This is a genomic window from Pseudomonas sp. DTU12.1, assembly GCF_009873475.1.
GTDB classification, from domain to species: Bacteria; Pseudomonadota; Gammaproteobacteria; order Pseudomonadales; family Pseudomonadaceae; genus Aquipseudomonas; species Aquipseudomonas proteolytica.
On sequence record NZ_CP045254.1, the window covers coordinates 226,398 to 282,435 of the forward strand.

Below are 56,038 nucleotides of genomic sequence, written 5' to 3' on the forward strand. Positions count from 1 at the left end.
CGTCTTCGGGGAAGTCATCGGCGCTGCCGGAGCGCTCGCGGCGCAGGGCGCGGGCGGTCGTCTGGTCGGAACCGGGCGCGCGGCCCAGGCCCAGGTCGATACGGCCGGGGTACAGGCTTTCCAGGGTGCCGAACTGTTCAGCGATCACCAGCGGTGCATGGTTGGGCAGCATCACGCCGCCTGCGCCGACCCGGATGGTCGAGGTCCCGCCGGCCAGGTAGCCCAGCAGCACCGAGGTCGCGGAGCTGGCGATGCCATCCATATTGTGATGTTCGGCCACCCAGAAGCGGGTGTAGCCGAGTTTTTCCACGTGCTGGGCCAGGTCCAGGGAATTGCGCAGCGACTGCGCCGGGCTGCCATTGGCGCGCACCGGCACCAGGTCGAGGGTCGAGAACTTCACGTCGGACAACGGTTTCATAAGCCTGCTTCTCCTAAGGGCGCAGGCTTGTGACGAACCAAAACCTGCCGCTTCATGTGCATGCTCTATGCAATGAGGGCATATACCCGAGATTCAATAGCGAGCATGAAATTTCCTACTTGCGCGCTTGGTTTTTCCGACAGGGTGAACTTTGCCAGAGGTTCTATCCTCAGAACCTTACTGATGCACAACCACTGCTTGGGAGAACGCTATGAGTATTGTGAAAAAAGCCTCCGCACACTGGGAAGGCGACCTGAAAACCGGCCTGGGCTCTATTTCCACCGAAACCGGCGTACTGCGCGAAGCCCCCTACGGCTTCAAGGCCCGTTTCGAAGGCGGCAAGGGCACCAACCCTGAAGAACTGATCGGCGCGGCCCATGCCGGCTGTTTCTCCATGGCCTTTTCCATGATTCTCGGCGATGCCGGGCTCAAGGCCGACAGCATCGACACCCAAGCCGAAGTGACCCTGGACCAAGTGGACGGTGGTTTTGCAATCACCGCGGTCCATCTGGTCCTCAAGGCCAAGATCCCCGGCGCAAGCCAGGCGCAGTTCGATGAGCTGAGCAAAAAGGCCAAGGAGGGGTGCCCGGTGTCCAAAGTGTTGAACGCCACCATCACCCTGGATGGCACCCTCATCAACTGATCTGCGCAGGTCCAATGTGGGAGCGGGCTTGCCCGCGAAGGCGCTAGGTCAGGCAACAAATGTATTGGCTGACACACCGCCTTCGCGAGCAAGTCCCCTCCCACATTTTGTTGTGCGTTAAATCAGAACTCGCGTTTCGCAAATGTGGTCTCATACCCATGCAGCCTTTGGCGCACACCCGTGCGCAGCGCATTTAGGGAGCTTCACACATGAAACGTTTTGCCTTGGCGATTATCTGCGGTGCTTTGGCCACGTCGGCGCTGGCCGCGCCGAAAGACTGTGAAGAACTGAGGAGAGAGATCGAAGTCGACCTACAGGCCAAGGCGATCCCGTCCTACACGTTGGAAATCATCACCGCCGAAGAAGCCAAGAATCACGATGCAGCCATGATCGTGGGCTCATGCGAAAACGGCACCAAGCGCATCATCTACCAGCGCAACAATGACTGATCAGGGAATACAGTTGACGCTGCGCTCCTCTGCCAGCAACTGCCGTGCGGCGTCATACAGCCGGATGTTGGGGGTAAAGCCGAGCGAACGCCCTTCCAGGCGATAGCGCTGACCGGCTTCGAACTGGTCGTATTGCAGGGTGATAAAACACGTGCGCTCCTGGGGCTGGTTCAACCCGCCGCCCAGGCCTGCGCCGGCATACACTTCAAAATCAAAACGCACCATCAACTCGTGGCTGCCCGGTGGCACCTGGAAGTAGCGCCCATCATCGAGGGCTTTGCCGTCCAGGCGTTGCGCCATGACCAGCTTGGCGCCCGGTGTCGGGGTGGCGAAATCGACCCAGGCCTGTTGCGGGTCGGCCGGCGGGATCGGTGTGGAGGTGCAGGCGCTGAGAAAAATCGCCGCCAAGGGAAGCAGGAGCTGACGCATAGTGAGCACTCAAGCGTAGGAATCGTATGAGCATACCTCCTGTAAGCCCGTTAGTCTGGCAGGCCAATGACTTGGGAGCGGTTCGAAATGGTGCGGCGTTTATTGGCGGGGCTGGCGTGTGTGTTGCTCGGTGGTTGCTCCAGTGTCAGCTATTACAGCCAACTGGCCAGCGGCCAATGGCAACTGCTGCAGGCCCGCGAGCCGGTGGCCAAGGTGATCGCCGACCCGACGCGTGCGCAAGTTTTGCGGGAGCATTTGGCGCAATCCCAGAAGGCGCGGACCTTTGCCAGCCAAGCGTTGCACTTGCCCGACAACCAGAGCTACCGCCTGTACGCCGATATCGGTCGGCCGTACGTGGTCTGGAATGTCTTCGCTACCTCAGAATTTTCCTTGTCACCCCAGAACCATTGCTTCCCGATCGCCGGGTGCGTGGCCTATCGCGGTTATTACAGCCAAGGTGCCGCACGGGGCGAGGCTGCCTTGTTGCAACTGCGCGGCATGGATGTGTCGATTGGCGGGGTCGAGGCCTATTCCACTCTGGGCTGGTTTGATGACCCGATCATGAGTTCGATGATGCGCTGGGGCGAAGAGCGTCTGGCCACGGTGATTTTTCACGAACTGGCGCACCAGCGTTTTTATGTGAAGGACGACACTGAGTTCAATGAGTCATTTGCCACCTTTGTCGAACAGGAAGGCACCCGGCAATGGCGTACGGCCCGTGGCCTTGGGCCTGCGAGCGAGTCGGCCTTGAAGCAGCGCGACCAATTTACCCAACTGATCCTCGACACCCGCACCCGCTTGGAACGCCTGTATGCGCAGCCGTTGGCCGCCGATGCAATGCGCCAGGCCAAGGCTGTCGAGTTCGAGCGTTTGCGCCGTGAGTATCGGCAGTTACGCGACAGTCAGTGGGCCGGCGACCCGCGGTATGACGCCTGGATCAATCAGCCGATGAACAATGCGCGGCTGTTGCCGTTTGGTTTGTATGACCAGTGGGTGCCAGCGTTTGCGGCGTTGTTTCGCCGGGAGGGAGGGGATTGGCTGAAGTTCTACAGTGCTGTGGAACAGTTGGGTGGGTTGCCGGTTGCGCAGCGTAAATTGGCGTTGAAGCAGTTGGTAGGCGGTGACCTTTAGGGCCTCATCGCAGCATAAGTATCTACACAACTTTGCCGCAACGCCTAGATCCAGGCAGATGGCGCAGTTGTGGCGAGCGGGCTTGCCCCGCGCTGGGCTGCGAAGCAGCCCCAACAAGCCCACCGCGTTTCTTCAGATAAACCGCGATAGGCGGGTTTAGGGCTGCTTCGCAGCCCAGCGCGGGGCAAGCCCGCTCGCCACAGGAGAGTTCGTCAGTTTCTGAAAGTTGTGTAGATACCGATGCTCATCGCAGGCAAGCCAGCTCCCACATTTGACGGTGTTCACACATCAACATGTGGGAGCGGGCTTGCCCGCGATAGCCATCTCACGCCCGCCGCAAAAACGCCTGATGCATCTCGTCCAACGTCTCAAAATGCCAGCGCGGTTCTTCGGCACTCAACTCTTCAAAACTACCAAACCCATACCCCACCGCCGCCGCATCCAGCCCATTGCTGCGCGCGCCGATCAGGTCGTGCTTGCGGTCGCCGATCATCAAGGTGCTGGCCGGATCCAGGCCTTCTTCGTGCATCAAGTGGGCGATCAATTCGACCTTGTTGGTACGGGTACCGTCGAGCTCACTGCCGTAGATCACCTTGAAGTGCTTGGCGAAATCGAAATGCCTGGCGATCTCCCGGGCAAATTCCCACGGCTTGGAGGTAGCCACATACAACTGGCGCCCCTGGCCATTCAATTCTTCGAGGAGTGGCATGACCCCGTCAAACACGCGGTTTTCATAGAGCCCGGTGACTTTGAAGCGCTCGCGGTAGAAATTCACCGCCTCCCACGCGCGGGCCTTGTCGAAGTCGTAGAACTGCATAAAGGCCTGCAGCAGCGGCGGGCCGATAAAGTGCTCGAGTTTGGTCAGGTCAGGCTCATCGATACCCAGCTTGGCCAGGGCGTACTGGATCGAACGGGTGATGCCTTCCCGTGGGTCGGTCAGGGTGCCGTCCAGGTCAAACAGGACAGTCTGGTAATCCAGGGTCATTGGTCGAATCCTTCTGCCAGGTGCAGGTCCTTGAGCTTCACGTAGTTCGCGGCGCTGTAGGTGAAAAAGGCGCGTTCCTTGTCAGTCAGCGCGCGGATTTGTTTAACCGGGCTACCCACATACAAAAAACCGCTTTCCAGTTTTTTGCCCGGCGGCACCAGGCTGCCGGCACCGATGATCACATCTTCTTCAACCACCGCGCCGTCCATCACAATGCTGCCCATGCCGATCAGGATGCGACTGCCGACGCTGCAGCCATGCAGCATGACTTTATGGGCGATGGTCACGTCGTCGCCGATCAGCAACGGGAAACCGTCCGGATTGAAAGGGCCGGCGTGGGTAATGTGCAGCACGCAGCCGTCCTGCACGCTGGTGCGCGCGCCGATGCGGATGCGGTGCATGTCGCCGCGAATCACCGTCAGCGGCCAGACCGAACTGTCTGCGCCGATTTCAACATCGCCGATCACCACCGCCGAAGCATCGACGAAAGCCCCGGCGCCGAGGGTTGGCGTGTGATTCTGATAGGTGCGAAGGGTCACGATAGCCTCTCTCTGTTTGGTTGATAGCTGCGGTGGACGTTGATTGTAATTAAGATGGCCCCATCTTTGTCTTACCTGTTTCTTCAGCCAAGGTGCCAACCGTGAGCGCGAACAACCCTCTTTTGCAGTCCTACGACCTGCCGCCGTTCTCGGCGATCCGTGCCGAGCACGTCCAACCGGCCATCGAACAGATCCTGGCCGACAACCGCGTTGCCATCGAAGGCATCCTGCAAAGCCAGGGGAAAAATCCGACCTGGGCCGGCCTGGTCCTGGCCATGGACGAACTCAACGACCGCCTGGGCGCGGCGTGGAGCCCGGTCAGCCACCTGAATGCCGTATGCAACAGCGCTGAATTGCGCCAAGCCTACGAGGCCTGCCTGCCGGCCTTGAGCGCCTACTCTACCGAGATGGGCCAGAACCGCGAGCTGTTCCAGGCGTTCGAAGCCCTGGCCAACAGCCCCGAAGCCGCCGGTTTCGATGTGGCGCAAAAAACCATCCTGGAGCACGCCCTGCGCGACTTCCGCCTGTCGGGTATCGACCTGCCGCCTGAGCAGCAGAAGCGCTACGCCGAAGTGCAAAGCAAATTGTCCGAACTGGGCAGCAAGTTCTCCAACCAGTTGCTCGACGCCACCCAGGCCTGGACCAAGCACGTCACCGACGAAGCCACCTTGGCCGGCCTGACCGATTCGGCCAAGGCGCAAATGGCTGCTGCGGCCCAGGCCAAAGGTCTTGATGGCTGGCTGATCACCCTGGAATTCCCCAGCTACTACGCGGTGATGACCTACGCCCACGACCGCGCGCTACGTGAAGAAGTCTACGCGGCCTACTGCACCCGCGCGTCGGACCAGGGCCCGAATGCCGGTCAGAACGATAACGGTCCGGTGATGGAACAGATCCTCGACCTGCGTCAGGAACTGGCCCAACTGCTCGGCTTCGCCTCCTTCTCCGAACTGAGCCTGGCCACCAAAATGGCCGAATCCAGCGACCAGGTACTGAGTTTCCTACGTGACCTGGCCAAGCGCAGCAAACCGTTCGCCACCCAGGACCTGCAGCAGCTCAAGGCCTACGCCGCCGAGCAAGGCTGCGCCGACCTGCAAAGCTGGGACAGCGGTTTCTACGGCGAAAAGCTGCGTGAACAGCGCTACAGCGTGTCCCAGGAAGCCCTGCGCGCCTACTTCCCGATCGACAAAGTGCTGGGTGGCCTGTTTGCCATTGTCCAGCGCCTGTACGGCATCGAGATCGCCGAGCAGAAAGGCTTCGATACCTGGCACCCGGATGTTCGCCTGTTCGAAATCAAGGAAAACGGCCAACACGTCGGCCGCTTCTTCTTCGACCTGTATGCCCGCGCCAACAAGCGTGGCGGTGCGTGGATGGACGGCGCCCGTGATCGCCGGCGTACCGCGGCAGGTACCCTGCAAAGCCCGGTGGCCAACCTGGTGTGCAACTTCACCCCGGCCGACAGCGGCAAGCCTGCCCTGCTGACCCACGATGAAGTCACCACCCTGTTCCACGAATTCGGCCATGGCCTGCACCACCTGCTGACCCGCGTCGAACACGCGGGCGTGTCCGGTATCAATGGCGTGGCCTGGGATGCGGTGGAGTTGCCGAGCCAGTTCATGGAGAACTGGTGCTGGGAGCCGGAAGGGCTGGCGCTGATTTCCGGTCACTATGAAAGCGGCGAAGCACTGCCCCAGGACCTGCTGCAAAAAATGCTCGCGGCGAAGAACTTCCAGTCGGGGCTGATGATGGTGCGCCAACTGGAGTTCTCGCTGTTTGACTTTGAGCTGCATGCCACCCACGGCGATGGCCGCAGCGTGGCCCAGGTACTCGAAGGCATTCGTGACGAAGTGTCCGTAATGCGTCCACCCGCCTACAACCGCTTCCCCAACAGCTTCGCGCATATCTTCGCCGGCGGTTATGCGGCGGGGTACTACAGCTACAAGTGGGCCGAAGTGTTGTCGGCGGATGCCTTCTCCAAGTTTGAAGAAGACGGCGTGCTCAACGCCGAAACCGGCCGTGCCTTCCGCGAGGCGATCCTGGCCCGAGGGGGTTCCCAGGCGCCGATGGTGTTGTTCGTCGACTTCCGCGGACGCGCACCGTCGATTGACGCACTCTTGCGCCACAGCGGCCTGAGTGAGGACGCGGCAGCATGAGTGACGGGCCTGTGATCACCAAAAAGCAATTTATCGCCGGCGCCGTGTGCCCGGCGTGCAGCGAGCCGGACAAGTTGAAGATGTGGACCGAAGACAGCGTGCCCCATCGCGAATGCGTGGCCTGCGGCTATACCGACACGCTCAACGACCAAGGTTTGTCGGTGCCCAAGGAATTGGGCACGCGGGTCAATACCTCGGCGTTGAAAGCACCCGCGGATCCCAAGGTGCAGGCGGTACAGTTCTTCCCTAATCCGAAGCTGAAAAAAGACTAAAGAAGCTTCGCCAACCACTGTAGGAGCGAGCTTGCTCGCGAAGATCGTTAACGATAACGCGTTCATTCTGAATGAACGCGGCGTCCTTGAGATTTTCGCGAGCAGGCTTGCTCCTACATTTTTTTTGCGCGCATTTCTCGATTTTCCTGGCTGAAACGATTCCTTCATTACTTAGCCTGCTATCATTTGTAACTATTCATTGCTATTAAAACGACAAGCCGCTCCACGAAGCGACTGCTCAAACCCGTGACTACATGATGAGGTGCCACCATGTCTGATCAAGATCGAGACAACCCCCGGCGTGACTTTTTGCGCAAATCCTTGACCTTGATCCCGGTGGTCACGGTTGCCAGTACCGGCCTTGGCGGCTCGATGCTGATGGCCACGCCTGAACCTGCCCAAGCCAGCCCGGCCAAGGCACCCGCCAGTGAAAAGGCCTACGAGCCCAGCTACTTCACCGCCGAGGAATGGGCGTTTATCAACGCCGCCGTCGCGCGCTTGATTCCTGCCGATGCCCAAGGCCCAGGCGCCCTGGAAGCCGGTGCGCCGCAATACATCGACCGCCAGATGAACACCCCTTACGCCAGCGGTGCCCTGTGGTTTATGCAAGGCCCATTCAACGCCGACGCGCCGCCCGAGATGGGCTGGCAGAGCAAGCTGGTGCCCAAGGAGATCTATCGCCTGGGTATTGCTGCCACGGATTCCTGGTCGAAAGCGTTCAACGGTAAAACATTTGCCGGGCAAGACAGCGCTACCCAGGATGATTTGCTGCGTCGCCTGGAGGCTGGTGGTGCGGAAACCGGCGAGCATTTCGCGGCGGTCCCACCGAAGATTTTCTTCAACTTGTTGCTGCAAAACACCAAGGAGGGGTTCTTCTGCGACCCGATCCACGGCGGCAACAAAGGCATGGTCGGCTGGACCATGATCGGCTTCCCCGGCGCCCGCGCCGATTTCATGGATTGGGTTGAACGCAACGAGCAATACCCCTTCCCGGCTGTTTCCATCCGTGGCGAGAGGGCATAAGCGTGGCGACCATCATGAAGAAAGTCGATGCAGTGATCGTTGGCTTTGGCTGGACTGGCGCGATCATGGCCAAGGAGCTGACCGAAGCAGGCTTGCACGTGGTAGCGCTGGAGCGCGGCCCGATGCAGGACACCTACCCGGACGGTAACTACCCACAGGTGATCGATGAACTGACCTACAGCGTGCGTAAAAAACTCTTCCAGGACATCTCCAAGGAAACCGTGACCATTCGCCATAGCGTGAATGACATTGCCTTGCCCAACCGGCAGTTGGGCGCGTTTTTACCGGGCAATGGCGTGGGCGGCGCGGGCCTGCACTGGTCGGGCGTGCATTTTCGGGTGGACCCTATCGAGTTGCGCATGCGCAGCCATTACGAAGAGCGCTACGGGAAAAACTTCATTCCCAAGGACATGACCATCCAGGACTTCGGCGTCAGCTACGAAGAGCTGGAACCGTTCTTTGACTACGCCGAAAAAGTCTTCGGCACCTCCGGCCAGGCCTGGACCGTAAAAGGCCAGTTGGTGGGTGAAGGCAAGGGCGGTAACCCTTATGCGCCGGATCGCTCCAGCCATTTCCCACTGGAGTCGCAGAAAAATACCTACTCGGCGCAACTGTTCCAGAAAGCTGCCGCCGATGTGGGCTACAAACCCTACAACCTGCCGTCGGCCAATACCTCGGGGCCCTACACCAACCCCTATGGCGCGCAGATGGGGCCGTGCAACTTCTGTGGTTTTTGCAGTGGGTATGTCTGCTACATGTACTCCAAGGCATCGCCCAACGTGAATATCCTGCCAGCGTTGCGCCAGGTGCCGAACTTTGAGCTGCGGCCCAATTCCCACGTGCTCAAGGTCAATCTCGACAGCACCAAGCGCAAGGCCACCGGCGTGACCTACATCGACGCCCAGGGGCGCGAGATCGAGCAACCGGCGGACCTGGTGATTCTTGGCGCCTTCCAGTTCCACAACGTGCGCCTGATGCTGCTCTCGGGCATCGGCAAGCCCTACGACCCGATCACGGGCGAAGGGGTGGTGGGCAAGAACTTCGCCTACCAGAACATGGCCACCATCAAGGCCTACTTCGATAAAGACGTGCACACCAACAACTTCATCGGCGCCGGCGGCAATGGCGTGGCGGTGGACGATTTCAACGCCGACAACTTCGACCATGGGCCCCATGGCTTTGTCGGAGGCTCGCCCATGTGGGTCAACCAGGCGGGCAGCCGACCGATTGCCGGGACCTCCAACCCACCGGGCACGCCGGCCTGGGGCAGCGCGTGGAAGCGCGCAACGGCCGATTACTACACCCACCAGGTGTCGATGGATGCCCACGGCGCCCATCAGTCCTACAGGGGTAACTACCTCGATCTGGATCCGGTTTACCGGGATGCCTACGGCCTGCCGTTGCTGCGCATGACCTTCGACTGGCAGGAAAACGACATCAAGATGAACCGCTTCATGGTCGAGAAAATGGGCAAGATCGCCGAGGCGATGAACCCCAAGGCGATTGCCGTGCTCGGCAAAAAAGTCGGCGAACACTTCAATACCGCGTCCTACCAGACCACCCACCTCAATGGTGGCGCGATCATGGGTACCGACCCGAAGACCAGCGCGTTGAATCGCTACTTGCAGTGCTGGGATGTACACAACGTGTTTGTCCCGGGCGCATCTGCTTTCCCACAAGGCCTGGGCTACAACCCTACGGGCCTGGTGGCGGCGTTGACCTACTGGTCGGCCCGAGCGATTCGCGAGCAGTACTTGAAAAACCCCGGCCCGCTGGTTCAGGCATAAGGAGCGACGACCATGAAAGCATTTGTTATCGCGACCCTGGCCTTGTTCAGCAGTTGCTCGGTGAGCGCCGCGCAAGCCGATTTGATCAAGCAAGGCGAATACCTGGCCCGCGCCGGTGACTGCGTGGCCTGCCATACGGCCAAGGGCGGCAAGCCGTTTGCCGGTGGGCTGCCGATGGAAACCCCGATCGGCGTGATTTACTCCACCAACATCACCCCGGACAAAACCGGCCTGGGGGACTACAGCTTTGAAGACTTCGACAAGGCCGTGCGCCATGGCGTCGCCAAAAGCGGTAGTACTCTTTACCCGGCGATGCCCTACCCGTCTTATGCACGTGTCAGCGAAACCGACATGCAGGCGCTGTATGCGTACTTTATGAAAGGTGTGGAACCGGTCGCCCAGGCGAACCAGGACAGTGATATTCCCTGGCCCTTGAGCATGCGCTGGCCCCTGGCGGCGTGGCGCTGGATGTTCGCGCCCGAGGTGGCGGACTATCAGGCCCCGGCCGATGCCGACCCGGTGATCAGCCGTGGCGCCTACCTGGTGGAAGGCCTGGGTCACTGCGGCGCTTGCCATACCCCGCGGGCCCTGACCATGCAGGAAAAGGCCCTGAGCGCGGCGGACGGGGCGGCGTTCCTGTCCGGCAGTGCGCCACTGGAAGGCTGGATCGCCAAAAGCCTGCGCGGCGACCACAAGGACGGCCTGGGCAGTTGGAGCGAAGAGCAGCTGGTGCAGTTTCTCAAGACCGGTCGCAGTGATCGCAGCGCGGTGTTTGGCGGTATGAGCGATGTTGTAGTCCATAGCATGCAGTACATGTCTGAAGACGACCTGACAGCTATCGCCCGTTACCTCAAGAGCCTGCCGGCAGTCGACCCCAAGGATCAGCCGCACCAATACGACAAGCAGGTGGCCGAGGCGCTGTGGAAGGGCGATGACAGCAAGCCAGGCGCCGCGGTGTACATCGACAACTGCGCGGCCTGCCACCGTACCGACGGCCATGGCTACACCCGGGTGTTCCCGGCGCTGGCGGGCAACCCGGTGTTGCAGACGGCAGATGCCACGTCGCTGATCAACATTGTGTTGAAGGGCGGCACCCTGCCGGCCACTCACGCCGCGCCATCCACCTTCACCATGCCGGCGTTTGCCTGGCGCTTGTCGGATCAGGAAGTGGCGGATGTGGTCAGCTTTATTCGTGGCAGCTGGGGTAACCAGGGCGCGCCGGTGAAGGCCGGCGAAGTCGCCGACCTGCGCAAGAGCGATCAACACAGCACCTCGGGCGACGATCTGGGGCAAGTGACCACGAGTCACTGATTCAGGCTTTGCCGCCCAACGGCACTGGTCAGATACGCTGCGCCTCGATACTGTATATAAAAACAGTATCGAGGCGCTTTCATGTCCACTCCTCTACCGCCGCGTGGGCGAGGCACCGCCACCAACCTGCACAATCGCTTCGCGCCCACGGTCAGTGTGGCCGAGGACGATGGTTGGTATCAGGAAGTGCCGCCGACCCAGGGTACCGAAGTGCGTATCGAGACAGCGAAGACCATCATCACCCGCAATACCTCGCCAGACCTGCCTTTCGATCGCTCCATCAACCCTTACCGGGGCTGTGAGCATGGTTGTATTTATTGTTATGCGCGGCCCAGCCATGCCTATTGGGACATGTCCCCGGGCCTGGACTTCGAAACCAAGCTGATCGCCAAGAGCAACGCCGCCGAGGTGCTGGAGCAGCAATTGTCCAAGCCCGGCTATGTGTGTGCGCCGATTAACCTGGGTTCCAACACGGACCCGTACCAGCCCATCGAGCGCGAGTACAAGATCACCCGGCAAACCCTGGAGGTGCTGCTGCGCTATCGTCACCCGGTGACTATCGTGACCAAGGGTTCGTTGATCCTGCGTGACCTGGACCTGCTCACGGAGCTGGCCCGCCAGCGGCTGGTAGCGGTGATGATCAGCCTTACCAGCCTGGACGATGAGCTCAAGCGCATCCTGGAGCCCCGTGCGGCGGCGCCCAAGGCGCGTTTGCGGGCGATCCGGGTGATGCGTCAGGCGGGTATCCCGGTAGGCGTGCTGTGTTCGCCGATGATTCCGATGATCAACGACAGCGAACTGGAAAGCCTGCTCGCCGAGGCCCATGCCGCCGGGGCGCAGAGCGCCGCCTATATGATGCTGCGCCTGCCCCTTGAGGTGGCGCCGCTGTTCGAGGAGTGGCTGGCGGCCCATTACCCGCAGCGGGCGGCCCATGTGATGAGCCTGGTACGCCAGGTGCGCGGGGGCGAAGTCTATGACAGCCGCTTCGGTGTACGCATGCGCGGTGAGGGGCCGTTTGCCGACCTGCTGGCGCAACGATTTGCCAAGGCGATCAAGCGCTTGGGGCTGGACCGACGGGAAGGCTTCAACCTCGATTGCAGTGCGTTCTGCCCGCCCGGCAGGCAGTTGGCTTTGTTGTAGACTGATACAAATGCGCGCACTGCCCAGCCAGGGTAGTCGCGTTTTGACATCACTGAAACCCGCGAGATAGAGCGGTTGATTCAGTTTGAGTTAAGTTTTGGCAGGTACCTTGTTCATCGAGTGACTGGTGGGTCTGCGTCGCGGCTGGTGTGGTTTTCCAATTATTGCAATGGTCGCGCGCCAAACTGAACTGCAACACTCCCCTGCTCCAACTACGAGGATGAATCATGAGTGACAAGGATAAACAGCCGTTGGCTGCGTCGGCTTCAGCCCCTCACGAGGCGGAGTCCGCCGATGCAGCGCTGCAGCACATCGTTGATGGCTTTTTGCATTTCCATAACGAGGTCTTTCCCCAGCAGGAAGAACTCTTCAAGAAACTCGCCACGGCCCAGAGCCCACGGGCGATGTTTATCACCTGCGCCGACTCGCGCATTGTTCCGGAACTGATTACCCAAAGCTCCCCGGGCGATCTGTTCGTCACCCGTAACGTAGGCAACGTCGTGCCGCCTTATGGGCAGATGAACGGCGGTGTGTCCACGGCCATCGAGTACGCGGTGCTGGCCCTGGGCGTGCAGCACATCATCGTCTGCGGCCACTCCGACTGTGGCGCGATGCGGGCGGTGCTCAATCCCCAGAGCCTGGAAAAGATGCCCACGGTCAAAGCCTGGCTGCGCCATGCCGAGGTCGCCAAGACCATGGTCCAGGACAACTGTGATTGCGCCAATGAAGGCGAAAGCATGCAGGTGCTGACCGAAGAAAACGTCATCGCCCAGTTGCAACATTTGCGCACCCACCCTTCTGTGGCTTCGCGCATGGCCAACGGTCATTTGTTTATCCATGGCTGGATCTACAACATCGAGACCAGCGAGATCAAAGCCTACGATGCGGACCAGGCCACGTTCCTGCCGCTGACCGGTTCCGGACCGATCCCTTCGGCGACGCCCAAAGCGCGCTTCTAAAACAATCCCCTGCCGGGTAATGCGATGGCTGCCATGGATGCAGCCAGGCCTTGCCACGCCCGGCGAATGCCTCGGGAGAGTCATTATGCGTGCAGCTCAATTGAAAACAGTGCTGCCACGGGAGCTGTTGGCTTCGGTGGTGGTGTTTCTGGTGGCCTTGCCACTTTGCATGGGGATCGCCATTGCTTCGGGCATGCCGCCGGCCAAGGGCCTGATCACCGGGATCATCGGTGGCCTGGTGGTGGGTTGGCTGGCCGGCTCGCCCCTGCAAGTCAGTGGCCCGGCTGCCGGCCTGGCGGTGTTGGTGTTCGAACTGGTGCGCCAGCACGGGATGCTGATGCTCGGGCCGATCCTGCTGTTGGCGGGCTTCCTGCAACTGGTGGCCGGGCGCCTGCGCCTGGGTTGCTGGTTCCGGGTGACGGCACCTGCGGTGGTCTACGGCATGCTGGCGGGGATCGGGGTGCTGATTGTCCTGTCGCAGGTGCATGTGATGCTCGATGGAGCGCCCAAGCCGTCTGGGCTGGATAACCTTGCCGGCTTCCCCGCTGCAGTGGCCCAGGCCATTCCCGGTCTCGGCTGGCAAGCCGGTCTGCTGGGGTTGTCGACGATTCTGGTGATGTGGATGTGGGATAAATTTCGTCCGCAAAAACTGCGCTTTGTACCGGGTGCGTTGCTGGGGGTGGGCTTGGCGACGGCAGCCAGCCTGATGCTGGCATTGCAGGTCAAACGCGTGGAAGTGCCGGAAAACCTCGCCGATGCCATCGACTGGCTCCGCCCCAGTGACCTGCTGAACCTGGCCGACCCCAGCCTGCTGATCGCCGCTTTCGCGGTGGCCTTTATTGCCAGTGCCGAAACCTTGCTCTCGGCGGCGGCTGTGGATCGGATGCACAACGGCCAACGCTCGGACTTCGACAAGGAATTGTCTGCCCAGGGTGTAGGCAACATGTTGTGTGGCCTGGTGGGCGCATTGCCCATGACCGGGGTGATCGTACGCAGTTCGGCCAACGTCCAGGCGGGCGCAACCACGCGTCTGTCGGCAATGTTCCATGGTCTCTGGCTGCTGGCCTTCGTGTTGCTGCTGTCGAGCGTGCTGCAAAGCATTCCGGTGGCGAGCCTGGCGGGTGTGCTGGTGTATACCGGCATCAAGTTGGTGGACCTCAAGGCGTTCCGTGGCCTGGGGCGCTATGGTCGGATGCCGATGTTCACCTACGCGGCCACGGCCCTGGCGATCATCTTGACCGACTTGCTGACCGGTGTGCTGGTGGGCTTCGGCCTGACCCTGGTGAAACTGGCGTGGAAAGCTTCACGCTTGAAAGTCAGCCTGATCGACCTGCCCCAGGACGGTGAAATGGAGTTGCGGTTGATAGGCGCGGCGACCTTTCTCAAGGTGCCCGCATTGACTCAGGTACTGGCGACAGTGCCCGCGGGAAGCACCGTGCATGTGCCGCTCAATAACCTGAGCTACGTGGATCACTCGTGCCTGGAATTGCTGGAGGAATGGGGGCGGGCCAATGCGGCCAAGGGCTCGAAGTTGGTGATCGAGGCGCGGGGGTTGAAGCGTCGGTTGGAAGGGCGGATAAGAACCACGACCCGGATCGGTTCTGCCCCGTCGGTGGGCTGACGAAACCGCATAAAAAAGTGGGAGGGGCTTGTGTGGGAGCCGGGCTTGCCCGCGATAGCAGCACCGCGGTGTAACTGATGCACCCCGGTGCCTGCATCGCGGGCAAGCCCGGCTCCCACACAAACCCCTCCCACATTTTGTTCTGTGCCAGGCCGCAACTCTAGGCCGGCTGATCCAGCTCCAACTCCACGCCCAGCTGGCGCGACAGGCAAGGCCAGCGCTTCCACGCGGCTTCCGTTGCCGGGCTCTTGAGCTGCTCGCGATAGGCCTCGACGGACTCCAGGGCAAAGCTCTCTTCATTGAGCATCTCATCCACCGCCAGGTGCACGGCTTCATCCAGCTGGTTGGCGAAATCTTCGCCGATCAACTGGTGGGCAATCACATTGGCAACGGTGGTGTCCGCCGGAATCAACGGCTGGCCGAAGTGCTTGATATACAAATCGTTCACTTCTTCCACCAGCCGGTGGGCCAGGTAGGCCTCGTCCAGCAGGCCGTTCAGGCCTTCATGGGCAGCGAGGATGGCCGGTGGCTGGAGAAAGAAATGCTCGGCGATTTTCAGCACCGGCTTGATCTGGCTTTCAATCCCTGCTTCCCGGGCCACGTCGTTGGCGGCGTCCAGCAGGTCCGGAACCTGATCGATGTAGGCGGTGACGAAGCGCGTCATCACGGCATTACGATCACCCTCGGCCAGGGAAATGGCCGAATGCAGGTGTGGTAACTGAGCGTCCAGTTGTTTAGCCAATTGGCCAGTGGATGCTTCGTGTTGATGGGCACGGGAAATCTGCTCGCGCAATGCGGCGGTGTTCATGAAAGCTCCAGGAATACGGGCGTAGGAAAGGGGATTGCATAAGGTAGCTCGTTTATACGAGCCCCTAAGACGCATTTGTCATAATTATTTCATGGTTATGCGCCGCTGTTATATCGAAATGCCATCGTTCGTCGGATAGGCCTTTAATCTGCTGGCCGGCCAGCGCCGTTCGTCTCTTTTTACTGATTTGTCCCCACACATTGCGGGGTCGCAGTCGCTGTCTATACTCGGGTTTGTACGCAATTAGCTGATGACGCCCGACTGCATTAGGCAGGCAAGGCTTGGCGGATGTAAGCAGTTTAGAAGCCGCCCCCTTGGCCGCAGGTGCAAACCGGCGGGATAACAAGAACGATAAGGGGAACCCGCAATGACGCGACATCCACATGTTTGGATGGGCTTACTCTTGTGGTCAGTATTCAGCCAGGCGCAGGCCGCCTGGACAGTGAATATGGCACCAGGGGCCACCGAAGTCAGTCACGCTGTGTTCGACCTGCACATGACCATTTTCTGGATCTGTGTGGTGATCGGCATCATCGTGTTTGGTGCCATGTTCTGGTCGATGATTGTGCATCGGCGCTCCACGGGCCAGGTGGCGGCCAAGTTCCACGAAAGTACCACGGTCGAAATTCTCTGGACCGTAGTGCCCCTGCTGATCCTCGTCGCCATGGCTATTCCCGCGACCAAGACCCTGATCAACATCTACGACAGCAGTGAATCGGATATCGATATCCAGGTCACCGGCTATCAGTGGAAGTGGCACTACAAGTACCTGGGCCAGGACGTCGAGTTCTTCAGCAACCTGGCCACCCCCGCCGAGCAGATCCAGAACAAGGCCACCAAGGGCGAACACTACCTGCTGGAAGTCGATCAGCCGCTGGTGCTGCCGGTGGGCGCCAAGGTGCGCTTTTTGGTGACCGCCGCCGACGTTATCCACTCCTGGTGGGTACCGGCGTTTGCGGTCAAGCGCGATGCCATCCCCGGCTTCGTCAACGAGGCCTGGACCCGGGTCGAGAAGCCCGGCATCTACCGTGGCCAGTGCGCAGAGCTATGCGGCAAGGACCACGGGTTCATGCCCATCGTGGTCGAGGTCAAGTCCAAGGCGGACTATGAAACCTGGCTCGGCGAGCGCAAGGAAGAAGCCGCCAAGCTCAAGGAGCTGACCTCCAAAGAGTGGACACTTGAAGAGCTGGTGGCCCGTGGCGACAAGGTCTACCACACCACTTGCGTGGCCTGTCACCAGGCCGAAGGCCAAGGCCTGCCGCCGATGTTCCCGGCGCTCAAGGGCTCGAAAATCGCCACCGGACCTGCGGCAGATCACCTGAGCATCGTCTACCACGGCAAGCCCGGGACCGCGATGGCGGCGTTCGGCAAGCAGCTGTCGGAAGTCGATATTGCGGCAGTCGTGACCTACGAGCGTAACGCCTGGGGCAACAACAAAGGCGACATGGTCACGCCTAAAGACGTGCTGGCCATCAAACAGGCGGAAAGCAAATGAACCTCTTCATTGCGTATGCCCTGACCCGCCCCGCCCATCCGCTTGCAGGAGAACGGCCATGAGCACTGTGATCGATGACCACGGTCATGCCGCTGACCACGCCCACGGCCCCGCCAAGGGCTTGATGCGCTGGGTGCTGACCACCAACCACAAAGATATCGGGACCATGTACCTGTGGTTCAGCTTCGCCATGTTCCTGCTCGGCGGCTCGTTCGCCATGGTGATCCGTGCCGAGTTGTTCCAGCCGGGGCTGCAAATCGTCGAGCCGGCGTTTTTCAACCAGATGACCACCATGCATGGCTTGATCATGGTGTTTGGCGCGGTGATGCCGGCGTTTGTCGGCCTGGCCAACTGGATGATCCCGCTGATGATCGGCGCGCCGGACATGGCCCTGCCGCGCATGAACAACTTCAGCTTCTGGCTGTTGCCGGCGGCGTTCCTGTTGCTGGTCTCGACCTTGTTCTCCCCGGGGGGCGGGCCCAACTTCGGTTGGACCTTCTATGCCCCGCTCTCCACCACCTACGCCCCGGAAAGCGTGACGTTCTTTATCTTCGCCATTCACCTGATGGGGATCAGTTCGATCATGGGCGCGATCAACGTGGTCGCCACCATCCTCAACCTGCGTGCCCCGGGCATGACCCTGATGAAGATGCCGCTGTTCGTCTGGACCTGGCTGATCACCGCGTTCCTGCTGATCGCGGTGATGCCGGTACTGGCCGGTTGCGTGACCATGATGCTGATGGATATCCACTTCGGCACCAGCTTCTTCAGCGCTGCCGGCGGCGGTGACCCGGTATTGTTCCAGCATGTGTTCTGGTTCTTCGGCCATCCCGAGGTGTACATCATGATCCTGCCGGCCTTTGGTGCCGTCAGCTCGATCATCCCGACCTTCTCGCGCAAGCCGCTGTTCGGCTACACCTCGATGGTCTACGCCACCGCGAGTATCGCGTTCCTGTCGTTTATCGTGTGGGCGCACCACATGTTCGTGGTGGGTATTCCGTTGGTGGGTGAGTTGTTCTTCATGTACGCCACCCTGCTGATCGCCGTGCCCACCGGGGTCAAGGTGTTCAACTGGGTCAGCACCATGTGGCAAGGTTCGTTGACCTTCGAGACGCCCATGCTGTTTGCCGTGGCCTTCGTGATCCTGTTCACCATCGGCGGCTTTTCCGGGCTGATGCTGGCCATTGCGCCGGCGGATTTCCAGTACCACGACACCTACTTTGTGGTGGCGCATTTCCATTACGTACTGGTGCCCGGGGCGATCTTCGGGATCTTCGCCTCGGCCTACTACTGGCTGCCGAAATGGACCGGCCATATGTACGACGAAACCCTGGGCAAGCTGCATTTCTGGCTGTCGTTCGTGGGGATGAACATGGCGTTCTTCCCGATGCACTTCGTCGGGCTGGCCGGCATGCCGCGCCGGGTGCCGGACTACAACCTGCAGTTCGCCGACTTCAATATGGTGTCGTCGATTGGCGCCTTCATGTTCGGTGCCACGCAGATTTTCTTCCTGTTTATCGTGATCAAGTGCATCCGTGGCGGTAAGCCGGCGCCGGCCAAGCCGTGGGATGGTGCCGAAGGGCTGGAGTGGAGCATTCCTTCGCCAGCGCCGTACCACACCTTCACCACGCCGCCGGAGGTCAAATGAACAGCGGGTCTGTAGGCGCGAGCTTGCTCGCGAAGGGCGTGAGCGATAACGCGGGTTGCCTGGATAAACGCGGCGCGCTGTGGTTTTTCGCGAGCAAGCTCGCTCCTACAGAACCGTCACGCGGGGGTGGGCGCCATGGCTGATTCCGTGCCCCTCAACCGCCTGGTCACGCGCCTGCTGATCCTGGTGCTGGCGATGTTCGCCTTTGGCTTCGCCCTGGTGCCGATCTACGACGTGATGTGCAAGGCCTTCGGCATCAACGGCAAGACTGCCGGGCAGTACGAAGGCTCACAGGTAGTCGATCCGTCGCGCCAGGTGCGGGTGCAGTTTCTGTCGACCAATGCCATCGATATGGTCTGGGAATTCCACTCCAAGGCCGACGAAATCGTGGTCAACCCTGGCGCGGTCAACGAGATGGTGTTCGTAGCCTTCAACCCCAGCGACAAGCCGATGACGGCCCAGGCGATCCCGAGCATTTCCCCGGCCGAAGCGGCGATGTACTTCCACAAGACCGAGTGTTTTTGCTTCACCCAGCAAGTGCTGCAGCCGGGGGAGCGCATCGAGATGCCGGTGCGCTTCATTGTCGACCGCGACATGCCCAAGGATGTGAAGCATTTGACCCTGGCGTACACGCTGTTCGATATCACTGCGCGCCAACCGCCCGTGGCTGTCCATACCGGCGGCTAGGCGTGCCTGCGGGCTCGATTAGGAGAACGGATACATGTCGACTCATGATACGTACTACGTACCAGCGCAAAGCAAGTGGCCAATAATTGCCACGTTTGGGCTGCTGATCACCGTGTATGGCCTGGGCGTGTGGTTCAACGACCTCAAGGCTGCGCGCCCGGAATCCCACGGGCCTCTGATCTTTTTCGTGGGCAGCCTGCTGTTGGCCTACATGATGTTTGGCTGGTTCGGCGCGGTGATCAAGGAAAGCCGCGCCGGGTTGTACAGCGCACAGATGGACCGCTCGTTTCGCTGGGGCATGACCTGGTTCATCTTTTCAGAGGTGATGTTCTTTATCGCCTTCTTCGGTGCGCTGTTCTATGTGCGGCATATGTCGGCGCCGTGGCTGGCCGGGGAAGGCTCCAAGGGCATTGCGCACATGCTGTGGCCGAATTTCGAGTTCGCCTGGCCGTTGCTCAACAACCCCGACCCCAAGCTGTTCCCGGCGCCGGAAGGCACCATCAGCCCGTGGGGCTTGCCGCTGGTCAACACCATCTTGCTGGTGAGTTCCAGCGTGACCATCACCATCGCCCACCACGCCCTGCGCAAGGGGCATCGCGGCGCGCTGAAAATCTGGTTGGCGCTCACCGTGTTGCTGGGGGTGGCGTTCCTGGGGTTCCAGGCCGAGGAATATATCCACGCCTACAAAGAGCTGGGCCTGACCCTGGGCTCGGGGGTGTATGGCGCGACTTTCTTCATGTTGACCGGCTTTCACGGCGCCCACGTGACCATCGGCACGATCATTTTGTTCGTGATGCTGATGCGCATCCTAAAGGGGCATTTCAATGCCGAGCACCAGTTCGGCTTCGAGGCGGCCAGTTGGTATTGGCACTTTGTGGATGTGGTGTGGATCGGTTTGTTTTTCTTCGTCTACGTGCTGTAGCGACTTACCAGGGCGCGTGGGAAACCAGCTGGCCGCTGAAGAACCCCCAGGTGATCAACGCCAGGGTCATCACGGCCAGCACCACGCGCACGGTCAAGGCAGTGACAAGGCGATTGGAGTGGCCTTCGTCCTTGACCAGAAAGAACAAGCCACTGAACAGGCTCACAACGGTAGCGATCAGCATCAGGGCAATAGCGGCTTTGAGCATGGTCAGGCTCCAGGGCTGTTTTTTTGAGGGGCGGGCAATGAGATTCAGTATAGCCAGCGCAGCACCCACCTTTGCGGCAACGCCATGAAACCCTTTCGCCCCGGGATTGCGCCGACGCTGGTGGTGCTCGTGCTGCTGCCGCTGATGGTGTTCCTGGGTTTCTGGCAACTGTCCCGTGGCCAGGAAAAACAGGCGCTGCTGCAGAGTTATGCCGAGCGCCGGGCGGCGCCGCCTATCAGTGTTGAACAGTTGGATGGGGTGGCTGACCCAGCCTTTCGCCGGGTGCAGTTGCGCGGGCAGCTCGATGCCGGGCACAGCGTGCTGCTGGATAACCGCATGCGTGACGGCAAGGCCGGCGTCGAGTTGCTGCAACCCTTTCATGACCAGGCCAGCGGCCAGTGGCTGTTGCTCAATCGCGGCTGGCTGGCGTGGCCGGATCGACGCACGCCGCCGGCCTTCACCACGCCCGACCAGCCTTTGAATATCAATGCCTGGGTGTATGTCGCGCCGGGCGAGACGTTCCAGCTGCATGCCGACCCGGCAGTCGCGCAATGGCCGCGTTTGCTGACGGCGCTGCATCCACAGGCGCTGTGGGCCGAGTTGGACCGCAGCGGGTTTGCCTTTGAGCTGCGGGCCGAAGCCGGCCCTGCGACCTATGAAACCCAGTGGCCGGTAGTGGCCATGGGGCCGGAAAAACACTTGGGGTATGCCGTGCAGTGGTTCGCCATGGCGCTGGCGCTGCTGGGCCTTTACCTCTACCTCGGATGGCACAACGCAAGGGAGAAGCACCATGGGAGCGGCCATGAATCCACTCAACATGTCTGACACGCCAGCGGCGCCCAACCGGCGCAAGGGGCGCTGGCAACTGATCCTGATCCTGCTGATGGTGATCGGCCCGATGGTGCTGGCGACCCTGATGTACAAGTTGCAGTTCTGGGTGCCGGACAACCGCAGTGATCACGGCGAGATGATCGGCAATGGCCAGACCCGCGCCGATATCGGCGTGCAGGCCGACGAGCAGCGCTGGCAATTGCTGGTGACCGCCCCCGCAGCCTGCGCCGCCGATTGCCAGCAATTGGTCTACCTCGCGCGCCAACTGCAGATCGGCCTGGGCCGTGATGCGTCCCGCGCCAGCCATGCCCTGGCCAGTGCGCAGCCGCTTAGTGCCGAATACGAGACCAAGCTGAAAGCGGAGTATCCGCAGTTGCAGCGTTTGCCCCTGGACCTGCCGACCTTCAAGCAAAACGCTGCCGCGCCCGGCGATGCCCAACTGTGGATCGTCGACCCCCACGGCAACCTGGTGCTGCGCTATGACGCGCGGGTCAAGGGCAAGGATCTGCTCAACGACCTGCGCCATCTGCTGAAACTGTCGAATATCGGATAAGGGCATCGTCATGGCCAAACCTGGATTTCGCCTCGCGCTGTTTGCCACCCTGCTGGCGCTGATTGTCGTGTTGCTCGGCGCCTACACCCGCCTGACCCATGCCGGCCTCGGTTGCCCGGACTGGCCGGGTTGCTACGGCTTTATCAGCGTGCCTAAAAGCGAGGCCCAGTTGGCCCATGCCGAGCTGCATTTCCCGGATACGCCGGTGGAGGCCGACAAAGGCTGGAACGAGATGATCCACCGCTACGCCGCAGGCACCCTTGGGCTGCTGATCACGTTGCTGGCCGCTCGCGCCTGGACCCATCGCCGGCACTCGGGGCAACCCTTGAAGCTGCCGCTGTTCCTGCTGGCGGTGGTGTTCGCCCAGGCGGCCTTTGGCATGTGGACGGTGACGCTCAAGCTCTGGCCGCAGGTGGTCACCGGGCATTTGCTCGGCGGGTTTGCGACGTTGAGCCTGCTGTTTTTGCTGACCCTGCGTTTGTCCGGGGTGTTGCCGGCGCTGATCGTGCCCAGGCGCTTGCAGTACTGGGCCACGGCGGGCCTGGTGATGGTGATCGGGCAGGTGGCGCTGGGTGGTTGGGTCAGCTCCAACTATGCGGCGGTGGCCTGTATCGACTTGCCGACGTGCCATGGCGAGTGGTGGCCGGCGGCGGACTTTGCCAATGGCTTTCACCTGACCCAGCATATCGGCCCCAACTATCTGGGCGGGCAACTGGACAGCGACGCACGCACGGCGATTCACCTGACCCATCGCATAGGCGCGCTGGCGGTCACCGTGGTGCTGCTGGGGCTGGCCTGGCAGCTCAAGGCGGTGGGCATGACGCGCCTCGCCGGGTTGCTGCTGGTGGCGCTCGCCTTGCAGATCGGCCTGGGCCTGAGCAATGTGTACTTTCATTTGCCGCTGCCGGTTGCGGTCGCCCATAACGCCGGCGGTGCAGCGCTGCTGCTGACCCTGGTGCTGGTCAATTACCACGCCCGTACCAGCCTGGTGCGGGTCCGCCATCAAGTGCCGTTCGGTTGGCGCTTCAGCCCGCGCAAACACGTTTCGGGCCTGATCACCCTTAAAGGAGAGATGCCATGGCGACCTTGATTGGCGAGCGTCACAGCCAGGCGATCTGGCGTGACTATCTGGAGCTGACCAAGCCCAAGGTGGTGGTGCTGATGCTGATCACCTCGCTGGTGGGCATGTTTCTCGCCACTCGCGCCGGTGTGCCGTGGACGGTGCTGATCTTCGGCAACCTGGGGATTGCCCTGTGCGCTGGTGGCGCAGCGGCGGTGAACCATGTGGTGGACCGGCGTATTGATGCGCTGATGGCGCGTACTCACAAGCGGCCGTTGGCCGAAGGCCGGGTGTCCCCGGTCGCCGCGCTGACATTTGCCCTGGCGCTGGCGGTGGCCGGGCTGGGCTTGTTGCTGGCCTTTACCAACCCGTTGGCGGCCTGGCTGACGCTGGCCTCGTTGCTGGGCTATGCGGTGATCTACACCGGCTTCCTCAAGCGCGCGACGCCGCAGAACATCGTGATCGGCGGCCTGGCCGGTGCGGCGCCGCCGTTACTCGGTTGGGTGGCGGTCACCGGCCATGTGAGTGCCGAGCCATTGCTGCTGGTGCTGATCATCTTTGCCTGGACCCCACCGCACTTCTGGGCCCTGGCCATTCATCGCAAGGAGGAGTACGCCAAGGCCGATATCCCGATGCTGCCGGTGACCCACGGCGAGCACTACACCAAGGTGCATATCCTGCTCTACACCTTCGCGCTGCTGGCGGTGAGCCTGATGCCCTATGTGATCCATATGAGCGGGCTGTTGTACCTGGGCTGTGCACTGGTTCTGGGCGCACGCTTTCTGCAATGGGCCTGGGTGCTGTACCGTGGCAGTCGGCCGCACGCGGCGATCAATACCTTCAAGTACTCTATCTGGTACCTGTTCCTGCTATTTATCGCCCTGCTCGTAGACCACTACTTATTGTTGAACCTATGACTCGAACTCAAAAAACTGTCTTCATCCTGGTGGCCATCGTGGCGTTGGTCATGGGCCTGACCGTCAATAAAGTACTGTCCGGCAAGGGCCAGGGCGACCCTACGGCATTGATCGACGCGGGCATTATCCTGCTGCCGCAAAGCCGCCAGCTGCCGCCGGTGACCATGACCAACCAGGACGGCCAGCCGGTGCTGGTCAACGAGTTGAAGGGCAAGTGGAGTGTGCTGTTCTTCGGCTACACCTTCTGCCCGGACATCTGCCCGACCACCCTCGCCCAGCTGCGCCAGATCAAGAGCGAGCTGCCCAAGGACGTAGTGGATAAGCTGCAGGTGATCCTGGTCAGCGTTGACCCCCATCGCGATACCCCGACGCAGCTCAAGCAATACCTGGGCTACTTCGATCCGCAATTTGCAGGCCTGACCGGCGCGAATGTGGAGGATGTGCAGAAGGTGTCGAATGCGGTGAGCATTCCGTTCATTCCGGCCGATACCAGCAAGCCGAACTACACCGTCGATCACAGCGGCAACCTGGCCTTGATCGGCCCGGATGGCACCCAGCGTGGGTTTATCCGTGCGCCGTTGAACAACCAGAAGCTGGTGGCGCAGTTGCCGGGGTTGTTGCAGCGCAACTAGTTCTGGAGTAAATCCAGCCGACAACCCAGATCAACTGTGGGAGCTGGCTTGCCTGCGATAGCGTCAGGTCAGCCAGCCTTTTGGTCGCTGATCCACCGCTATCGCAGGCAAGCCAGCTCCCACATTCGATCTCCAGTGTTTTGGCGATCGTGCTCGATCAGAACGCCGGCAGAATTGCGCCTTTGTACTTCTCGTTGATGAATTTCTTCACCTCGGGAGTGTGCAGGGCTTTGACCAGTTTCTGCACTGCGTCCGAATCCTTGTTGTCCTCGCGGGTCACCAGGATGTTGACGTAAGGCGAGTCGTTGCCTTCGATCGCCAGGGCATCCTTGGCAGGGTCCAGCTTGGCTTCCAGGGCGTAGTTGGTGTTGATCAGCGCCAGGTCGACCTGGGTCAGCACGCGTGGCAGGGTGGCGGCTTCCAGTTCGCGGAATTTCAGGCCCTTTTCATTGCCGGTGATGTCCTTGATGGTCGACAGAATATCGGTCGGGTCCTTCAAGGTGATCAGGCCCTTGCTGGCCAGCAGCAACAGCGCGCGGCCGCCGTTGGTGGCGTCGTTGGGGATGACCACGTTGGCACCGTCCGGCAGCTCGGCCAGGGTCTTGTACTTGCTGGAGTACGCGCCCAGGGGCTCCAGGTGCACGCGGGCCACACTCACCAGGTGAGTGCCCTTGGCCTTGTTGAACTCATCCAGGTACGGCTTGTGCTGGAAGAAGTTGGCATCCAGGCGCTTCTCGGCCACTTGTACGTTCGGCTGCACGTAGTCGGTGAACACCTTGACCTTCAAGTCCACGCCTTGTGCGGCCAGGGCCGGCTTCACGAACTCAAGGATCTCAGCGTGGGGCACCGGCGTGGCGGCGACCGTCAGGGTCTCGTCGGCATGGGCGGAAAACGCGGCAACCGCGGCGAAAGCAACCAGTAGTTTTTTCATCCAACAAGCTCCTTGTTCGGGCATCTGCCGGCGGGCGCCGGTAATGGCCGTTATTTTCGAGAGTAGTGTGTCACCAGCTTATCGCCGATGGTTTGCAGAATTTGCACCAGCACAATCAACATCACCACGGTGACGACCATCACGTCATCCTGGAAACGCTGGTACCCATAACGGATCGCCAGGTCGCCCAGGCCGCCGGCACCTACTACGCCGGCCATGGCGGTGTAGCCCACCAGGGCAATGGCGGTCACGGTGATTGCCGCAATGATGCCCGGCTTTGCCTCGGGCAGCAGCGCCTTGGTGATGATCTGCCGGGTGGTCGCGCCCATGGCCTGGGTCGCCTCGATGATGCCGCGATCGACCTCGCGCAGGGCGGTTTCCACCAGCCGGGCGAAGAACGTCGAAGCGCCCACCACCAGCGGCGGAATCGCACCGGCCACGCCAAGCGACGTGCCCGTGAGGAATACCGTCGTCGGGATCATCACAATCAGCAGAATGATAAACGGCAAGGAGCGGATGGCGTTGACCACGAAGGCCAGGGCGGCATAGGTGGTTTTCTGCTCCAGCAACTGGCGTGGGCTGAACAGAAACAGCAGGATGCCCAGCGGCAGGCCCACCAGTACGGTGAAAAACAGCGAGGTGCTGAGCATCAGCATGGTGTCGCTGGTGGCTACCCAGATATCAGCCCAGTCGACGTTGTCGAAGTAATGCAGTAACACGTCCATTAACGCAGGACCTCCATGTGCACATCGGCTGCGGTAAAGCGTGCGAATGCCGCTTCCATGTCACCGCCGGTGATGGCCAGGGTCAGTTGCCCGTAAGGGGTATCTTTTATGTGGTCGATGCGACCGGCCAGGATGCTGTAGTCCACACCCGTTTCGCGGGCGACGGTACCCAGCAGGGGCGCGTAGGTCGCTTCGCCCTGGAACGTCAGGCGCACGATGCGGCCTGGTACATGGGCGAAGACATCGCGCTGCTCGCCTTCATCGACCTGCTCGGCTTCCTGCACGAACCGTTTGGTGGTTGCGTGCGTGGGGTGCAGGAACACCTGGGCGACCGGGCCTTGCTCGACGATCACACCGGCATCCATCACCGCGACCTGGTCGCAGACACGACGGATCACGTCCATCTCGTGGGTGATTAACACGATCGTCAGGTTCAGCTCGCGGTTGATCTCGGCCAGCAGTTGCAGGACCGAGGCAGTGGTCTGCGGGTCAAGGGCGCTGGTGGCTTCGTCGCACAGCAGGATTTTTGGCTTGGTGGCCAGGGCGCGGGCGATGCCGACGCGCTGCTTCTGGCCACCGGACAACTGCGCCGGGTACTTCTTGGCATGGTCGGACAGGCCAACCCGGTCCAGCAGTTCGGCCACGCGCGCATCGATCTCGCGGCGCGACAACTCACCGGCCAGGGCCAGCGGCAGCGCGACGTTGTCGGCGACGGTCTTGGAGGCCAGCAGGTTGAAGTGCTGGAAGATCATCCCGACCTGCTGCCGGAAACGGCGCAGGCCATTGGCATCCAGGGCGGTGACTTCTTCGCCGTCGACCTTGATCTGGCCGCCCGAAGGTTCTTCCAGGCGGTTTATCAGGCGCAGCAGAGTACTTTTTCCCGCACCAGAGTGGCCAATCAGGCCGAACACCTGGCCGTTCTCGACGCGCAGGCTGGTGGGGTGCAGGGCGGGGATATCCTTACCGGCGACCCGGTAGGTTTTATGGACGTTATGAAACTCGATCACGTAGCGAACCTTGTGGGGCGCATTGAAAAGGGATCAGCGGTTAGCCGGGCGCGCATTTTAGCCTGTCCATCTAGTGTTTCTTAGCATTTATTTCGTATTCAACCAGCGATTTGGCAATAACGCGATCAAAGGTCATAAAAAAGGAACGGTCAAAAACCGTGTCAGTCACTACTTAAGCAACTCGATTTCCCGGGTGCCGTGCCCGGGGTTTTGCTCAAACGAGCCAGGGACCGCTCTGGCCTACGCAAACGAGGAGTTTTGTCTGATGAGTACCAAGAAACCCGCCCAGGCGCCCAAGAGCGAGCTTGCTGGCACCGATACCCTGGACCGTGGCAACACCAATGCCAAGCTGCAAAGCCTGGAAAAATCCCGCTCGGATGCCACTGGCCAGGCACTGCGCACCAATCAGGGGGTGAAAATCTCCGACAACCAGAACACCTTGAAAGCCGGCGCACGCGGGCCTTCGCTGCTGGAAGATTTCATCATGCGTGAAAAGATCACGCACTTTGACCACGAGCGGATCCCGGAGCGCATCGTGCACGCCCGCGGCACTGGCGCCCATGGCTACTTCCAGACCTATGAAAACCACTCGGCGCTGACCAAGGCGGGTTTTTTGCGTGACCCTGGCCATAAAACCCCGGTGTTCACGCGTTTTTCCACGGTGCAGGGCCCACGTGGTTCGGGCGATACGGTGCGTGACGTGCGTGGTTTTGCCGTGAAGTTCTTCACCGAAGAAGGCAACTTCGACCTGGTGGGCAACAACATGCCGGTATTTTTCATTCAGGACGCGATTAAGTTTCCTGACTTCGTGCATGCGGTAAAACCTGAGCCGCACAACGAAATTCCTACCGGCGGCTCGGCCCACGACACGTTCTGGGATTTTGTCTCGCTGCAGCCGGAATCGGCGCACATGGTGATCTGGGCGATGTCCGACCGCGCCATCCCAAAAAGCCTGCGCAGCATGCAGGGTTTTGGTGTGCATACGTTCCGCTTGGTCAATGCCGAGGGTAAGTCCAACTTCGTCAAATTCCACTGGCGGCCGACGGCGGGCACCTGTTCCCTGGTGTGGGACGAAGCGCAGAAACTGGCGGGTAAAGATACCGATTACCACCGTCGCGACCTGTGGGACGCCATCGAGATGGGCGATTACCCGGAGTGGGAACTGGGGGTGCAGATTATTCCCGAGGATAAAGAGCATGCCTTCGACTTCGATATCCTCGACCCGACCAAGCTGATTCCCGAAGAATTGGTGCCCATCACCCCGTTGGGCAAGATGGTGCTCAACCGCAACCCGGATAACTTTTTCGCGGAAGTCGAGCAGGTCGCCTTCTGCCCAGGCCATATCGTGCCGGGTATCGACTTCTCCAATGACCCACTGCTGCAAGGTCGGTTGTTTTCCTACACCGACACGCAGATCAGCCGTCTGGGTGGCCCGAACTTTCACCAGTTGCCGATCAACCAACCGGTGACGCCACTGCATAACAACCAGCGCGATGCCATGCACCGCAGCACCATCGACAAAGGCCGTGCGGCTTACGAGCCGAACTCCATTGACGGCGGCTGGCCGAAGGAAACGCCTCCGGCCGCGCAGGACGGCGGTTTCGAATCTTACCCGGAGCGCATCGACGCGCACAAAATCCGCGAGCGCAGTGAGTCATTCAGCGATCACTTTTCCCAGGCGCGCCTGTTTTTCAACAGCATGAGCAAGCACGAGCAGGAGCACATCATCGCGGCCTACAGCTTTGAGCTGGGCAAGGTCGAGCGTGAGTTTATCCGGGCGCGCCAGGTCAACGAGATCCTGGCCAACATCGACCTGGAGCTGGCCAAGCGCGTGGCGCAGAACCTGGGCCTGCCGGTGCCGAAAAAAGGCACCGTGCCAGTGCGCAAGACCGCGCCAGAGCGCTCGCCGGCCTTGAGCCAGGCCAACCTGCTGCCAGGGGGTATCAAGACGCGCAAGGTGGCGATCCTGGCGGCCAATGGTGTTGATGGTGCAGCCATCGCAGCGTTGAAAAAGGCGCTGGCCGCAGAAGGGGCCCATGCCAAATTGCTTGGGCCGACCTCGGCGCCGGTAACCACGGCCGATGGCAAGAGCCTGGCGGTGGATGCCTCGATGGAAGGTTTGCCGTCAGTGGCATTCGACGCGGTGTTTGTGCCGGGTGGGGCGAAGTCGATCCAGGCATTGAGCGGCGATGGTGTGGCGTTGCACTACCTGCTGGAGGCCTACAAGCATTTGAAGGCGATTGCCTTGGCCGGTGAGGCGAAGCAGTTGTTGGCGGTGTTGAAGCTGGAGGCGGATGCGGGCTTGATTGTTGGCGGGGATGCCAAGGCGTTGAAGGCGTTTATTGCGGCAATTGCCCAGCATCGGGTTTGGGAGCGCGAGCCTCGGGCCAAGGCGGTTCCAGCTTAAGTTTTTGGTTGTTTGATAGGGCGCCATCGCGGGCAAGCCCGCTCCCACATTTGAAATGTATTCCAATGTGGGAGCGGGCTTGCCCGCGATTGGCGTCAGTCGGCTTTACGCGGAATCAGCACAACCTGCGCCGGAATATGCTTGAGGATCTGCCGGTGAATCTTCAGGTCATACCCTGAATCTATCCGCTTCACTCGTTTGCTCAGCAGCGTGTTCAGCCACGGGTAATCCTCGGTGCGCGGCACCTGGATGCTCACATCACACTGGTAATTCACCACGTCGGTGGCGATGGCATCCAGTTGATGGCGCAATTGCTGAATATCCGTGAGGTTCAGCGCAACCGTGGTGCTTTCGGCGGCGGGGTCGATGACCTTGGCCGGTGGCTTGGCTTCGGCGGCCTTGAGGGCGGCTTCGGCTTTATCCAGCTCGGCTTTGCGCGCGTGAGCGATGGCGCTATTGACTCCGCCCGTCAGCGCCGGCGCCTTGGGCATCAAGGCCCGGGCACGGCTCAAGGCAGTGGCGGCGGCGTTGACATCACCTTTTTGCAGGACGATCTGGCTACGCTGCAGATAGGCTTCGGCCAACTGGCGCTGATAAGGCTCCAGCGCCGGATCGTCGGGCGATTGGGCCTGCAGGGCGGCGAGTTGGTCTTCGGCGGTGGCCAGCTCGCTGCTGGCCAGGTTTTGTTCCAGCTGTGCAATGGCCGCAGCGCGCGCGTCCGGAACCTCGGGGGCGACGGGCGGGGTGCTTTGGCAGGCGCCCAGCAGCAGGGAAAATGCGGCAAGGAGCAGATAACGGGAGGTGAACGGCTTCATTCCTGCGACTCTCTAATTGCGCAAAAAGCGAGCAAGTCTACACCCCTCGACGGGGCAGGACAAAACTCAGCAGAAACAGTGCGGCGGCCGTGACCACAATCGACGGCCCGGCCGGGGTGTCCTTGAACCAGGACAGCGCCAGGCCACCACACACGGCAAGCATCCCCAGCAAACTGGCGCCGACCGCCATCTGTTCCGGTGAGCGTGCATGACGCTGGGCGGCGGCGGCGGGGATGATCAACAGCGACGTGATCAACAATACGCCGACAATCTTCATTGCGACAGCAATCACCACGGCGATCAGCAACATCAGGGTCATGCGCAGCGCCGGCACGGGCAAACCTTCGACGGTGGCCAGTTGTTCGTGCACGGTAATTGCCAGCAGCGGTCGCCACAGGGCCACCAGCAGGATCAATACCGCCGCGCTGCCGCCGAGAATCCAGGCCAGGTCCGTGGGGCTGATCGCCAGCAGGTCGCCGAACAGGTAGGCCATCAGGTCGATACGCACTTCATGCATAAAGCTCAGGACCACCAGGCCCAGGGACAGGGTGCTGGGTGCGAGGATCCCCAGCAGCGTGTCCGAAGCCAGGGGCTGGCGCTGTTGCAGGGTCACCAGCAGCACGGCGAGCAGCAGGCAGCCAACGGTCACGGCGATGGTCGGGCTGACGTCCAGCAAAAAGCCCAGGGCTACGCCGAGCAGGGCCGCGTGGGACAAGGTGTCGCCAAAGTAGGCCATGCGCCGCCAGACCACGAACGAACCCAGCGGGCCCGCCACCAGCGCCAAAGCCAAGCCTGCAAGCAGGGCGTAGAGCAGAAAATCAGCCATGCTTGCAGCTATCTCCGTGGACGTGGGTATGGGGAGCCGGATCGGCAACCACGGCGCCATGCAGGTCATGGGCGTGGTCGTGATGGTGGTGGTAAATCGCCAGGCTCTGGGCGTTCTTGCCGAACAATTCGACGAAGGCCGGGTCGCCGCTGACCTGCTCCGGATGGCCGGAGCAGCAGACGTGGCGGTTGAGGCATACCACCTGGTCGGTGGTGCTCATTACCAGGTGCAGGTCGTGGGAGACCATCAGCACGCCACAGCCGTGACGGTCGCGCAGGCGGGTAATCAGGCTGTAGAGCTCGGCCTGGCCGGCCACATCGACGCCCTGTACCGGCTCATCGAGCACCAGCAGTTCGGGTTCGCGCAGCAGGGCACGGGCCAGCAGGACGCGCTGCATTTCGCCACCGGAGATGCTTTGTACCGGGCTGTCGATGACCTGCTCGGCCCCGACTTCCTTGAGCGCAGCCAGGGCGCGGGCGCGATCCACGCCGGGTACCAGGCGCAAAAAGCGCAGCACTGAAAGCGGCAAGGTCGGGTCGACGTGCAGTTTCTGCGGCATATAGCCGATGCGCAGCTTGGGCTTGCGCCAGACACTGCCGCTGTCGGGCTTGAGCAGGCCCAGCACGGCACGCACCAGGGTGGTCTTGCCGGCGCCGTTGGGGCCGATCAGGGTAACGATCTGCCCCGGTTCGACGCTCAGGTGAATGTTGTCCAGCACGTTCTGGCCGGCGAACGTGACGCCGACCTGCTCCAGGCGGATTAGCGCAGTGCTCATCAAGCCCCCTGGCAGCCCGAGCAGATGCCTACTACTTCGACGGTCTGCCCTTCGACTCGGAAGCCCACATCGCCGGCACTCTTGATGATCGCGTCGCTGATGCTTTTTTGTTCAAGCTCGATGGCGGCGTGGCATTCACGGCAGATCAGGAACTGGCCCTGGTGCGCGTGTTCCGGGTGGTTGCAGCCGACAAAGGCATTTAATGAGGCGATACGGTGTACCAGGCCATTTTCCAGCAGGAAGTCCAGCGCACGGTACACCGTCGGCGGCGCGGCGCGGCGGCCATCCTGCTCGCTGAGTACGCCGAGAATGTCGTAGGCACCCAGGGGTTTGTGGCTCTGCCACACCAGTTCCAGCACCCGCCGGCGCAGGGCCGTCAGGCGCAGGCCTTGGCGTGCGCACAGGGCGTCGGCCTCTGACAGTGCGTTGTGGACGCAGTGAGAGTGGTCGTGGGGACGGCTGGCAAGCGGTGTTTTAGGCATGAGCGGCGACAGATATTTGTGAGAGACGTTATTATGTTACCCGTTCCTGCTGACTTGAGTGCTCATCGTGTCCCGACTTTTTGCCGTTTTTGTCGTATTTGTCACCAGTTTATGGATTGCCGGGGCTGCCCAGGCCGAGGTTCGGGTGCTGACCAGCATCAAGCCCTTGCAGCTGATTGCCGCCGCTGTGCAGGACGGGGTGGCGGTTCCAGAGGTGTTATTGCCGCCGGGAGCCTCGCCCCATAACTATGCATTGCGACCATCCGACGTACGGCGTGTGCAATCGGTGGATCTGCTGTACTGGATCGGTCCGGACATGGAAGGCTTCCTGCCTCGGGTGCTCAAGGGCCGCAGCTTGCCGACAGTCGCGGTGCAGGAGTTGCCGGGGCTCAAACTGCGTCATTTCGCCGAAGATAATCACTCCCATGGCGAAAAAGCCGCCGACCATGATCACGATCATCGTCCGGGAAGCCTGGATGCTCACCTGTGGTTGTCACCGGTCAATGCGCGGGTGATTGCTACAAAAATGGCAGCGGACTTGAGCGCGGCCGATCCGGCCAACGCGGCGCGCTACCAGAGCAACCTGCAGGGGTTCAACGCTCGCCTGGATGCCCTGGATGTGCGCCTCAAGGCGCGCCTGGCGGGTATCGCCGGCAAACCTTACTTCGTGTTCCACGAAGCCTTCGACTACTTTGAAGATGCCTATGGCCTCAAGCATACCGGCGTATTCAGCGTGGCCGCCGAAGTGCAACCCGGCGCCCAGCATGTGGCGGCGATGCGCACGCGCTTGCAGGAAGTGGGCAAGACCTGTGTGTTCAGCGAGCCGCCATTGCGCCCGCGCCTGGCCGAGACCCTGGTGGCAGGCCTGCCGGTGAAACTGGCGGAATTGGATGCCCTGGGCGGCTACACCCCGGCAACCGCTCAAGGCTATGAACAGTTGCTGGAAAAGCTGGGCAATAATTTGGCAGGGTGCCTGGAGTCACTGTAGGCACAGCGCCAAACCAATGTGGGAGCGGGCTTGCTCGCGAATGCGGTGTGTCAGTCACCCGCTACTTGGCTGACACACCGCATTCGCGAGCAAGCCCGCTCCCACATTTAGAGGGCGAGCGGCAGCTGGATCGCAACGTTCTGGCGCTGCTCCAGCCGTTGCTGGAACTCCACGGGGTCGTGAATCAACACGTCCTGCCCGGCAAATGTCTCGGCTGCAATCAGGCGTGACAGCCAGAACCGCACACAGGCCACGCGCAACATCGTCGGCCACAGTTCGGCTTCCCCGGTGCTGAACGGCCGCAGTGCCGCGTAGGCCCCCAGCAATGCCCGGGCGCGGTGGCCGTCAATCACCCCAGCTTCGTCCGAGCACCAGTCATTCAGGGCAATCGCCACGTCGTACAGCATCGGGCCGGAGCACGCGTTGTAGAAGTCGATCAGCCCGGTCAGGTGGGTGCCTTCGAACATTGCGTTGTCGCGAAACAGGTCGGCGTGAATGTTGGCGCGGGGCAGCGTGAGGATGTGTGCCTTGTGCTGCTGGATTTCATCCAGGGCCGCTTGCAGCAGGCGCTGTTGCTCAGCATCGAGGTGCGAGATCAGTTGCGCACCTTCGTCGAGCATCCAATCCAGCCCGCGATCGGTCTTGCGCTCCAGCACCTTGTCGCCCTGGGTGGCCAGGTGCAGGTGAGCGAGCAACTCACCCACTTGCACGCAATGCTGGGCGTTGGCGTGCTTGATGTGCTTGCCGGCAAGGCGCGGTTGCAGCAGCGCCGGCTTGCCTGCCAATTCGCGCAGGGCCACGCCGTCGGTGGTGCGCAGGGCGTAAGGCACCGGCAGGTCGGCGTCGTGGAGTACGTCCAGCAGTTCGATGAAGAACGGCATTTCGTCCACGGGGCCGCGCTCAACCAGGGTCAGGACAAATTCGCCCTGCTCCAGGCTGATAAAGAAGTTGGTGTTTTCGCTACCCGCGGCAATCCCCTGGAAATCGAGCAGGCGGCCGAGCCCATAAGGGGCGAGAAAGGTTTCCAGCTCGGGCCGAGCCAGGGGGGTGAACACAGACATGGTTAAAACTGCCATTACGGGCGCCGCGGGCCGCAGCGCCGATTGAAATTAAGAAATCATTTCCATTCGAAGATCTTCCATGAAGGGATCAGCATATCCGGCTGGTCCGAGCGGATGAAGTTTGCATCGGTTCCGTCCGCGCGCACCAGGAAATACGGGGGCGCGCCTTTCGGGGTTACCTTGATCGCATACAGGAAGCCATTTTGACGGTATTCCTGGATGGTCTTGTCGCCTTCCGTGCGAATGGTGACTTGCGGGTCCCCCGAGGGAGCGTCGTCTGCCGCCATGGCAGCCATCGGAGCGAGTGCAATCAAGCCGGTCAACAGCAGGCGATTGAATGTGCGCATGATAACCTTGTCCCTTTGTTGTCATTGGTCCGGCTATTCTAGCGCCTGACCCGCCGAAAAGGTTGATCCTGCTCATGAGCCAAGCCCCCCTCGTCCTGGTGGACGGTTCTTCATATCTGTACCGCGCCTTCCACGCGCTGCCGCCGCTGACCACGTCCAAAGGCCTGCCGACCGGTGCGGTCAAGGGCGTGCTGAACATGCTCAAAAGCCTGCGCAAGCAGTACCCGGACAGCCCGTTCGCGGTGGTGTTCGACGCCAAGGGTGGGACATTTCGCGATGATATGTACGCCGAATACAAAGCCAACCGCCCGAGCATGCCCGATGACATGCGCGTGCAGATCGAGCCGCTGCACCAGAGCGTAATTGCCCTGGGCTTCCCGCTGCTGTGCGTCGAAGGCGTTGAAGCGGACGACGTGATCGGCACCCTGGCCCGCAGCAGCGCGGCCGCTGACCGCCCGGTGGTGATCTCTACCGGCGACAAGGACATGGCTCAATTGGTCGATGGGCACATTACCTTGGTCAACACCATGACCGGTAGTGCGATGGACATCGACGGCGTTAAGGAGAAATTCGGCGTCGCTCCCGAGCAGATCATCGATTATCTGGCGCTGATGGGCGATTCCTCCGACAACATCCCAGGCGTTCCGGGGATTGGTCCTAAGACTGCTTCTGGTTTGCTGGTGGGTGTGAACGGCGGCTTGAAAGAGCTTTACGAGCAGCTCGATATTGTTCCGACCTTGCCGATCCGTGGGGCCAAGACCCTGCCGGCCAAGTTGGAAGAACATAAAGAGATGGCATTCCTGTCCTATCAGTTGGCGACCATCAAGGTCGACGTGCCTCTGGATGTTGGGCTGGAAGACTTGCACTTGATCGAACCTGATCGTGAAAAGCTGCTGGAGCTGTACACCCTGCTGGAGTTCAAGAGTTGGATCGATGAGATTCAGCGCGATGCCAAGCGGGTCGAGCTTAAGGCTGCTGCCGACGTAGCACCGGTGCAGTCTTCGGCTGAGCCTGAGGCCGCAGAGACGCTGGTGCCGGTCCAAGCGCAGTACGAAACCATCCTCGACCAGGCCCGTTTTGACGTGTGGTTGAAGAAACTCAATGACGCCAAGCTGATTGCCTTCGATACCGAAACCACCGGCGTCGATGCCCAGCAGGCGCAACTGGTGGGGGTTTCGTTCGCCGTACAGGCCAATGAAGCGGCCTACATCCCGCTGACCCATTCCTACATCGGCGTACCTGAGCAACTGGACCGCGATACGGTACTGCTGGCCTTGAAGCCGCTGCTGGAAGACCCGCAAAAGCTCAAGGTGGGCCAGCACGCCAAGTTCGACATGAATATCCTGGCCAATTGCGCCATCGGCGGCGACCCGGCACACGGCATCACCGTGCGCGGCATCGCGTTCGACACCATGCTTGAATCCTACGTGCTGAACTCCACCGCGACCCGCCACGACATGGATAGCCTGGCCAAAAAGTATCTGGAGCATGACACCGTCAGTTTCCAGGACATTGCCGGCAAAGGCGCCAAGCAACTGACCTTCGACCAGATTCCTCTGGAGCAGGCCGGCCCTTACGCCGCCGAAGACGCCGATGTGACCCTGCGTCTGCACCTGGCACTGCACGCACAACTCGCGGCACTGCCGAGCCTGGCCAGTGTGCTGACGGATATCGAGATGCCATTGGTGCCGGTACTGGCACGCATCGAGCGTCAGGGCGCCTTGGTGGATGCCGCGCTGTTGGGCGTGCAGAGCATCGAGCTGGGCAACAAGATGGTGGACCTGGAGCGCCAGGCGTATGAGATCGCCGGCGAGGAGTTCAACCTGGGTTCACCCAAGCAGTTGGGGGCGATCCTCTACGAAAAGCTCGGTCTGCCCGTGTTGAAGAAAACCGGCAAGGGCCAGGCCTCGACCGCCGAAGAAGTGCTGGCCAAGCTGGCCGAAGATGACTATCCGCTGCCCAGGGTGCTGATGCAGTACCGCAGCATGAGCAAACTCAAAAGCACCTACACCGACCGCTTGCCAGAGCAGATCAACCCGCGTACCGGGCGGATCCATACCTCTTACCACCAGGCCGTGGCAGCCACCGGGCGCTTGTCGTCCAGTGATCCGAACCTGCAGAACATCCCGGTGCGCACCGCCGAAGGCCGGCGGATCCGCCAGGCATTCGTCGCGCCCAAGGGCTACAAGTTGCTGGCGGCGGACTATTCGCAGATCGAACTGCGGATCATGGCGCACTTGTCCAAGGACGAGGGCTTGCTGAACGCGTTCCGCGACAACCTCGATGTGCACACGGCCACGGCGGCCGAGGTGTTCAAGGTCGAGTTGGGCAAGGTCACGTCCGATCAGCGCCGCAGCGCCAAGGCGATCAACTTCGGCCTGATCTACGGTATGGGCGCGCAGAAGCTGGGCAAGGATATCGGTGTCGATACCAAGACCGCCAAGGCTTATATCGATGTGTACTTCGCCCGCTACCCAGGCGTGCGCGAGTATATGGAGCGCACCCGCGCCCAGGCTTCCGATCAGGGTTACGTGGAAACCCTGTTCGGGCGCCGGCTGTACCTGCCGGACATCCACTCCAACAAACCCCAGGAGCGCGCGGGCGCCGAACGTACCGCGATCAACGCGCCGATGCAGGGCACGGCCGCCGATATCATCAAGAAAGCGATGGTCAAGGTCGACAACTGGCTGACGGAGTCGGGGCTGGACGCCAAGGTCATCCTGCAGGTGCACGATGAATTGGTGGTCGAGGTCCGTGAAGACCTGGTGGCCGAAGTCAGCGAGAAGATTCGTGAGCACATGAGTGGTGCTGCGAAACTGGATGTGCCGCTGCTGGTTGAGGTTGGGTTGGGTAACAACTGGGACGAAGCCCACTGATCACAGGGCGTTGCTGCGGCATCAAGTCGCAGCAACGCCTATAGATCGGAAACTGCCGACAGTTATTTCCAATAGTTTTTCCGGGCACCGGAACTTAACCCATGAAAAGTCACTCAGAGTTACTGAATGGGTGGTGAAGCCCTTCAATGCTCCTATGTTGTGTTAAGTGTTGGCAGATATCTGGACCCCGCCCTAGCGGTCCGGAGTACTTAGATCCCGAACTTCCCCTCCCCATACGAAGTTCGGGATTTTTTTTGCCCGCAACAAAGTCACTCGGCGATTTCTGCGCCCTTGTCAGGCAATTCCATCCAGCCTGCCAGTACGGTATAGGCGTCTTCCAGGCCCATGCGCTTGGGCGCCGAGAAGAGCTGGATCGTGATCGCATCACCCCAACCCTTACGGATTTCGGCCTGCACTTTGAGCAAGGTGTTCTTGGCGGCGCCGTAGGTCAGCTTGTCGGCCTTGGTCAGCAAAATGTGCATCGGCATGCCGCTGGCAACCGCCCAATCGAGCATCAGCAGGTCGAAATCGGTCATTGGATGACGGATGTCCATCATCAGGATCAGACCTTTCAGGCTTTCGCGGCCACCCAGGTAGGCTTCCAGGTGACGCTGCCAGTGCAGCTTCAGTGGGATAGGTACTTTCGCGTAACCGTAGCCCGGCAGGTCGACCAGACGCCGATCATCGTCTAGCTTGAAGAAGTTGAGGAGCTGTGTGCGACCTGGGGTTTTCGAGGTACGAGCCAGGCTGGCATGGGTCAGGGTGTTGAGTGCGCTGGACTTGCCAGCGTTGGAGCGCCCGGCGAAGGCCACTTCAAAGCCTTCGTCGTCGGGGCATTGGTCGACTTTGGCGGCGCTGAGCATGAAGGTGGACTGTTGGCACAGACCGAGGATGGGGTTCTTGAGTTGCATGGGATTTCCGATGTGGGCGGTGCCGGGAATGGGTGCGGCAAGTAGTGTCGTTCCCGTTTCAGTAGCGCCAGTATATAATGCCGCAGATTTTGTGTGTGCTTTGTCCCAGCGAAGGATGAAGTTCACGGGAGCGATAGACCTTTATTGCGCATTAGAACGCATAACGCTTCCAAACCCTGAAAAGGTCGACGTATGACCAAGTGGCTGCTAGCTGTCGGTGTCCTGGTACCACTTTACAGTGCGCAGGCTACACAGGATCCGGAAGCTATGTACAACCGCGTTTGCGCGGCTTGCCATGCCGGACAGCTGCCAACGGCCCCCGAGCGGGGTGACCAGGCAGCCTGGGCGCCGAGACTGGCGCAAGGCATGGATACGCTGGTGCAGCACGTGACCCAGGGTTTCAAGGCGATGCCGCCGCGTGGTTTGTGCATGGAATGCCGTGCCGAGGATTACCAGGCCATCATTATTTTGATGAGCGAGTAGACCCGGTTCATAACTCTATAACCTTTAGCCGTAATTGGATTAGCTGATGAACAAATTGATCGTGAGTCTGCTGTTGACCTTGGGCATCACTGGTGTTGCCCATGCTGCAGGTGACGCTACTGCTGGCCAGACAAAGGCCGCTGTATGTGGTGCCTGCCATGGACCGGACGGCAACAGCCCGGCGCCCAACTTTCCAAAGCTGGCGGGCCAGGGTGAGAGATACCTGAAGAAGCAGATGCACGACATCAAGGATGGCAAGCGAACGGTCCTGGAAATGACCGGCATGCTGACCAACCTCACCGATCAGGATCTGGATGATATCGCCGCATATTTCGCCAGCCAGACCGGCAGTGTGGGTGCTGCCGATAAAGCGTTGGTCGAGCGCGGCGAAGCACTCTTCCGTGGCGGCAACCTGGAAAAAGGCCTGCCTGCCTGTACCGGCTGCCACTCCCCGGATGGTTCGGGTAACGCTGCAGCAGGCTTCCCGCACCTGGGCGGCCAGCACGCCCAGTACATTGCCAAGCAACTGACGGATTTCCGTAAGGAAGACCCTAAAGTCGGTCGCAGCAACGATGGCGATGCCATGACCATGCGCACCATCGCCCGCAAACTGAGCGACGAAGACATTGCTGCGGTATCCAGCTACATCCAGGGCCTGCATAAGTAAGGCGCGGATGGCCTGACGTTGCCTGGGCAACGTTAACGCTCGATTAATCTGTCGATGCAAGCATAAAAAGGGTGGCTTAGGCCGCCCTTTTTTGTGGTCGCTACCGTTACACTAACGAACTCATGCCCGTGTAGACCTGTCATAAAAAAGGTCGCGCGAGGCGACTTTATTTGTCCAGGAGTAAAGCATGCGTAATCTGATCCTCAGCGCCGCTCTCGTCAGTGCCAGCCTGTTCGGCATGACCGCCCAAGCCGCCGACGTGCCGCTTGAAGCGGGTAAGACCTATGTTGAATTGGCCAATCCGGTACCGGTTGCGGTGCCGGGCAAGATCGAAGTCGTAGAGCTGTTCTGGTATGGCTGCCCGCATTGCTATTCCTTTGAGCCAACCATCAATCCCTGGGCCGAGAAGCTGCCGTCGGACGTGAACTTCAAGCGCATTCCTGCCATGTTCGGCGGTCCTTGGGACGCCCACGGCCAGATGTTCCTGACCCTGGAAGCCATGGGTGTAGAGCACAAGGTCCACAATGCCGTGTTCGAAGCTATCCAGAAGGATCGCAAGCCGCTGACCAAGCCTGATCAAATGGCCGACTTCCTCGCCACCCAGGGCGTAGACAAGGACAAGTTCCTCGCCACGTTCAACTCCTTCGCTATCCAGGGCCAGATCAAGCAGGCCAAGGAACTCGCGCAGAAATACGGCGTGCAAGGCGTTCCAACCCTGATCGTCAACGGCAAATACCGCTTTGACCTCGGCTCTACCGGTGGTCCTGAAGCGACCCTCAACGTTGCCGACCAGTTGATCGCCAAAGAGCGCGCAGCCAAGTAAGGGGCTCGCCATGCGTCGCTGGGGTACAGAACGCGTCGTTGGCCTGCATGATCCGCAGGTCAACGAACACCATCTCACGTCCACCGGCCTGCCGGCGGACAGCCGGCTGCGCTTGCTGAGCTTCAATATCCAGGTTGGCATCAGCACCGAGAAGTACCGTCATTACCTGACCCGTGGCTGGCAGCATTTGCTGCCCCACACGGGGCGGGCCGGCAATCTGCAAAAGATTGGCGACCTGCTCGGTGACTTCGACCTGGTGGCGCTGCAGGAGGCCGATGGCGGCAGCCTGCGTTCGGGCTACATCAATCAAGTCGAGCATCTGGCCCAGCTCGGTGCATTCCCCTACTGGTACCAGCAACTCAATCGCAACCTCGGTCGTTTGGGCCAGCACAGCAATGGGGTGCTCAGCCGCTTGAAGCCGTGGGCGATCGAGGATCACCCGCTGCCCGGCCCAAAAGGGCGTGGGGCAATTCTCGTGCGTTTTGGCGAAGGGCCCGAGGCGCTCGTGGTGGTCATGATGCACCTGGCGCTGGGGGCGCGTACCCGGACCATGCAGTTGGCCTATATCCGTGAGCTGATTGGCGATTACAAACACCAGGTGCTGATGGGGGATATGAACACCCACGCCAGTGACCTGTTGGAGAATTCTCCGTTGCGCGACCTCGGGCTGCTGGCGCCACAGGTCGAAGCCACTTTCCCCAGCTGGCGCCCGCAACGTTGTCTTGACCACATCCTGTTAAGCCCGACCTTGACCCTGGAAAGCGTGCAGGTACTGGCCCAGCCCATTTCCGATCACCTGCCGGTCGCGGTAGAGATTCGTCTGCCGGGTTCGCTCACGGCTGATGCATTACCCGCGTTGAGCCCCGGCCCTCGCGGATCCCTTGCATGAGCGACGAAGCCCAGCGCTGGAAAGAGAAATACCTGTTAAGCATCGAGCAACAAGAAAAGCTCGAACGCCGTTGGGCTGCGCGCCTCGACTTGCTGCGCCGTGGGCTGGTGCGCAGCACGCTGGCGGCCGAAGGCACGGACCGGGCGGTCGACCAGTGTATGAAAGAGATGCGCGATGTGGTGCGCAGCGATGACATGGACGCCGCGCTCGCCGCCCTGTTGCCACGCCTGGAAAAGGCCGTACTGGACTCCGAGCAGCGCCGTGAAACGCGGGTTGATCAGATCAGTACGGCGCTGACCGCGCTGGTTGCGCAACTGCAGGCGCTGCCCTTGCCGCGGGAAGTCAGCCGCCCGCTGAAGAGTTTCGCCAAGCAGTTGGACAGCCGCGTCGGCCAGGCGCGGGAAATCCCCCTGCTGCTCAGTGAGTTGAGCGGGCTTCAAGGGCAGGCCCTGAGTAATCTTGAGTCGGATGACGAACCTGCTCGGCCAGGCTTGTTGCAGCGCCTGTTTGGTGGCAAGGAGGCGGGTACGGAGGTAGCGCCGGTTGAGCCTGCTGTTCCCCCGGTCTCCCGGCCCGCCCCTGCGGTAGAAATCAGTCCGGCCGCCCAGGCCGTTGAGGATGCGCCCGAGCTGGCACAGGCGCTGCGTGCTTTTGCACCTCAAGCACAGGCACCGCAGCAGCCAGTGCCGGAGGCTGCGCCTGCGGCGCTGACCGTTGCGCCCGAGATTGATGTCGAGGAGCGCGTGGCAGCACCGCCGCAGGCTGCTACGACCCGGTTATTGCCCGTTGAGATGCCTGCCGCGGCCTTGGAAACACAGGAGCCGCGCCAGCCCGCCGAAGTCATTCTCGCCCCGCCGCCTGAACTTGCGCTTGCAGTGGTTGCGGCGCCCCAGGCCCTGCCAGAGGCGCCGCAACCGACGGCGATCGGCAGCCTGTCGTTGCCGCCGGTGCTGGAGGATGAATCGGCAGAGGTTGACCCCGACGCGATGGATGGCGAGGTGCTGTACGCCCTGCCCGACTCGCCTGAGCCATCCTACAGTTCCGTCGCCAAGCATATCGAAGACACCCTGCTCGGCCTGTTGGGCGACCTCGACCTGCCCGAGCACCATCGACCCCAGGCCGAAGCCATGCGCGAACGCTTGGCCCATGGGTTGAACTGGTACGAACTGCTGCCGATCCTCGATGACCTGGCGGTATTGATGCTGGCTATTACCGATAGCGGCCAGCATGAATTCGAGGCCTACCTCAAGCGTCTCAACGAGCGGCTGGAGGCCTTCCAGAGCAATCTGCAAGCGGCCAGCGACGGGCACGCCGACAGCCGCAGCGCCGCGCGCGAGATGGATACGCAAATCCGTGAGCAGATGGATGGCTTGCAAAGCAGTGTCCAGGAAGCGGCTGACCTCGATGACCTCAAGCAAGTGTTGGAGAGTCATCTTGAGGGGCTGCTGGGCGCGATGGACGAGCATCAAAAGCAGCGTGACCAGCGCGAACATGAAGTGGCCGCACGGCTGCAGGGCTTGGCCGAGCGCGTGGCGAGCATGGAGCAGGAGGCCCAGGGTTATCGTGATCATCTCGAGGTCCAGCGCCAGAAAGCGCTGATCGACCCGCTCACCGGCTTGCCCAATCGTGCGGCCTGGAGCGAACGCCTGGAGTACGAGGTCAATACCTGGCATCAACAGGGCAACAGTCTGTCACTGGCGATGCTGGACCTTGACCACTTCAAGCGCATCAACGACAGCTACGGCCATTTGGCGGGCGACAAGGTGTTGAAGATCATCGCCAATGTATTGAACAAACGCCTGCGGCCGACGGATTTCATCGCGCGGTTTGGCGGTGAGGAGTTTGTCCTGCTGATGCCGGATTCGGCGCTGGGCGATGCGCTGGAACTGGGCGAGCGCCTGCGTGCAGCGATCGAGGCGTGCCCGTTTCACTTCAAGGGCGAGCGGGTGACCATCACCATGTCCATCGGCATGGCGCAGTTTCAGCCGGGCGAGCGCAGCGACCTGGCACTCAAGCGTGCAGACGAAGCCTTGTATCGGGCCAAGGCGGCGGGACGCAATCAGGTGCAGGCGGCCTGAAAAGTTGTTCCATTTTGTAAGCCTGCCGCTGAACGGCAAACGGTACGTTACACTGTTGCATTATCGTCTTTAGCGTACTGTCTGTTGCCATGAAATTTCTCGTTGCTGCTCTTCTGTCCCTCACCCTCGCCGGCTGTGCGAGTGGCCCGCGTCTGGATACCACCCACCCTTCGGTGAACTTCGATAACCGTATCCAGTTCGTCGTGCTGCACTACACCGCGACCAACCTTCAAGGTTCGCTGGCGCTATTGACCAAAGGCCAGGTCAGCAGCCACTACCTGATTGGCGACGACGCCCGTGCGACCATCTATAAACTGGTGGATGAGGACAAGCGCTCCTGGCATGCCGGGGAAAGTGAATGGATGGGGCGTACCTGGCTCAACTCCAGCTCCATTGGTATCGAGATCGTCAACCCGGGCTACCGCGATACGCCCACCGGGCGCGTCTGGTATCCCTACTCCGAAGCGCAGGTCCAGTCCCTGGTGACCTTGCTCAAGGACATCAGCCAGCGCAACCGGATCAACCCTAAGTTCATTATTGGGCATAGCGATATCGCCCCCGGTCGTAAACTTGATCCGGGCCCCTTGTTCCCGTGGAAGCGCCTGGCGGATGAAGGCTTGGGGGTCTGGCCCGAGGCCCAGGCGGTCGCGCGGTATCAGGCCGAGTACGCCAGGCAACTGCCAAGCATTACCTGGTTCCAGGAAGAGTTGGCACGCCTGGGGTATTCCACGCCGCAGACCGGCGAGCTGGATGTGGCGACTCGGCGTGTGCTAGCCGCGTTCCAGATGCGCTTCCGGCCGGCCCTGTACGACGGCACGCCGGATGCGCAAAGCGCAGCGATCCTGCGGGTGTTGAACCACCGCTAAGTGGGGTTGTTGACTAGGGGGTTAGTCCCTCGCTGTGCTGCGTAGCGCCCCAAACCGGCCAACTCACCGACCTTATTGGGGCCGCTACGCGGCCCAGCGCGGGGCAAGCCCGCTCGCCACAAGAGGAGCTTTGGCCGGCGGGCACGGTAAATGTGGCGAGGGGGCTTGTCCCCCGTTGGGCTGCGTAGCAGCCCTAAGCCCGCCTCCCACGACAGGCTCTTAGTTACAACGGTAACGCCATATAGAACTGCGTACCCTGCCCCGGCCTGGAATAGACTCCCATGCGGCCACCGTGCAACTGCACGATCTCCTTGCACAGCGCCAGCCCCAGGCCGGCGCCGCCTTTCTTGCGGCCTACCTGGACAAAAGGCTCGAAAATCCGACCCTGCTGGCCGTAGGCGATGCCTTCGCCGTTGTCTTCGACGCTGATGATCAGCCGTTCGCCATGGCGCCGCGCCTGCAGGCGAATCTGCCCGCCTTCGCTGGTATGGCGCAGGGCATTGCCGAGCAGGTTGTCCAGGACCCGCTCCAATTGCGCTTGGTCGGCATGCAACCTGGGCAGTTGCGCTTGCGCTTCTACCAGCAGGTCGATGTTTTGCGCATTCGCCAGTTCAGCAAAGCGCGCACGGGCATGTTCAAGAAGATCATTGATGTCGCAAGGCGCCAGGGTGAGTTTTTGCAGGCCGTTCTGGTAGCGGGAAAAGTTGAGCAGGTCGTTGATCAACTGCATCAGGCGCTGCATTTCTTCGTTGACCGTATTCAACAGGTCGGCTTCGCGAGACTCAGGAGGGAATTTCGCCCGTTCCTGGAACAGGCCGAACGCCATATGCATACCGGTGACTGGCGTACGCAACTCATGGGAAGCACGCAGCACAAATTCGCTGCGCACCCGTTCGAAGGCCCGCTGTTCGGTAACGTCATGCAACACCATCACGGCGCCGAGAATATGCCCTTGGTGGTGGCTGACGGGCGTCATGCTGTAGGTCAACAGGCGTGATTCACCCTCGACTTCCACTTCCAGGTCGTCAGGTGCGTGTTCCAGGTTGCCGCCACGCAGCACCAGGTGCAGTTGCTCATCCAGTTCGGGCCGTTGCAACGCTTCACCCAGGCCTTGCCCCAGGCGGCTCTCGTCCCAGCCCAACTGGCGCTGGGCGACCGGGTTGAGATGCTCCAGGCGCCCTTGGCGGTCGATCATCAGCAAACCGTCGTCGATGCTGTCGAGTACAGCCTGCAGGCGTTGCTGGCCGGCGAGCAATTCGTCGACATTGGTTGCCTGATGTTGACGCAGGGCTTCGGCCATGATGCCGAAGCGCCGGGTCAGTTGGTTCATTTCGGCCGCCGAAGAAATCGGCAAGGTGACATCAAAATTTCCTTGGCCGATTTTATCGGCCGCCTTGGCCAGGGCTTCGATGGGCCCGCCAAAGCGCCGGGCAATGCCATGGGCGGTGATGAAGCCGATGATCAGCACCGCCAGGCCCACCAGCCCGAGCAGCCCGGCAATCCACAGGGCGCGTTCGCGAGACTGGCTTTCGGTGTCGTTGATGTTTTCCAGTGCTCTTTTATGTTCGCTGATCAGGCCATTGCGCAAGACGTTGAAGCTGGTGGTGAGTTTTTCGTTATTGCGCAGGGACGGCGGCGTACTTTCGTTTTCTTCGAACGCTTCAAGGAAAGTCAGGTAATCGGCCTTGGCTTGAGAGAAACCGCCGACCCTGGCGACACTCATTTCGTGGGCGACGCCCTCGTCCAACAGCTTGAAGTATTGCTGCTTGGCCTTGTTCAGCGCCACCGGGTCTGGGGTGTCGTGAAGCATCAGAATCAGTTGGTCACCCAGGCTCTGGCGCAGCTTGAGCCCCAGATCCAGGGTGATGAAGTTGCTGCGGATCAGGGATTCCTGGGTCTTGGCCATTTGCATGACACTCACCAGCCCCAGCAGCAACCCGAGCAGCGCCACGGTGATCAGCGCAGAAATGCTCAGGAACAGCCGCGTGCGCAGTTTCATCGCCAGCTTCATAAGGTACAGCTCACAGGTTGTATTGCTTGCGTTTGCGATACAGCGTCGACGCATCGATGCCCAAGGTCTTGGCTGCCTGGTCCAGGGTGTCGCTGGTGGCCAGGACGGCGCCGATATGGGCCTTTTCCAGCTCATCCAGGCTCAGCGCCGCACCGATGCGCGGTGCATTATTGGTCGGCTGCTCGGCCATACCCAGATGGCTGATTTCGACCTTCTCCTGGGCACAGATGATGCTCGCGCGCTCCACCACGTTGCGCAGTTCGCGGATATTGCCCGGCCAACGGTAGTTCAGCAGTGCTTCGCGGGCCTCGTCGCTGAAGCCGCGAGCTGGCCGCGCGTACTCTTTGACGAAGCGCGCGAGGAAGCGGTCGGCGAGGGCGAGGATATCTTCGCTACGTTCACGCAGGGGTGGCAGGTGCAGCGTGATGACGTTGAGGCGATACAGCAAGTCTTCGCGAAAACGCCCGTCGCGCACCATGTCTTCCAGGTTCAGGTTGGTCGCCGCCAGGATACGTACATCGGCGCGGCGGGTGACCGGGTCGCCGACCCGCTCATATTCCTTGTCCTGAATAAAACGCAGCAACTTGGGTTGCAATGTCAGGGGAAAGTCGCCGATCTCGTCGAGGAACAGCGTGCCGCCGTCGGCCTGGTTGACCCGGCCCAGGGTGCTTTCGCTAGCGCCGGTAAAGGCCCCTCGGCTGTGGCCGAACAGCTCGCTTTCCATCAGTTCGGCGGTCAGGGATGGGCAGTTGATGGTGACGCAGGACTTCTTCGCCCTTTTGCTCCAGCCGTGAATAGCCCGGGCCAGCTCACCTTTACCGGTGCCGGACTCGCCGAGGATCAGGATATTGGCGTCGGTGCCGGCCACTTGGCGGGCGGTCTCCAGCACCACCATCATCGACGGGCTATGGGAGTCGAGGCCATCCTTGGGCTGGCGCACTTCGCCTTCCAGCGCTTCCAGGCGTGCCGACAACTGACGCACCTCGAGCTGCTTGGCGGTGGCCAGGCGCAGTTGGTCCGGGCTGCAAGGCTTGACCAGGTAATCGGCCGCGCCTGCCTGGATCGCATCCACGGCCGTATCCACGGCCGAATGAGCGGTGACGATCACTACGCGCATCCAGGGCGCCTGGATACGCATCTGCGCCAGTACATCCAGACCATTGTCCTCGCCCAGGCGCAGGTCCAGGAAGCACAGGTCGAAGACCTGGCGTTGCAGCAGGGCATCGGCTTGGGCCGCGCTGTTGGCGGTGGCCACGGTATAGCCTTCATCTTCCAGGCAGTAACGGAAGGTGCGGAGGATTGCGGACTCGTCGTCCACTAAAAGAATGCGGCCTTGAAGTTCCTTGGCTGATTCCATCTGTCCCGCGCTCCTTAAGTAAAAATGATTGATCTTGGTTAGTCCCGGAATAATCGGGCAAGTTGCATGGTTTATTCTGATTGATTCAAAGCCCAATCGCGCAGCTATCTGAGACCGTTCCTACTTACATGCCTAGGCAGCGTGTTTTTCACCCTTCTTGACCCTTCGGCAGTCCTGCAGCCCGCTCTGATCCCTTGAACCGACCACTGACCATCGTGCATTTCGCACGGTGAGGATAGGCGCATCGTGCAGGATGCTGCTGGGAAGAAACCGATCAATATTGCAAATACCTGATTTTATTGATGTTTATCTGATTAAAAAACTGGCATGCACTCTGCAATACCTCTCCTACAAGCGTGATAACGAACAAAACAACATGCGGGAGATATTCAGGATGACTCGCCAAAGCCTCAAGCCATTGCGTGTATCGCCACTGCGCCTTCAACAGGGGCTGTTCGCCAGCCTCGCCTTGATGGTGACCTTGATCGGTGGTCAGCAATTGCAACATTGGCAGCAGAGCCAACAGTCCGCCCCGCAGTTCGAGCGCGCACCCATGACGCAGACCCATTTCCGTTCCGTTGGCAGCAGCAGCGCTGAAGTCACCGCTCCACGCATGATGGCGGTTGAACAGGACATCGCCCTGTACGACGAACCGATCCAGGAACGCTGGGTGTTCTAGGCACGAACCTGGCGCCCCGTTGGGTGCGACAGGATGGCTACACAGCAGTCACTTCTATAGACGCATGAGGAGAATCACCATGTTGAGTTGGGCAATCACATTCCTGATCATTGCCATTGTGGCTGCAGTCCTGGGCTTCGGTGGTATCGCGGGCACCGCTACGGGTATCGCCAAGATTCTCTTTGTCGTTTTCCTGGTGATGTTCATCGCTTCCTTCTTCTTTGGCCGCCGCGGTCGAGGCTGAACATGGCCAACTTGTCTTTCAAAACCCTTGCTGCCGCCCTGCTGTTGGGCGGCAGTGGCTTGGCCATGGCCGCCAATGACGGCCAGGCGCGGGCCAATGAGCTGCTCAATGCCGACCCGCAGTATCGCGAAACCTGGCAGGGCGTGGTCAAGAAGGAAGAGCGTCTGCCTGAATGGGTGATCAACCTGTCGGGCATGTCTGAGCAAATGAACGCAGTAACGGAAGACGGTGACGGGTATTTGGTAGGGCCGCTGTGTGAAACGGCCGACACCTGCCTTAATAAACGTCTGATCGTCGCGTTCAGCATGGATAAGGACGATGCCTACGCGATGTTGGTCGAAGTTCCTGCCGGGCTTCCGGCGGACAAGTCGCCAACACGGCATGCGGACTATCGCTTCATCGGTAAGCCCGATGAAGGCATGCAGAAGTTGCTGATGGAGCAACTGAAGAAAGATCCGAATTGGTACTAGGCCCCTCTGCGGGCCTCGCCAACATGGAACCAGGCCAACTGCCTGTTTCCGTTTGCACCGCCGCCTGATGACGGTGCATGACCAGGGGGCCGGGTTGCTCTGATCAAGGTGGATCGGCGTGACCTACGGGTACAGGGAGTGCCTGCGCAAGGGCCGGGTCAGGAGAAAAGCTGCGACGCAAGTCCGCAGGCAGTTATGGCCTGACGGACTTGCGGCGAGCTTGATAGTCATCACTAGGCGCTTATGCCGCCTATAGCTGCAAAATTCCCTTCTGCTTCAACATAACCGTTTCGCGGTGTTACATCGCGACCATCTATCGAGAAAGTTTGTCTTCGGCCAGACGTGTTTTTCGATGGTATGCGTAGGAATTTGCACGAGTTTTTTCCAGCCGACAAAAAAGCCTAACGTCCCTAGGCGAGCCTGAAATGGCCGGTTAACGGCATGTATGCCTGACAAAATGTCGCATTCGAACTGACCAAACAGACAGTTTTATTTGCAAAAACTCATGCCGATTCGGCATGGGGTAGGCGTTTACGGCATTAGACTATGCCCCCCCGCATGGGAATAGTTGCGCCTTTTTTCGCTTGCCAGTAAGCCATATCGGCCAACTGCGGTGACCTTCTACGGAGGCTGATGCTCACACTTTTTCGCTTCCGGGCGTTCCAGCTGGCGCATCTGCCTGAGTCCACTTGAAACAAGGGTAATGACATGAAGAAGGCAAAACTAAGCCTCGCCTGGCAGATCCTCATCGGTCTGGTGCTAGGGATTGCAATCGGTGCTGTACTCAACCACTTCAGCGCCGAAAAAGCCTGGTGGATCAGCAACGTGTTGCAGCCGGCGGGCGATATCTTTATCCGCCTGATCAAGATGATCGTGATCCCGATCGTGATTTCGTCGCTGATTGTCGGAATCGCCGGTGTAGGGGACGCGAAAAAGCTCGGTCGGATCGGCGTAAAGACCATCGTTTACTTCGAAGTGGTCACTACCATTGCGATTGTGGTCGGCCTGCTGTTGGCCAACCTGTTCCACCCGGGTGCCGGCATCGACATGAGCACCCTGGGTACGGTGGACATCTCCAAGTACCAGGCGACCGCCGCCGAGGTGCAGCATGAGCATGCGTTCATCGAGACCATCCTCAACCTGATCCCATCGAACATCTTTGCCGCTGTTGCTCGTGGCGAGATGCTGCCGATCATCTTCTTCTCCGTGTTGTTCGGCCTGGGCTTGTCGAGCCTCAAGCCAGACTTGCGCGAACCCCTGGTCACCATGTTCCAGGGCGTTTCCGAGAGCATGTTCAAAGTCACCCACATGATCATGAAATACGCCCCTATCGGTGTATTTGCCCTGATCGCCGTGACCGTGGCCAACTTCGGTTTCGCCTCGCTGCTGCCTCTGGCCAAGCTGGTGATCCTGGTCTACGTCGCCATCTTGTTCTTCGCCTTTGTGATTCTTGGCCTGATCGCCCGCCTGTTCGGCTTCTCGGTGATCAAGCTGATGCGCATCTTCAAGGATGAGCTGGTACTGGCCTACTCCACCGCCAGTTCCGAGACCGTGCTGCCGCGTGTGATCGAGAAGATGGAAGCCTACGGCGCACCGAAAGCTATCTGCAGCTTCGTGGTGCCGACCGGTTACTCGTTCAACCTCGACGGTTCGACCCTGTACCAGAGCATCGCGGCGATCTTTATTGCCCAGCTGTATGGCATCGATCTGTCGGTTGGCCAGCAACTGATGCTGGTACTGACCCTGATGGTCACCTCCAAAGGTATCGCCGGTGTACCGGGCGTGTCCTTCGTGGTACTGCTGGCAACCCTGGGCAGCGTGGGCATCCCATTGGAAGGCCTGGCGTTCATCGCCGGCGTCGACCGCATCATGGACATGGCGCGTACCGCCCTGAACGTGATCGGCAATGCCCTGGCCGTGCTGGTTATCTCGCGCTGGGAAGGCATGTACGACGATGCCAAGGGCGAGCGCTACTGGAACTCCCTGCCACACTGGCGGACCAAGACCGCGCTGCCGGCTGGCGAGACCAGCCAGGGCTGATCGCCGCTTGAATCGCACAAACCCCGGTAAATCCGGGGTTTGTCGTTTCTGCCAGCCCCGCTATCATTCGCCACATATTTAAAGGGGTGTGACTGATGCTCAATGGCCTGTGGCTTGGCTTCTTTGTCGTGGCAATGGTATCGGCGCTAGTGCAATGGCTGGTGGGTGGAAACGCCGGGATCTTTGCGGCGATGGTGGAGAGTATCTTCGCCATGGCCAAGCTGTCGGTGGAGGTGATGGTACTGCTGTTCGGTACCCTGACATTGTGGCTGGGCTTCCTGCGCATCGCCGAAAAGGCTGGGATCGTCGAGTGGCTGGCCAAGGCCCTGGGCCCGCTGTTCCTGCGGTTGATGCCGGAAGTCCCGGCCGGTCACCCCGCCATCGGCTTGATCACCCTCAACTTTGCCGCCAACGGCCTGGGCCTGGATAACGCGGCCACGCCGATCGGCCTCAAGGCCATGAAGGCGCTGCAAGAGCTCAACCCGATCCCCAACACCGCAACCAACGCGCAGATCCTGTTCCTGGTGCTTAACGCGTCCTCCCTGACCCTGTTGCCGGTGACGATCTTCATGTACCGCGCCCAGCAAGGCGCGCCGGATCCGACCCTGGTGTTCCTGCCAATCCTGCTGGCCACCAGCGCCTCGACCCTGGTGGGCCTGCTGTCGGTGGCGCTGATGCAGCGCCTGCGCTTGTGGGACCCGGTGGTGCTGGCGTACCTGATCCCGGGCGCGCTGGTGCTGGGCGGCTTCATGGCCTTGCTGGCGACGATGTCGGCCACGGCCCTGGCGGGCCTGTCCTCGATCCTTGGCAACCTCACGCTGTTTGGCCTGATCATGCTGTTCCTGCTGATTGGCGCGTTGCGCAAGGTCAAGGTCTACGAGGCGTTTGTCGAAGGCGCCAAAGAGGGCTTTGACGTCGCCAAGAACCTGCTGCCGTATCTGGTGGCGATGTTGTGTGCGGTCGGCGTGCTGCGCGCTTCCGGGGCGCTGGAGTTTGGTCTGGAAGGCATTCGCCACCTGGTGGCCTGGACCGGCCTGGACACGCGCTTTGTCGACGCCTTGCCCACGGCAATGGTCAAGCCGTTCTCCGGCAGTGCGGCGCGGGCGATGCTGATCGAGACCATGCAGACCCAAGGTGTGGACAGCTTCCCGGCACTGGTGGCGGCGACGATTCAGGGCAGTACCGAGACCACCTTCTATGTACTGGCGGTGTACTTTGGCTCGGTGGGCATCCAGCGCGCGCGGCATGCGGTGGGGTGTGCGCTGCTGGCGGAGTTTGCTGGCGTGGTGGCGGCGATTGCTGTTTGTTACTGGTTCTTTGGCTAAGCTTCAGGCCGCTATCGCAGGCAAGCCAGCTCCCACATTTTGATTTGTTTACACAGTCAAATGTGGGCGCTGGCCTGGGATGAGGCCCTCAGCGTTTAGGTGCTGTATTGCCCTGCGCCACCACCCAATCCACCACCTGCTTGTTCAACTGATCTCCGGCCGTACCAAACCCGGCCACCACCGCTGGCACTTGGGTATCACTCACCGGCTGGCGCACTTCAAAACGCTTGGCAGCCACGATCCGTTGGTCACTGCCGCGCACCAATCGCGCATCCAGCCGGATCACCACTTCCACCGCACTGCCGCGGTACTCGCTCTGGAAGGCCTGCAACTGCCCGCCCAGTTCCAGGTCCGCCTGTAGATTGGTGTCATCAGTGCTCAGCAAGGCCACCCGGCCATCGCGCTGGAAGCCGTCCAGCAGGCGGTTGCGCAACAGCACCGGCGCTGGATCGCTCCAGCGGGACTGGGCATAGCTGCTGATCAAATCACCCTGAGGCACCACGGCAATGCGCGGGCTGTCGAGGAATTCGCTGGCTTGCGGTTTGGCCAGGCGCAACGACCAGGCTACCGGGTTGCCGTGGGCCGTCACTTGGGCGGTGGGCAGGCGATAGACGTTGGAAGGGTCGGCCTTGGGCAGGATCGAGCAGGCACTGACCAGCGCCAGGGCCACCGGAACGATCATTTTATAAGCACGCTTCATGGCGTGAACTCCTTGTTCTTGTCACTGCCCAGCAGGTAGCCGCTGGGGTTGGCTTCCAGGCGACGGGAGATGGCGCGCAAGGAGCCCAGGGTATCGCGCAGCTCGCGTACGGCAGGCGCCAGTTCGTTGAGGCCCTGCATGCCGCTGTTCAGGGAATCCTTGTTGTCGTCCAACAAGCGGTTGATGGTCGCGGTGCTTTGCTCCAGGGAGCGCATGGCCCCTTCGGCGCTGCCGAACATCTGCTTGCCCTGGTCGTTGAGCAGGCCATTGGCGTTGCGCATCAGCGCAGTGGTCTGCTCCAGCGTGGCGCCGGCCTGTTTGCTGACTTGGGCCAACTGCTGCATCACCACCTTGATATCACCGCGTTGCTCGGCGATGGCCCCGGTGGTCTGCTCCAGGTGTGCCAGGGTGCTGCTCAAGCGGTCGACGTTATCGGGCGAGAACATGCGGTTGGCGTTATGCAGCAGCAAGTTGATGCTGGTCATCAGGTCGTTGCTGTTATTGAGCAGCCGGGCAATGGGCGATGGCGAGGCGGTGATCTGCGGCAGGTTGCCGTTCTTGCCTTTGAGTTCGGGGCTTTGCGGGGTGCCGCCGCTGAGTTGGATGATCGAGGTGCCGGTGATGCCGGTCAACGCCAGCTTGGCCTGGGTGTCTTCCTTGATCGGCGTCTGGCCGGCCAGGCGGATACGTGCCAGTACGCGGCGCGGGTCTTTGGGGTCCAGGCGCAGACTGGTGACGTCACCCACCTTGATCCCGCTGTACTGCACCGCGCTGCCCTGGGACAAGCCGCTGACCGCTTCGTTGAAGATCACTTCGTAATCCTGGAACGCGCTGTCGACGCTGGATTTGGCCAGCCACAGGCCGAACAGCATGGCGCCGACCACGACTATCACGCTGAACAGACCGATCATCACATGATGGGCTCGGGTTTCCATGTCATACCTCGTTGAGCGGTTGAGCGGCATCCAATGCCGCGCGGCCCCGAGGGCCATGAAAGTATTCGTGAATCCAGGCGTCGTCCGTTTCCGAGACAACATCGATGGCATCTGCCACCAGCACCTTTTTCTGCGCCAGCACGGCCACGCGATCGGTGATGGTGTAGAGCGTGTCGAGGTCGTGGGTGATCAGCAACACGCTCAGGCCCAAGGCATCACGCAGGGTCAGGATCAGTTGGTCGAATGCCGCCGCGCCGATGGGGTCGAGGCCAGCGGTCGGTTCGTCGAGAAACAAAATGTCCGGGTCGAGGGCCAGGGCGCGGGCCAGGGCCGCACGTTTGATCATCCCGCCGGACAGCGAGGACGGGTATTTGTCGGCCGCCGACAATGGCAGCCCGGCCAGGGCAAGCTTGACTGCCGCCAGATGCTCGGCATCGGTGCGGCTCAGGCCGGCGTGTTCGATCAGTGGCAGGGCGACGTTTTCCGTGACCGTCAGCGAGGAGAACAGCGCGCCTTTCTGGAACAGCACGCCGAAACGCCGTTCCACCAGGGAGCGCTCGTGTTCTGAGAGGCTCGGCAAGTCCTGGCCGAATACCCGCACTTGGCCTTCGCTGGGCTGACGCAGGCCGATGATGCTGCGCAGCAGCACCGACTTGCCGCTGCCCGAGCCGCCCACCACGGCGAGAATCTCGCCCTTGTACAGATCCAGGTCGAGGTTTTCATGCACGCTCTGCGGGCCAAAGCGGTTGCACAGGCCACGGACTTCGATCACCGCCTCGCTGGGCGCTCGTTGTAAACGGCTCACCAGCCCATCTCCATAAAGAACAATGCGGCTACCGCGTCGAGCACGATCACCACGAAAATCGATTGCACCACTGCGGAGGTGGTGTGGGCGCCGACCGATTCGGCGCTGCCGCTGACCTTGAAGCCTTCCAGGCAGCCAATGGCCGCGATCAGGAAGGCGAAGAACGGTGCCTTGACCAGCCCCACCAGCAAATGCTGGACGCCAATGTCCGATTGCAGCAGCGAGAGGAACATCGCCGGCGAAATATCCAGGGCCACGGCGCACACCACGCCGCCGCCGACAATGCCTGAAATCATCGCGAGAAAGGTCAGCATCGGCAGCGCCACCAGCAGCGCGAGGACGCGTGGCAGCACCAGCAACTCCATGGGGTCGAGGCCCATGGTGCGGATCGCGTCGATTTCTTCGTTGGCCTTCATCGAGCCAATTTGTGCGGTGAAGGCGCTGGCGGTGCGGCCGGCCATCAGGATCGCGGTGAGTAGGACACCGAACTCCCGCAAGAAGGAAAACGCCACGAGGTCCACGGTGAAAATGCTTGCGCCGAAACTCTCCAGCACCGTGGCGCCGAGAAACGCGACCACCGCGCCCACCAGGAAGGTCAGCAAGGCGACGATAGGCGCGGCATCCAGCCCCGTCTGTTCGATATGCGCCACCATCGGCGTCAGGCGCCAGCGCTTGGGCCGGAACACGCCGCGAGCGAAGGTTTCGAGAATCAGGCCGATAAAGCCCAGCAGGGTCATGGCGTCTTGCCAGACGGTATCCACCGCGCGGCCGATGCGTGCCAAAAGCTGGATACCGGCGTTTTGCTGCGGCTCTTTGACCGGCACACAAAAATCATTCAGGGAGCGGTAGACGGTCTTGAGCAGCGCCCGGTCGGCAGCGGGCAGGCTGCAGTCG

Annotated in this window: 56 protein-coding genes (2 of these 56 only partly in view); 34 read left to right on the plus strand and 22 right to left on the minus strand. The window is 61.0% G+C overall.

Annotated elements, in window-relative coordinates; translation table 11 throughout:
* Positions 1-418, minus strand: partial view of an LLM class flavin-dependent oxidoreductase gene (locus GDV60_RS01070; RefSeq protein ID WP_159906013.1) — the start only. It extends 584 nt beyond the left edge of the window; only the first 418 of its 1,002 coding nucleotides appear in the window; its start codon is at positions 416-418; the stop codon falls past the left edge of the window.
* A 211-nt stretch (positions 419-629) separates the two neighbouring features.
* Between GDV60_RS01070 and GDV60_RS01075 the strand changes: the two genes are divergently transcribed.
* Both GDV60_RS01075 and GDV60_RS01080 read left to right on the plus strand, forming a co-directional pair.
* Positions 630-1,061, plus strand: a complete 432-nt coding sequence (locus GDV60_RS01075) for an OsmC family protein (RefSeq protein ID WP_029290276.1) — start codon at positions 630-632, stop codon at positions 1,059-1,061.
* A gap of 209 nt (positions 1,062-1,270) precedes the next feature.
* Positions 1,271-1,510, plus strand: a complete 240-nt coding sequence (locus tag GDV60_RS01080) for a DUF1161 domain-containing protein (RefSeq protein WP_159906015.1) — start codon at positions 1,271-1,273, stop codon at positions 1,508-1,510.
* On the opposite strand, the gene GDV60_RS01085 is transcribed toward GDV60_RS01080, so the two are convergent.
* Positions 1,511-1,939 (minus strand): hypothetical protein, encoded by a 429-nt coding sequence (locus tag GDV60_RS01085; protein ID WP_029290280.1) that lies wholly within the window; start codon positions 1,937-1,939, stop codon positions 1,511-1,513.
* A gap of 87 nt (positions 1,940-2,026) precedes the next feature.
* Between GDV60_RS01085 and GDV60_RS01090 the strand changes: the two genes are divergently transcribed.
* Positions 2,027-3,070: an aminopeptidase gene (locus GDV60_RS01090; RefSeq protein ID WP_159909163.1), complete on the plus strand. Its 1,044-nt coding sequence runs from the start codon at positions 2,027-2,029 to the stop codon at positions 3,068-3,070.
* 325 nt (positions 3,071-3,395) lie between these two features.
* Here GDV60_RS01090 and GDV60_RS01095 read toward each other — a convergent pair whose 3' ends face one another.
* Both GDV60_RS01095 and GDV60_RS01100 read right to left on the minus strand, forming a co-directional pair.
* On the minus strand, positions 3,396-4,055 hold the full coding sequence (locus tag GDV60_RS01095) for an HAD family hydrolase (RefSeq protein ID WP_159906017.1): 660 nt from the start codon (positions 4,053-4,055) through the stop codon (positions 3,396-3,398).
* The gene (locus GDV60_RS01100; RefSeq protein ID WP_159906019.1) at positions 4,052-4,594 is read right to left on the minus strand and encodes a gamma carbonic anhydrase family protein; all 543 of its coding nucleotides are present in this window, start codon (positions 4,592-4,594) and stop codon (positions 4,052-4,054) included. Before GDV60_RS01100 ends, GDV60_RS01095 begins: the two co-directional genes overlap by 4 nt.
* Before the next feature lie 101 nt (positions 4,595-4,695).
* Here GDV60_RS01100 and prlC point away from each other — a divergent pair, with 101 nt between their 5' ends.
* The 8 genes from prlC (at position 4,696) to GDV60_RS01140 (ending at position 14,860) form a co-directional block, all read left to right on the plus strand.
* Positions 4,696-6,747: an oligopeptidase A gene (gene prlC, locus GDV60_RS01105; protein ID WP_029290287.1), complete on the plus strand. Its 2,052-nt coding sequence runs from the start codon at positions 4,696-4,698 to the stop codon at positions 6,745-6,747.
* Entirely contained in the window at positions 6,744-7,019 is a 276-nt protein-coding gene (locus GDV60_RS01110; protein WP_029290288.1) for a YheV family putative zinc ribbon protein, read from the plus strand. The genes prlC and GDV60_RS01110 overlap by 4 nt, the downstream gene beginning before the upstream one ends.
* 270 nt (positions 7,020-7,289) lie before the next feature.
* Positions 7,290-8,042, plus strand: a complete 753-nt coding sequence (locus tag GDV60_RS01115) for a gluconate 2-dehydrogenase subunit 3 family protein (RefSeq protein ID WP_092232487.1) — start codon at positions 7,290-7,292, stop codon at positions 8,040-8,042.
* A 2-nt stretch (positions 8,043-8,044) separates the two neighbouring features.
* Positions 8,045-9,829, plus strand: a complete 1,785-nt coding sequence (locus GDV60_RS01120; RefSeq protein WP_029290295.1) for a GMC family oxidoreductase — start codon at positions 8,045-8,047, stop codon at positions 9,827-9,829.
* A 12-nt stretch (positions 9,830-9,841) separates the two neighbouring features.
* Positions 9,842-11,140, plus strand: coding sequence for a cytochrome c (locus GDV60_RS01125; RefSeq protein ID WP_029290298.1), 1,299 nt, complete (start codon positions 9,842-9,844; stop codon positions 11,138-11,140).
* Positions 11,141-11,221: 81 nt separating this feature from the next.
* Positions 11,222-12,280, plus strand: a complete 1,059-nt coding sequence (locus tag GDV60_RS01130) for a PA0069 family radical SAM protein (RefSeq protein ID WP_092232490.1) — start codon at positions 11,222-11,224, stop codon at positions 12,278-12,280.
* 227 nt (positions 12,281-12,507) lie between these two features.
* Entirely contained in the window at positions 12,508-13,239 is a 732-nt protein-coding gene (locus tag GDV60_RS01135; RefSeq protein ID WP_029290302.1) for a carbonic anhydrase, read from the plus strand.
* Between the two features lie 85 nt (positions 13,240-13,324).
* On the plus strand, positions 13,325-14,860 hold the full coding sequence (locus GDV60_RS01140; protein WP_159906021.1) for a SulP family inorganic anion transporter: 1,536 nt from the start codon (positions 13,325-13,327) through the stop codon (positions 14,858-14,860).
* Between the two features lie 160 nt (positions 14,861-15,020).
* On the opposite strand, the gene GDV60_RS01145 is transcribed toward GDV60_RS01140, so the two are convergent.
* A complete protein-coding gene (locus GDV60_RS01145; protein WP_032862631.1) occupies positions 15,021-15,668 on the minus strand; it encodes a hypothetical protein in 648 nt (215 codons plus the stop codon).
* 367 nt (positions 15,669-16,035) lie between these two features.
* On the opposite strand from GDV60_RS01145, the gene coxB reads away from it, so the two are divergent.
* From coxB to GDV60_RS01165, 4 genes are all read left to right on the plus strand, one after another.
* On the plus strand, positions 16,036-17,163 hold the full coding sequence (coxB, locus tag GDV60_RS01150; protein WP_070995518.1) for a cytochrome c oxidase subunit II: 1,128 nt from the start codon (positions 16,036-16,038) through the stop codon (positions 17,161-17,163).
* 58 nt (positions 17,164-17,221) lie between these two features.
* Positions 17,222-18,811 (plus strand): cytochrome c oxidase subunit I, encoded by a 1,590-nt coding sequence (ctaD, locus tag GDV60_RS01155; RefSeq protein WP_029290313.1) that lies wholly within the window; start codon positions 17,222-17,224, stop codon positions 18,809-18,811.
* Positions 18,812-18,946: 135 nt separating this feature from the next.
* Complete coding sequence (locus tag GDV60_RS01160; protein ID WP_029290315.1) at positions 18,947-19,498, plus strand: cytochrome c oxidase assembly protein; 552 nt, start codon at positions 18,947-18,949, stop codon at positions 19,496-19,498.
* A 34-nt stretch (positions 19,499-19,532) separates the two neighbouring features.
* Complete coding sequence (locus tag GDV60_RS01165) at positions 19,533-20,420, plus strand: cytochrome c oxidase subunit 3 (protein ID WP_029290317.1); 888 nt, start codon at positions 19,533-19,535, stop codon at positions 20,418-20,420.
* Between the two features lie 4 nt (positions 20,421-20,424).
* Here GDV60_RS01165 and GDV60_RS01170 read toward each other — a convergent pair whose 3' ends face one another.
* Positions 20,425-20,628 (minus strand): twin transmembrane helix small protein, encoded by a 204-nt coding sequence (locus GDV60_RS01170; protein ID WP_029290319.1) that lies wholly within the window; start codon positions 20,626-20,628, stop codon positions 20,425-20,427.
* Between the two features lie 84 nt (positions 20,629-20,712).
* Between GDV60_RS01170 and GDV60_RS01175 the strand changes: the two genes are divergently transcribed.
* From GDV60_RS01175 to GDV60_RS01195, 5 genes are read left to right on the plus strand one after another with little or no spacing between them, the layout of a single operon-like run.
* Positions 20,713-21,453, plus strand: a complete 741-nt coding sequence (locus tag GDV60_RS01175; protein WP_159906023.1) for an SURF1 family protein — start codon at positions 20,713-20,715, stop codon at positions 21,451-21,453.
* Entirely contained in the window at positions 21,419-22,012 is a 594-nt protein-coding gene (locus tag GDV60_RS01180) for a hypothetical protein (protein WP_029290323.1), read from the plus strand. Before GDV60_RS01175 ends, GDV60_RS01180 begins: the two co-directional genes overlap by 35 nt.
* 10 nt (positions 22,013-22,022) lie before the next feature.
* Positions 22,023-23,102, plus strand: coding sequence for a heme A synthase (locus GDV60_RS01185; RefSeq protein ID WP_159906025.1), 1,080 nt, complete (start codon positions 22,023-22,025; stop codon positions 23,100-23,102).
* On the plus strand, positions 23,090-23,989 hold the full coding sequence (gene cyoE, locus GDV60_RS01190; protein WP_029290327.1) for a heme o synthase: 900 nt from the start codon (positions 23,090-23,092) through the stop codon (positions 23,987-23,989). Before GDV60_RS01185 ends, cyoE begins: the two co-directional genes overlap by 13 nt.
* Positions 23,986-24,621, plus strand: coding sequence for an SCO family protein (locus tag GDV60_RS01195; protein ID WP_029290329.1), 636 nt, complete (start codon positions 23,986-23,988; stop codon positions 24,619-24,621). Before cyoE ends, GDV60_RS01195 begins: the two co-directional genes overlap by 4 nt.
* A 157-nt stretch (positions 24,622-24,778) precedes the next feature.
* On the opposite strand, the gene GDV60_RS01200 is transcribed toward GDV60_RS01195, so the two are convergent.
* The 3 genes from GDV60_RS01200 to GDV60_RS01210 are packed head-to-tail and all read right to left on the minus strand — an operon-like array spanning position 24,779 to position 27,284.
* Positions 24,779-25,552, minus strand: a complete 774-nt coding sequence (locus tag GDV60_RS01200; protein ID WP_133715177.1) for a MetQ/NlpA family ABC transporter substrate-binding protein — start codon at positions 25,550-25,552, stop codon at positions 24,779-24,781.
* Positions 25,553-25,602: 50 nt separating this feature from the next.
* Positions 25,603-26,277 carry a methionine ABC transporter permease gene (locus tag GDV60_RS01205; protein WP_029290333.1) on the minus strand — a complete coding sequence of 225 codons (675 nt, stop codon included), beginning with the start codon at positions 26,275-26,277 and terminating at the stop codon, positions 25,603-25,605.
* Positions 26,277-27,284 carry a methionine ABC transporter ATP-binding protein gene (locus GDV60_RS01210; RefSeq protein WP_159906027.1) on the minus strand — a complete coding sequence of 336 codons (1,008 nt, stop codon included), beginning with the start codon at positions 27,282-27,284 and terminating at the stop codon, positions 26,277-26,279. Before GDV60_RS01210 ends, GDV60_RS01205 begins: the two co-directional genes overlap by 1 nt.
* A 235-nt stretch (positions 27,285-27,519) precedes the next feature.
* Here GDV60_RS01210 and katE point away from each other — a divergent pair, with 235 nt between their 5' ends.
* On the plus strand, positions 27,520-29,691 hold the full coding sequence (gene katE, locus GDV60_RS01215) for a catalase HPII (RefSeq protein WP_186351013.1): 2,172 nt from the start codon (positions 27,520-27,522) through the stop codon (positions 29,689-29,691).
* A gap of 95 nt (positions 29,692-29,786) precedes the next feature.
* Here katE and GDV60_RS01220 read toward each other — a convergent pair whose 3' ends face one another.
* The 4 genes from GDV60_RS01220 to zur are packed head-to-tail and all read right to left on the minus strand — an operon-like array spanning position 29,787 to position 32,589.
* Positions 29,787-30,506: a PA5502 family lipoprotein gene (locus GDV60_RS01220; protein WP_029290339.1), complete on the minus strand. Its 720-nt coding sequence runs from the start codon at positions 30,504-30,506 to the stop codon at positions 29,787-29,789.
* Between the two features lie 37 nt (positions 30,507-30,543).
* Positions 30,544-31,332, minus strand: a complete 789-nt coding sequence (znuB, locus tag GDV60_RS01225) for a zinc ABC transporter permease subunit ZnuB (protein WP_029290341.1) — start codon at positions 31,330-31,332, stop codon at positions 30,544-30,546.
* On the minus strand, positions 31,325-32,107 hold the full coding sequence (gene znuC / locus GDV60_RS01230; RefSeq protein WP_029290343.1) for a zinc ABC transporter ATP-binding protein ZnuC: 783 nt from the start codon (positions 32,105-32,107) through the stop codon (positions 31,325-31,327). Before znuC ends, znuB begins: the two co-directional genes overlap by 8 nt.
* Entirely contained in the window at positions 32,107-32,589 is a 483-nt protein-coding gene (zur, locus tag GDV60_RS01235) for a zinc uptake transcriptional repressor Zur (protein WP_029290345.1), read from the minus strand. Before zur ends, znuC begins: the two co-directional genes overlap by 1 nt.
* Positions 32,590-32,647: 58 nt before the next feature.
* Here zur and GDV60_RS01240 point away from each other — a divergent pair, with 58 nt between their 5' ends.
* Positions 32,648-33,577, plus strand: a complete 930-nt coding sequence (locus tag GDV60_RS01240; protein WP_159906029.1) for a zinc ABC transporter substrate-binding protein — start codon at positions 32,648-32,650, stop codon at positions 33,575-33,577.
* Positions 33,578-33,684: 107 nt separating this feature from the next.
* On the opposite strand, the gene GDV60_RS01245 is transcribed toward GDV60_RS01240, so the two are convergent.
* Positions 33,685-34,638, minus strand: coding sequence for a homoserine kinase (locus GDV60_RS01245; RefSeq protein WP_159906031.1), 954 nt, complete (start codon positions 34,636-34,638; stop codon positions 33,685-33,687).
* A 56-nt stretch (positions 34,639-34,694) separates the two neighbouring features.
* Complete coding sequence (locus GDV60_RS01250; RefSeq protein ID WP_104911281.1) at positions 34,695-34,985, minus strand: DUF2782 domain-containing protein; 291 nt, start codon at positions 34,983-34,985, stop codon at positions 34,695-34,697.
* Between the two features lie 74 nt (positions 34,986-35,059).
* On the opposite strand from GDV60_RS01250, the gene polA reads away from it, so the two are divergent.
* Complete coding sequence (gene polA / locus GDV60_RS01255; protein WP_159906033.1) at positions 35,060-37,861, plus strand: DNA polymerase I; 2,802 nt, start codon at positions 35,060-35,062, stop codon at positions 37,859-37,861.
* Between the two features lie 269 nt (positions 37,862-38,130).
* On the opposite strand, the gene yihA is transcribed toward polA, so the two are convergent.
* On the minus strand, positions 38,131-38,772 hold the full coding sequence (gene yihA, locus GDV60_RS01260) for a ribosome biogenesis GTP-binding protein YihA/YsxC (RefSeq protein WP_159906035.1): 642 nt from the start codon (positions 38,770-38,772) through the stop codon (positions 38,131-38,133).
* 192 nt (positions 38,773-38,964) lie between these two features.
* On the opposite strand from yihA, the gene GDV60_RS01265 reads away from it, so the two are divergent.
* The 6 genes from GDV60_RS01265 to GDV60_RS01290 all read left to right on the plus strand — a co-directional run bounded on the left by GDV60_RS01265 (position 38,965) and on the right by GDV60_RS01290 (position 44,578).
* Entirely contained in the window at positions 38,965-39,255 is a 291-nt protein-coding gene (locus GDV60_RS01265; RefSeq protein ID WP_092232508.1) for a cytochrome c5 family protein, read from the plus strand.
* 46 nt (positions 39,256-39,301) lie between these two features.
* Positions 39,302-39,922, plus strand: coding sequence for a cytochrome c (locus GDV60_RS01270; RefSeq protein ID WP_159906036.1), 621 nt, complete (start codon positions 39,302-39,304; stop codon positions 39,920-39,922).
* 187 nt (positions 39,923-40,109) lie between these two features.
* The gene (dsbA, locus tag GDV60_RS01275) at positions 40,110-40,745 is read left to right on the plus strand and encodes a thiol:disulfide interchange protein DsbA (protein ID WP_092232514.1); all 636 of its coding nucleotides are present in this window, start codon (positions 40,110-40,112) and stop codon (positions 40,743-40,745) included.
* A 10-nt stretch (positions 40,746-40,755) separates the two neighbouring features.
* On the plus strand, positions 40,756-41,634 hold the full coding sequence (locus tag GDV60_RS01280; RefSeq protein ID WP_029290363.1) for an endonuclease/exonuclease/phosphatase family protein: 879 nt from the start codon (positions 40,756-40,758) through the stop codon (positions 41,632-41,634).
* A complete protein-coding gene (locus GDV60_RS01285; RefSeq protein WP_159906037.1) occupies positions 41,631-43,712 on the plus strand; it encodes a diguanylate cyclase in 2,082 nt (693 codons plus the stop codon). Before GDV60_RS01280 ends, GDV60_RS01285 begins: the two co-directional genes overlap by 4 nt.
* Positions 43,713-43,801: 89 nt before the next feature.
* The gene (locus GDV60_RS01290) at positions 43,802-44,578 is read left to right on the plus strand and encodes an N-acetylmuramoyl-L-alanine amidase (RefSeq protein ID WP_104911286.1); all 777 of its coding nucleotides are present in this window, start codon (positions 43,802-43,804) and stop codon (positions 44,576-44,578) included.
* Between the two features lie 223 nt (positions 44,579-44,801).
* On the opposite strand, the gene GDV60_RS01295 is transcribed toward GDV60_RS01290, so the two are convergent.
* Positions 44,802-46,589, minus strand: a complete 1,788-nt coding sequence (locus GDV60_RS01295; protein WP_029290370.1) for a KinB sensor domain-containing domain — start codon at positions 46,587-46,589, stop codon at positions 44,802-44,804.
* A 10-nt stretch (positions 46,590-46,599) separates the two neighbouring features.
* Positions 46,600-47,946, minus strand: coding sequence for a sigma-54-dependent response regulator transcription factor AlgB (gene algB / locus GDV60_RS01300; RefSeq protein WP_029290372.1), 1,347 nt, complete (start codon positions 47,944-47,946; stop codon positions 46,600-46,602).
* Positions 47,947-48,340: 394 nt separating this feature from the next.
* Here algB and GDV60_RS01305 point away from each other — a divergent pair, with 394 nt between their 5' ends.
* The 5 genes from GDV60_RS01305 (at position 48,341) to GDV60_RS01325 (ending at position 52,704) form a co-directional block, all read left to right on the plus strand.
* The gene (locus GDV60_RS01305) at positions 48,341-48,625 is read left to right on the plus strand and encodes a hypothetical protein (RefSeq protein ID WP_104911287.1); all 285 of its coding nucleotides are present in this window, start codon (positions 48,341-48,343) and stop codon (positions 48,623-48,625) included.
* A gap of 79 nt (positions 48,626-48,704) precedes the next feature.
* Positions 48,705-48,869 (plus strand): DUF1328 domain-containing protein, encoded by a 165-nt coding sequence (locus tag GDV60_RS01310; RefSeq protein ID WP_003170804.1) that lies wholly within the window; start codon positions 48,705-48,707, stop codon positions 48,867-48,869.
* Between the two features lie 2 nt (positions 48,870-48,871).
* Entirely contained in the window at positions 48,872-49,339 is a 468-nt protein-coding gene (locus GDV60_RS01315) for an inhibitor of vertebrate lysozyme family protein (protein WP_104911288.1), read from the plus strand.
* A 708-nt stretch (positions 49,340-50,047) separates the two neighbouring features.
* Positions 50,048-51,379, plus strand: coding sequence for a glutamate/aspartate:proton symporter GltP (gene gltP, locus GDV60_RS01320; RefSeq protein ID WP_029290382.1), 1,332 nt, complete (start codon positions 50,048-50,050; stop codon positions 51,377-51,379).
* A 95-nt stretch (positions 51,380-51,474) separates the two neighbouring features.
* A complete protein-coding gene (locus tag GDV60_RS01325; protein WP_029290384.1) occupies positions 51,475-52,704 on the plus strand; it encodes a nucleoside recognition domain-containing protein in 1,230 nt (409 codons plus the stop codon).
* A gap of 88 nt (positions 52,705-52,792) precedes the next feature.
* Here the strand turns inward: GDV60_RS01325 and GDV60_RS01330 are convergent, their stop codons facing one another.
* The 4 genes in view from GDV60_RS01330 to GDV60_RS01345 are tightly spaced (at most 1 nt apart) and all read right to left on the minus strand, a layout consistent with a single transcriptional unit that may run on beyond the window.
* Positions 52,793-53,404: an ABC-type transport auxiliary lipoprotein family protein gene (locus GDV60_RS01330; protein WP_159906038.1), complete on the minus strand. Its 612-nt coding sequence runs from the start codon at positions 53,402-53,404 to the stop codon at positions 52,793-52,795.
* On the minus strand, positions 53,401-54,339 hold the full coding sequence (locus GDV60_RS01335) for an MlaD family protein (RefSeq protein WP_029290391.1): 939 nt from the start codon (positions 54,337-54,339) through the stop codon (positions 53,401-53,403). Before GDV60_RS01335 ends, GDV60_RS01330 begins: the two co-directional genes overlap by 4 nt.
* Position 54,340: 1 nt before the next feature.
* On the minus strand, positions 54,341-55,144 hold the full coding sequence (locus GDV60_RS01340) for an ABC transporter ATP-binding protein (protein WP_159906039.1): 804 nt from the start codon (positions 55,142-55,144) through the stop codon (positions 54,341-54,343).
* Positions 55,141-56,038, minus strand: partial view of an ABC transporter permease gene (locus GDV60_RS01345; protein WP_029290394.1) — the 3' portion only. The gene runs 251 nt beyond the window's last position; the window shows 898 of its 1,149 coding nt (coding positions 252-1,149); its start codon lies off the right edge, out of view; the stop codon is at positions 55,141-55,143. The genes GDV60_RS01340 and GDV60_RS01345 overlap by 4 nt, the downstream gene beginning before the upstream one ends.

Coding starts and splice junctions, on each gene's coding strand:
- GDV60_RS01075 (WP_029290276.1), top strand. CDS start 630: ATGAGTATTGTGAAAAAAGCCTCCGCACACTGGGAAGGCGACCTGAAA.
- GDV60_RS01080 (WP_159906015.1), top strand. CDS start 1,271: ATGAAACGTTTTGCCTTGGCGATTATCTGCGGTGCTTTGGCCACGTCG.
- GDV60_RS01085 (WP_029290280.1), bottom strand. CDS start 1,939: ATGCGTCAGCTCCTGCTTCCCTTGGCGGCGATTTTTCTCAGCGCCTGC.
- GDV60_RS01090 (WP_159909163.1), top strand. CDS start 2,027: ATGGTGCGGCGTTTATTGGCGGGGCTGGCGTGTGTGTTGCTCGGTGGT.
- GDV60_RS01095 (WP_159906017.1), bottom strand. CDS start 4,055: ATGACCCTGGATTACCAGACTGTCCTGTTTGACCTGGACGGCACCCTG.
- GDV60_RS01110 (WP_029290288.1), top strand. CDS start 6,744: ATGAGTGACGGGCCTGTGATCACCAAAAAGCAATTTATCGCCGGCGCC.
- GDV60_RS01115 (WP_092232487.1), top strand. CDS start 7,290: ATGTCTGATCAAGATCGAGACAACCCCCGGCGTGACTTTTTGCGCAAA.
- GDV60_RS01125 (WP_029290298.1), top strand. CDS start 9,842: ATGAAAGCATTTGTTATCGCGACCCTGGCCTTGTTCAGCAGTTGCTCG.
- GDV60_RS01130 (WP_092232490.1), top strand. CDS start 11,222: ATGTCCACTCCTCTACCGCCGCGTGGGCGAGGCACCGCCACCAACCTG.
- GDV60_RS01135 (WP_029290302.1), top strand. CDS start 12,508: ATGAGTGACAAGGATAAACAGCCGTTGGCTGCGTCGGCTTCAGCCCCT.
- GDV60_RS01140 (WP_159906021.1), top strand. CDS start 13,325: ATGCGTGCAGCTCAATTGAAAACAGTGCTGCCACGGGAGCTGTTGGCT.
- GDV60_RS01145 (WP_032862631.1), bottom strand. CDS start 15,668: ATGAACACCGCCGCATTGCGCGAGCAGATTTCCCGTGCCCATCAACAC.
- coxB (WP_070995518.1), top strand. CDS start 16,036: ATGACGCGACATCCACATGTTTGGATGGGCTTACTCTTGTGGTCAGTA.
- ctaD (WP_029290313.1), top strand. CDS start 17,222: ATGAGCACTGTGATCGATGACCACGGTCATGCCGCTGACCACGCCCAC.
- GDV60_RS01160 (WP_029290315.1), top strand. CDS start 18,947: ATGGCTGATTCCGTGCCCCTCAACCGCCTGGTCACGCGCCTGCTGATC.
- GDV60_RS01165 (WP_029290317.1), top strand. CDS start 19,533: ATGTCGACTCATGATACGTACTACGTACCAGCGCAAAGCAAGTGGCCA.
- GDV60_RS01170 (WP_029290319.1), bottom strand. CDS start 20,628: ATGCTCAAAGCCGCTATTGCCCTGATGCTGATCGCTACCGTTGTGAGC.
- GDV60_RS01175 (WP_159906023.1), top strand. CDS start 20,713: ATGAAACCCTTTCGCCCCGGGATTGCGCCGACGCTGGTGGTGCTCGTG.
- GDV60_RS01180 (WP_029290323.1), top strand. CDS start 21,419: ATGGGAGCGGCCATGAATCCACTCAACATGTCTGACACGCCAGCGGCG.
- GDV60_RS01185 (WP_159906025.1), top strand. CDS start 22,023: ATGGCCAAACCTGGATTTCGCCTCGCGCTGTTTGCCACCCTGCTGGCG.
- cyoE (WP_029290327.1), top strand. CDS start 23,090: ATGGCGACCTTGATTGGCGAGCGTCACAGCCAGGCGATCTGGCGTGAC.
- GDV60_RS01195 (WP_029290329.1), top strand. CDS start 23,986: ATGACTCGAACTCAAAAAACTGTCTTCATCCTGGTGGCCATCGTGGCG.
- GDV60_RS01200 (WP_133715177.1), bottom strand. CDS start 25,552: ATGAAAAAACTACTGGTTGCTTTCGCCGCGGTTGCCGCGTTTTCCGCC.
- GDV60_RS01205 (WP_029290333.1), bottom strand. CDS start 26,277: ATGGACGTGTTACTGCATTACTTCGACAACGTCGACTGGGCTGATATC.
- GDV60_RS01220 (WP_029290339.1), bottom strand. CDS start 30,506: ATGAAGCCGTTCACCTCCCGTTATCTGCTCCTTGCCGCATTTTCCCTG.
- znuB (WP_029290341.1), bottom strand. CDS start 31,332: ATGGCTGATTTTCTGCTCTACGCCCTGCTTGCAGGCTTGGCTTTGGCG.
- znuC (WP_029290343.1), bottom strand. CDS start 32,107: ATGAGCACTGCGCTAATCCGCCTGGAGCAGGTCGGCGTCACGTTCGCC.
- zur (WP_029290345.1), bottom strand. CDS start 32,589: ATGCCTAAAACACCGCTTGCCAGCCGTCCCCACGACCACTCTCACTGC.
- GDV60_RS01245 (WP_159906031.1), bottom strand. CDS start 34,638: ATGTCTGTGTTCACCCCCCTGGCTCGGCCCGAGCTGGAAACCTTTCTC.
- GDV60_RS01250 (WP_104911281.1), bottom strand. CDS start 34,985: ATGCGCACATTCAATCGCCTGCTGTTGACCGGCTTGATTGCACTCGCT.
- polA (WP_159906033.1), top strand. CDS start 35,060: ATGAGCCAAGCCCCCCTCGTCCTGGTGGACGGTTCTTCATATCTGTAC.
- yihA (WP_159906035.1), bottom strand. CDS start 38,772: ATGCAACTCAAGAACCCCATCCTCGGTCTGTGCCAACAGTCCACCTTC.
- GDV60_RS01265 (WP_092232508.1), top strand. CDS start 38,965: ATGACCAAGTGGCTGCTAGCTGTCGGTGTCCTGGTACCACTTTACAGT.
- GDV60_RS01270 (WP_159906036.1), top strand. CDS start 39,302: ATGAACAAATTGATCGTGAGTCTGCTGTTGACCTTGGGCATCACTGGT.
- dsbA (WP_092232514.1), top strand. CDS start 40,110: ATGCGTAATCTGATCCTCAGCGCCGCTCTCGTCAGTGCCAGCCTGTTC.
- GDV60_RS01280 (WP_029290363.1), top strand. CDS start 40,756: ATGCGTCGCTGGGGTACAGAACGCGTCGTTGGCCTGCATGATCCGCAG.
- GDV60_RS01285 (WP_159906037.1), top strand. CDS start 41,631: ATGAGCGACGAAGCCCAGCGCTGGAAAGAGAAATACCTGTTAAGCATC.
- GDV60_RS01290 (WP_104911286.1), top strand. CDS start 43,802: ATGAAATTTCTCGTTGCTGCTCTTCTGTCCCTCACCCTCGCCGGCTGT.
- GDV60_RS01295 (WP_029290370.1), bottom strand. CDS start 46,589: ATGAAGCTGGCGATGAAACTGCGCACGCGGCTGTTCCTGAGCATTTCT.
- algB (WP_029290372.1), bottom strand. CDS start 47,946: ATGGAATCAGCCAAGGAACTTCAAGGCCGCATTCTTTTAGTGGACGAC.
- GDV60_RS01305 (WP_104911287.1), top strand. CDS start 48,341: ATGACTCGCCAAAGCCTCAAGCCATTGCGTGTATCGCCACTGCGCCTT.
- GDV60_RS01310 (WP_003170804.1), top strand. CDS start 48,705: ATGTTGAGTTGGGCAATCACATTCCTGATCATTGCCATTGTGGCTGCA.
- GDV60_RS01315 (WP_104911288.1), top strand. CDS start 48,872: ATGGCCAACTTGTCTTTCAAAACCCTTGCTGCCGCCCTGCTGTTGGGC.
- gltP (WP_029290382.1), top strand. CDS start 50,048: ATGAAGAAGGCAAAACTAAGCCTCGCCTGGCAGATCCTCATCGGTCTG.
- GDV60_RS01325 (WP_029290384.1), top strand. CDS start 51,475: ATGCTCAATGGCCTGTGGCTTGGCTTCTTTGTCGTGGCAATGGTATCG.
- GDV60_RS01330 (WP_159906038.1), bottom strand. CDS start 53,404: ATGAAGCGTGCTTATAAAATGATCGTTCCGGTGGCCCTGGCGCTGGTC.
- GDV60_RS01335 (WP_029290391.1), bottom strand. CDS start 54,339: ATGGAAACCCGAGCCCATCATGTGATGATCGGTCTGTTCAGCGTGATA.